44 protein-coding genes and 1 other RNA gene (2 of these 45 running past the window's edge) are annotated in these 57,671 nt (G+C 57.9%); 13 read left to right on the top strand and 32 right to left on the bottom strand.

Features of this window, described 5'->3' with window-relative positions; all coding sequences use genetic code 11:
- Positions 1-725, bottom strand: partial view of an HTH-type transcriptional regulator CysB gene (gene cysB, locus ACQUWM_RS02840; protein WP_406985184.1) — the 5' portion only. 253 nt of this gene lie to the left of the window's left edge; the window shows 725 of its 978 coding nt (coding positions 1-725); the start codon lies at positions 723-725; the stop codon falls past the left edge of the window.
- Between the two features lie 260 nt (positions 726-985).
- Here cysB and ACQUWM_RS02835 point away from each other — a divergent pair, with 260 nt between their 5' ends.
- Complete coding sequence (locus ACQUWM_RS02835; protein WP_428921116.1) at positions 986-3,709, top strand: LuxR C-terminal-related transcriptional regulator; 2,724 nt, start codon at positions 986-988, stop codon at positions 3,707-3,709.
- A gap of 257 nt (positions 3,710-3,966) precedes the next feature.
- Here ACQUWM_RS02835 and dinG read toward each other — a convergent pair whose 3' ends face one another.
- The 5 genes from dinG to ACQUWM_RS02810 form a co-directional block, all read right to left on the bottom strand.
- Entirely contained in the window at positions 3,967-6,159 is a 2,193-nt protein-coding gene (dinG, locus tag ACQUWM_RS02830; protein ID WP_428921115.1) for an ATP-dependent DNA helicase DinG, read from the bottom strand.
- Positions 6,159-6,914, bottom strand: a complete 756-nt coding sequence (locus ACQUWM_RS02825) for a general secretion pathway protein GspB (protein WP_428921114.1) — start codon at positions 6,912-6,914, stop codon at positions 6,159-6,161. The genes dinG and ACQUWM_RS02825 overlap by 1 nt, the downstream gene beginning before the upstream one ends.
- On the bottom strand, positions 6,914-8,629 hold the full coding sequence (locus ACQUWM_RS02820; protein WP_428921113.1) for an AAA family ATPase: 1,716 nt from the start codon (positions 8,627-8,629) through the stop codon (positions 6,914-6,916). The genes ACQUWM_RS02825 and ACQUWM_RS02820 overlap by 1 nt, the downstream gene beginning before the upstream one ends.
- A 113-nt stretch (positions 8,630-8,742) precedes the next feature.
- The gene (locus tag ACQUWM_RS02815) at positions 8,743-10,230 is read right to left on the bottom strand and encodes a DUF3336 domain-containing protein (protein WP_428921112.1); all 1,488 of its coding nucleotides are present in this window, start codon (positions 10,228-10,230) and stop codon (positions 8,743-8,745) included.
- Positions 10,231-10,235: 5 nt separating this feature from the next.
- On the bottom strand, positions 10,236-11,021 hold the full coding sequence (locus ACQUWM_RS02810; RefSeq protein WP_428921111.1) for an MlaA family lipoprotein: 786 nt from the start codon (positions 11,019-11,021) through the stop codon (positions 10,236-10,238).
- Positions 11,022-11,113: 92 nt separating this feature from the next.
- On the opposite strand from ACQUWM_RS02810, the gene ACQUWM_RS02805 reads away from it, so the two are divergent.
- Positions 11,114-11,521 (top strand): acyl-CoA thioesterase, encoded by a 408-nt coding sequence (locus ACQUWM_RS02805; protein WP_428921110.1) that lies wholly within the window; start codon positions 11,114-11,116, stop codon positions 11,519-11,521.
- A 13-nt stretch (positions 11,522-11,534) separates the two neighbouring features.
- Here ACQUWM_RS02805 and ACQUWM_RS02800 read toward each other — a convergent pair whose 3' ends face one another.
- From ACQUWM_RS02800 to ACQUWM_RS02790, 3 genes are all read right to left on the bottom strand, one after another.
- A complete protein-coding gene (locus ACQUWM_RS02800) occupies positions 11,535-12,656 on the bottom strand; it encodes a beta-ketoacyl-ACP synthase III (protein WP_428921109.1) in 1,122 nt (373 codons plus the stop codon).
- A 101-nt stretch (positions 12,657-12,757) separates the two neighbouring features.
- Positions 12,758-16,702 (bottom strand): ATP-dependent RNA helicase HrpA, encoded by a 3,945-nt coding sequence (gene hrpA, locus ACQUWM_RS02795; protein WP_428921108.1) that lies wholly within the window; start codon positions 16,700-16,702, stop codon positions 12,758-12,760.
- Positions 16,703-16,863: 161 nt separating this feature from the next.
- A complete protein-coding gene (locus ACQUWM_RS02790) occupies positions 16,864-18,537 on the bottom strand; it encodes an AMP-binding protein (protein ID WP_407000417.1) in 1,674 nt (557 codons plus the stop codon).
- A gap of 185 nt (positions 18,538-18,722) precedes the next feature.
- Here ACQUWM_RS02790 and ACQUWM_RS02785 point away from each other — a divergent pair, with 185 nt between their 5' ends.
- Positions 18,723-19,208 (top strand): MaoC/PaaZ C-terminal domain-containing protein, encoded by a 486-nt coding sequence (locus ACQUWM_RS02785; RefSeq protein ID WP_428921107.1) that lies wholly within the window; start codon positions 18,723-18,725, stop codon positions 19,206-19,208.
- Here the strand turns inward: ACQUWM_RS02785 and ACQUWM_RS02780 are convergent, their stop codons facing one another.
- From ACQUWM_RS02780 to ACQUWM_RS02740, 9 genes are read right to left on the bottom strand one after another with little or no spacing between them, the layout of a single operon-like run.
- Positions 19,209-20,162, bottom strand: coding sequence for an AgmX/PglI C-terminal domain-containing protein (locus ACQUWM_RS02780; RefSeq protein ID WP_428921106.1), 954 nt, complete (start codon positions 20,160-20,162; stop codon positions 19,209-19,211).
- On the bottom strand, positions 20,155-20,649 hold the full coding sequence (locus ACQUWM_RS02775; RefSeq protein WP_428921105.1) for an ExbD/TolR family protein: 495 nt from the start codon (positions 20,647-20,649) through the stop codon (positions 20,155-20,157). Before ACQUWM_RS02775 ends, ACQUWM_RS02780 begins: the two co-directional genes overlap by 8 nt.
- On the bottom strand, positions 20,646-21,185 hold the full coding sequence (locus tag ACQUWM_RS02770; RefSeq protein ID WP_428921104.1) for a biopolymer transporter ExbD: 540 nt from the start codon (positions 21,183-21,185) through the stop codon (positions 20,646-20,648). Before ACQUWM_RS02770 ends, ACQUWM_RS02775 begins: the two co-directional genes overlap by 4 nt.
- A gap of 16 nt (positions 21,186-21,201) precedes the next feature.
- Positions 21,202-21,849 carry a MotA/TolQ/ExbB proton channel family protein gene (locus tag ACQUWM_RS02765; RefSeq protein WP_406985169.1) on the bottom strand — a complete coding sequence of 216 codons (648 nt, stop codon included), beginning with the start codon at positions 21,847-21,849 and terminating at the stop codon, positions 21,202-21,204.
- A gap of 16 nt (positions 21,850-21,865) precedes the next feature.
- Positions 21,866-22,165, bottom strand: coding sequence for a hypothetical protein (locus ACQUWM_RS02760; RefSeq protein ID WP_428921103.1), 300 nt, complete (start codon positions 22,163-22,165; stop codon positions 21,866-21,868).
- Positions 22,166-22,192: 27 nt separating this feature from the next.
- Complete coding sequence (locus ACQUWM_RS02755; RefSeq protein ID WP_428921102.1) at positions 22,193-22,576, bottom strand: hypothetical protein; 384 nt, start codon at positions 22,574-22,576, stop codon at positions 22,193-22,195.
- Entirely contained in the window at positions 22,566-25,343 is a 2,778-nt protein-coding gene (gene bamD / locus ACQUWM_RS02750; protein WP_428921101.1) for an outer membrane protein assembly factor BamD, read from the bottom strand. The genes ACQUWM_RS02755 and bamD overlap by 11 nt, the downstream gene beginning before the upstream one ends.
- A gap of 17 nt (positions 25,344-25,360) precedes the next feature.
- Complete coding sequence (locus ACQUWM_RS02745) at positions 25,361-26,875, bottom strand: hypothetical protein (RefSeq protein ID WP_428921100.1); 1,515 nt, start codon at positions 26,873-26,875, stop codon at positions 25,361-25,363.
- Positions 26,876-26,879: 4 nt separating this feature from the next.
- The gene (locus ACQUWM_RS02740) at positions 26,880-27,440 is read right to left on the bottom strand and encodes an AraC family transcriptional regulator (protein WP_407000406.1); all 561 of its coding nucleotides are present in this window, start codon (positions 27,438-27,440) and stop codon (positions 26,880-26,882) included.
- Positions 27,441-27,886: 446 nt separating this feature from the next.
- On the opposite strand from ACQUWM_RS02740, the gene hchA reads away from it, so the two are divergent.
- Together hchA and ACQUWM_RS02730 are read left to right on the top strand one after the other, a co-directional pair.
- Complete coding sequence (gene hchA, locus ACQUWM_RS02735) at positions 27,887-28,750, top strand: glyoxalase III HchA (RefSeq protein ID WP_428921099.1); 864 nt, start codon at positions 27,887-27,889, stop codon at positions 28,748-28,750.
- A 4-nt stretch (positions 28,751-28,754) separates the two neighbouring features.
- On the top strand, positions 28,755-29,465 hold the full coding sequence (locus ACQUWM_RS02730) for a PA1136 family autoinducer-binding transcriptional regulator (RefSeq protein ID WP_428921098.1): 711 nt from the start codon (positions 28,755-28,757) through the stop codon (positions 29,463-29,465).
- Between the two features lie 22 nt (positions 29,466-29,487).
- On the opposite strand, the gene ACQUWM_RS02725 is transcribed toward ACQUWM_RS02730, so the two are convergent.
- From ACQUWM_RS02725 to ACQUWM_RS02670, 12 genes are all read right to left on the bottom strand, one after another.
- Positions 29,488-30,666: a vWA domain-containing protein gene (locus tag ACQUWM_RS02725; protein ID WP_407000403.1), complete on the bottom strand. Its 1,179-nt coding sequence runs from the start codon at positions 30,664-30,666 to the stop codon at positions 29,488-29,490.
- Between the two features lie 22 nt (positions 30,667-30,688).
- On the bottom strand, positions 30,689-31,531 hold the full coding sequence (locus ACQUWM_RS02720) for an AAA family ATPase (RefSeq protein ID WP_407000402.1): 843 nt from the start codon (positions 31,529-31,531) through the stop codon (positions 30,689-30,691).
- A gap of 92 nt (positions 31,532-31,623) precedes the next feature.
- Positions 31,624-33,540: a VWA domain-containing protein gene (locus tag ACQUWM_RS02715; RefSeq protein WP_428921097.1), complete on the bottom strand. Its 1,917-nt coding sequence runs from the start codon at positions 33,538-33,540 to the stop codon at positions 31,624-31,626.
- A gap of 31 nt (positions 33,541-33,571) precedes the next feature.
- A complete protein-coding gene (locus tag ACQUWM_RS02710) occupies positions 33,572-33,916 on the bottom strand; it encodes a hypothetical protein (protein ID WP_428921096.1) in 345 nt (114 codons plus the stop codon).
- Entirely contained in the window at positions 33,916-34,362 is a 447-nt protein-coding gene (locus tag ACQUWM_RS02705; protein WP_407000399.1) for a YcgN family cysteine cluster protein, read from the bottom strand. Before ACQUWM_RS02705 ends, ACQUWM_RS02710 begins: the two co-directional genes overlap by 1 nt.
- Positions 34,359-34,652: a YcgL domain-containing protein gene (locus ACQUWM_RS02700; protein ID WP_428921095.1), complete on the bottom strand. Its 294-nt coding sequence runs from the start codon at positions 34,650-34,652 to the stop codon at positions 34,359-34,361. The genes ACQUWM_RS02705 and ACQUWM_RS02700 overlap by 4 nt, the downstream gene beginning before the upstream one ends.
- Positions 34,649-35,797, bottom strand: coding sequence for a ribonuclease D (locus ACQUWM_RS02695; protein ID WP_428921094.1), 1,149 nt, complete (start codon positions 35,795-35,797; stop codon positions 34,649-34,651). Before ACQUWM_RS02695 ends, ACQUWM_RS02700 begins: the two co-directional genes overlap by 4 nt.
- A 21-nt stretch (positions 35,798-35,818) precedes the next feature.
- Positions 35,819-36,421 carry a recombination mediator RecR gene (recR, locus tag ACQUWM_RS02690; RefSeq protein WP_406985156.1) on the bottom strand — a complete coding sequence of 201 codons (603 nt, stop codon included), beginning with the start codon at positions 36,419-36,421 and terminating at the stop codon, positions 35,819-35,821.
- 47 nt (positions 36,422-36,468) lie between these two features.
- Positions 36,469-36,792: a YbaB/EbfC family nucleoid-associated protein gene (locus ACQUWM_RS02685; protein WP_428921093.1), complete on the bottom strand. Its 324-nt coding sequence runs from the start codon at positions 36,790-36,792 to the stop codon at positions 36,469-36,471.
- A gap of 13 nt (positions 36,793-36,805) precedes the next feature.
- On the bottom strand, positions 36,806-38,707 hold the full coding sequence (gene dnaX, locus ACQUWM_RS02680; RefSeq protein ID WP_428921092.1) for a DNA polymerase III subunit gamma/tau: 1,902 nt from the start codon (positions 38,705-38,707) through the stop codon (positions 36,806-36,808).
- Between the two features lie 141 nt (positions 38,708-38,848).
- An RNA gene (gene ffs, locus ACQUWM_RS02675) (signal recognition particle sRNA small type) lies at positions 38,849-38,945 on the bottom strand.
- Between the two features lie 80 nt (positions 38,946-39,025).
- Positions 39,026-39,781, bottom strand: coding sequence for a 2OG-Fe(II) oxygenase (locus ACQUWM_RS02670; protein ID WP_428921091.1), 756 nt, complete (start codon positions 39,779-39,781; stop codon positions 39,026-39,028).
- Positions 39,782-39,924: 143 nt separating this feature from the next.
- Between ACQUWM_RS02670 and ACQUWM_RS02665 the strand changes: the two genes are divergently transcribed.
- The 7 genes from ACQUWM_RS02665 to ACQUWM_RS02635 all read left to right on the top strand — a co-directional run bounded on the left by ACQUWM_RS02665 (position 39,925) and on the right by ACQUWM_RS02635 (position 51,212).
- Positions 39,925-40,818, top strand: coding sequence for a D-hexose-6-phosphate mutarotase (locus tag ACQUWM_RS02665; RefSeq protein WP_428921090.1), 894 nt, complete (start codon positions 39,925-39,927; stop codon positions 40,816-40,818).
- Between the two features lie 17 nt (positions 40,819-40,835).
- Positions 40,836-41,651 carry a lysophospholipid acyltransferase family protein gene (locus ACQUWM_RS02660; RefSeq protein WP_407000390.1) on the top strand — a complete coding sequence of 272 codons (816 nt, stop codon included), beginning with the start codon at positions 40,836-40,838 and terminating at the stop codon, positions 41,649-41,651.
- Entirely contained in the window at positions 41,651-42,598 is a 948-nt protein-coding gene (locus ACQUWM_RS02655) for an SDR family oxidoreductase (protein ID WP_407000389.1), read from the top strand. The genes ACQUWM_RS02660 and ACQUWM_RS02655 overlap by 1 nt, the downstream gene beginning before the upstream one ends.
- A 68-nt stretch (positions 42,599-42,666) precedes the next feature.
- Complete coding sequence (prsK, locus tag ACQUWM_RS02650; protein WP_428921089.1) at positions 42,667-44,799, top strand: XrtA/PEP-CTERM system histidine kinase PrsK; 2,133 nt, start codon at positions 42,667-42,669, stop codon at positions 44,797-44,799.
- Between the two features lie 131 nt (positions 44,800-44,930).
- Complete coding sequence (prsR, locus tag ACQUWM_RS02645) at positions 44,931-46,304, top strand: PEP-CTERM-box response regulator transcription factor (protein WP_407000387.1); 1,374 nt, start codon at positions 44,931-44,933, stop codon at positions 46,302-46,304.
- A gap of 52 nt (positions 46,305-46,356) precedes the next feature.
- Positions 46,357-49,053: a tetratricopeptide repeat protein gene (locus ACQUWM_RS02640; RefSeq protein ID WP_428921088.1), complete on the top strand. Its 2,697-nt coding sequence runs from the start codon at positions 46,357-46,359 to the stop codon at positions 49,051-49,053.
- 161 nt (positions 49,054-49,214) lie between these two features.
- A complete protein-coding gene (locus ACQUWM_RS02635) occupies positions 49,215-51,212 on the top strand; it encodes a PA14 domain-containing protein (protein WP_428921087.1) in 1,998 nt (665 codons plus the stop codon).
- A 24-nt stretch (positions 51,213-51,236) separates the two neighbouring features.
- Here ACQUWM_RS02635 and xrt read toward each other — a convergent pair whose 3' ends face one another.
- Together xrt and ACQUWM_RS02625 are read right to left on the bottom strand one after the other, a co-directional pair.
- On the bottom strand, positions 51,237-52,805 hold the full coding sequence (xrt, locus tag ACQUWM_RS02630) for an exosortase (RefSeq protein WP_428921086.1): 1,569 nt from the start codon (positions 52,803-52,805) through the stop codon (positions 51,237-51,239).
- An 11-nt stretch (positions 52,806-52,816) separates the two neighbouring features.
- Positions 52,817-53,779 (bottom strand): GNAT family N-acetyltransferase, encoded by a 963-nt coding sequence (locus tag ACQUWM_RS02625; protein WP_428921085.1) that lies wholly within the window; start codon positions 53,777-53,779, stop codon positions 52,817-52,819.
- Positions 53,780-53,959: 180 nt separating this feature from the next.
- Between ACQUWM_RS02625 and ACQUWM_RS02620 the strand changes: the two genes are divergently transcribed.
- Positions 53,960-57,671, top strand: the 5' portion of a protein-coding gene (locus ACQUWM_RS02620) for a Kelch repeat-containing protein (protein ID WP_428921084.1). It continues 791 nt past the right edge of the window; 3,712 of the gene's 4,503 nt are visible here — the first part of the coding sequence; it begins with the start codon at positions 53,960-53,962; the stop codon falls past the right edge of the window.

Genomic DNA, 57,671 nt, shown 5'->3' with positions numbered 1-57,671 from the left:
ATGCCGACCCCCAACCCCAGGCGGACATACGTCTTGATGACATCAGCATCGGCGGCGGTGAACACCACCTTTGGCGTTAGCCCCTGGGACTGGAACGCTTCATCCAGCTTGGAGCGACCGGTAAAGCCAAAGACATAGGTGACCAGCGGGTACTGCGCCAGCTCCGGCAGGGTTAACTCGGATAGTTTGGCCAGTGGATGGTTCCTGGGCACGATCACGCTGCGATTCCACTTGTAGCAAGGCATCATGATCAGGTCATTGAACAGCTCCATGGCTTCGGTGGCGATGGCGAAATCCACCGCGCCGTTGGCCGCCATCTCCGAAATCTGCATCGGGGTTCCCTGGTGCATATGCAGAGACACATCCGGATAGGCCTCGATAAAGCCACTGATAACCGGAGGCAGCGCGTACCGGGCCTGGGTGTGGGTAGTGGCAATACTGAGATCGCCCTTGCGCTGGTTGCTGAACTCCTGGGCAATCTTTTTGATGCCCTCTACCCTGCGAAGTATTTCCCCCGCTTCACGGATAATGATTTCCCCGCCCGGGGTGATCCGCGTCAGGTGTTTACCGCTGCGGGCGAACACCTCGAGACCAAGCTCATCCTCCAGCAGTCGAATCTGTTTGGAAATACCCGGCTGCGAGGTAAAAAGACTCTGGGCGGTGGCAGATACATTGAGATCATGGTGCGCGACTTCCCAGATATAGCGCAACTGTTGTAATTTCATCGACCCTGTTGCTCCCTGAATTCCCGGAAAACTCGGGCTGCGTTACCGCTGTGCTTCAGCCCACACTGATAAAACACAGAATACGCATAAAAATTTCATTTTTCATTCTTTTTTGGTATACACAATACCTTCCCACTCAGTTTAGACCAAAAACCGAATAACGCTGCATTCCTAATGCCCTTTTGCAGCCAGCACCCTTGACTTCAGTGTGACAAAGCACACAATCCGAAATCGATACTTCAAGTGCATTCAGGGATACGATGCTGCTGACCACCAAGTTCCTCAGACCCACCTCCGACCCCCGCGCCGTCAGTCGGGAACGGCTGTGCAGTCTGTTGCAACCCGGCTTCCAGAAACGGCTCAACCTGGTGGTTGCGCCGGCCGGGTTTGGTAAAACAACATTGGTGAGCCAGTGGTGCACGCAGTTGGGCACGTCGACCGCCTGGCTCTCCCTCGATGAACATGATGACGAACCCCGGCGCTTCTGGCAGTACATGGCTGGCGCGTTTGAGCACAGCGGACTGGCAGGTATGGACCTCTGCCGGCAACAGCTCAGCCACTGCTCCCTGCAGGAGCTGGAGGGGCCCATCACCAGTCTCATCAATGCCCTCGCCGCAGATGGCGCCCAGTGGTCGCTGGTGCTGGACGATTTCCACTTCATCCGGAATACCGATATCCAGCGCCAGTTCTCCTATTTTGTGGACTACCTGCCGCCGGGAGTCACGGTAACGCTCGCGTCACGCACGGAGCCTCCCCTGCCCCTGTCCCGTTGGCGAGTCCGGGCGTGGATCGAAGACATTCACCCCGGTTTGCTGGCGTTCTCCGAGGAGGAATGCCAGCGTTTTTTCCGGGAAACCATGGGGCTGGACGTCTCTGAGCAGGAAGTCCGGAAAATCTGCCGGAAAACCGAGGGCTGGGTGGCCGCCATGCAGTTGTCGGCACTCTCCGGGGTCAACAGGTCCAGTCGTGAATCCTCGGCTCCGCCTATTACCGTCGATGTCGATGAACGTCGCATCAATGACTATGTCCTGAGCGAGGTGCTCGAACAGCAGCCCGGGGACATTCGCGACTTTCTGATCAGTACGGCCTGTTGCCCCAAGCTCTGTTCAGCGCTGTGTGATTCGGTACGGGGGGCATCGAACAGTCAGTCTCTGCTCGAACAACTGCTGCGGCAAAACCTGTTTCTGATCCCCCTGGACACCCGCAACCAATGGTTCCGGTACCATGACCTGTTCCGGGACGCGTTGCTGCATCGGGCATGGGCGCATGACCCGGACATGGCCGAGCAGCATTGGCAGCGGGCAGTGACGTGGTTGCTCAACCATGATCACGTGCAGGAAGGCATTGCCCAGATCGTTCGCCAGCAAGACTGGGCCTGGCTGGCACGGGTTCTCGCGGAGCACGGCAATAACCTGATTCACGGCGGCTATCACCTCCCCGTTCTCAACTGGCTGGACTCACTACCGACCGACGTGGTGGATGGCAGCCCGCAACTGCAAATGTTGCGGATCTGGGCCCTGTTCTTTGCCAACCGCGTGGAGATGCTTGAGCCGCTGCTTTCGAACCTCGAGGATATTCTGGATAAACGGGTGGCCGACTCCCACCCGGATGCCGAGGGCGCCCTGGGCCTGCAAAGCGAAATATCCCTGATCCGCTCCTACCTTGCGCGTACCAGAAGCGATGACAAGAGCGCCAGTGATCTGACACGTCAGGTACTCAGGGATATCGACCATACCCGCATCCCCCTCAAGTCCGTCACCTACTACGGTGTCGGCCTGGACCACTACGGCAAGGGAGACCTGCCTTCCGCCAAAGAGGCACTTCGTTCCGCGGTCCGCTATGGAGAACTGGAACGCAAACCCAGCACCGTGCTCTCCAGTGGCGGCCTGCTGGCCTGGATCCAGTACAATCGCGGCGATATCGATGACGCCCTGGAAACCTGTACTTCGGTGCGGCGCTGGGTGGACCAGCAGTATACCGATCCGGCTCAACCCAGACTGATTTCCTGCTGGCAGAACAGCGCACTGACGGAAATATACCGCGAACGTAACGAACCGGAACTGGCGGCCTCTCACCTGGCGCCGCTGCTTGATCATGTCACTAACGGTACCGAACCCGGGCAGCACGTTGTTATTCAGTACGTGCGGGGCCACCTCGCCTTCAGCGAGGGCCGTTACCAGGAAGCCATCGAATCCCTGGAGGACGCCGCCACGGTCGCCCGGCGGCGGCGCGATCATATCCTGTTCGAGCCTCCTGCCTGTTCCGCATTGCTTGCCCGGTGTTACCTGGCAGCCGGCCAGCTTCAGCGGGCACAACAGTGGGCCCAATCCGTCACCGATGAGCATTTTTCCAACCCCCTGAACCGGGAGCAGAATCAGATCAGTACGGCCAGGGTCCTGGTGGCTGCGGCCCGCCCGGCGGAGGCCATGTCGATACTTGCGCCGTTACGTCTCAGTGCTGAAAAAGATCAGCATTTCCGACACCTGGTGGAGATCCTGACGGTTTACGGAGAGGCCCTGCATGTCGAGGGGAAAACCTCAGAGGCCAGCCAGATGTTGGCTCAGGCGGTGCAGAAGGCCGCGGATGCCGGATTTATGCGATTGTTCGCTGAGGAAAGTCCCACTGTACGGGAGCTGTTGATGGAGTTGCCCGCCCTGCGAGCGTCTTCCGGCTGGAACAGCCGTTTGCTGGCGATGCTTCGCGGTATCAGCAGCCCGCCAGCGGGCCAGGAACACGCCCCGGGCAGGGATAACGTCGAGACAATGACCGCTTCTGGCGAGATCCTTGCGGAACCCCTGAGCCAGCGGGAACAGGAAGTGCTGACACTGATCAACGAGGGACTGGCCAACAAGGATATCGCCAACCGCATGAACGTTGCCCCTGCGACCGTCAAGGCACACATCCGTAACCTTTACGGCAAACTTGGGGTCAGCCGCCGGACCGAAGCCCTGGCCAGGGCCCGGGAACTCGCCTTACTGGATTGACCCGGATGGGCGGGTCGATTTTGTGATTCACATCACATTTTCGGCGAACTATTGCGCCCCACTACGCCCTTTGGACGATCCGTCTAAGCCCCTTCTTCTTCTATGATTCATTTCACGGTGAGGCGCGCCCTCACCAGGAATTCTGAAACTTCAGGCCTTCAGATTCCTTGTTCCGCGTTGTTTTCGACGCCCGGGTTCGATTCAGAACCCCTTTTGACAAGAGCCATTCCCAACCGGGATGGCTCTTTTTTTATCGCTCACTGTTCGATAATACGGCGAAAAGGCGGCAAGGCATCCAGTAGTAGCTGTCCATAGCGGCGAGAGACAATCCGCCGGTCAAGAATGGTGACCCGACCGGTATCCTGCTCGGTCCTCAGCAACCGCCCGACAGCCTGGACCAGTTTGATGGAAGCATCCGGAACGGTTATTTCCATAAACGGGTTTCCGCCCCGCTGGGACACCCATTCCGCCAGACTCGCCTCGATCGGATCGTCCGGTACGGAAAATGGCAGGCGGGTGATGATCACGTGGCCGAGGTATTTTCCGGGTAAATCGATGCCTTCAGCAAAACTGGCCACCCCGAACAGCACGCTGGGGCGCCCTTCGTCCACACGGCTGCAATGCTGGCGTAATACCTCGCCCTTGGCCATGTCGTCCTGGGTGATGATCAGGTCCGGATACTCCGGCGCCAGGGCGTCGCGAACGAGCTGCATCTGGCGGCGGGCGGTGAACAGTACCAGTGTGGCCTTTTCGCCCACCCAAAGATCCGGCAGGCGTGACACCAGGGCATCGGTAAAGGCGTCATCGGTTGGCATCGCCGTCATGGCGGGTACCTCTACCGTGGCCATTTCGGCGTAGCGGAAGGAACTGGGAACCACCAGGAAGCGGCTGGCTTCCGGCAACCCCGCCCGCGCCTGCAAACGGTCAAAACGCCCAAGCGCCGTCAATGTGGCGCTGGTCAGCACTGCGCCATAAGCACGGGACCAGAGCCTGGAATACAGCAGGTTGTCGGCCAGTACCGGACTGCTGTACAGGGTAATGTCCTCGGCATGGTCCCAGCGCTGGCGAATGGCCCATCGTGCCGCAGGCGGGCTTTTTGATTTCGGTTTTACCTGAATCTCTTCCCCGTCGGCCTCGTCGCTGTCAGCCGGCCTGGCCCCGGTGGTCTCACACCAGGCTACCCACAGCCGAAGCTGATCCTCAGATCTGGCATGAAACGAACCAATGACCGGGTACCAGGATTCCGCCGTTTCCCGGTCCACATCGTGTTCCTTGCGCTCATCAAACGCTTTCTGGAGCTCATCCACCAGAACGCCCAGCTGTCGCACCAGGTTAGCGGTCGCAATTCTGGCATCCGCAGCCAACGCCGCCAGGGCTTCCGGTAGCTCTCCGTCCGGGTATCGCCACTGTGCTGAACGACGTTCTTCACTGAATTCCCAGCCGGTATTCTGCTCCGCCTCGTTGTAGACGTCGGTCAGAGCCATATCAACCCCCCGCGACGCCTCACTGACCCGATCAATGGTTTTTGCGGCCAGGGTCGATGGCGCCAGGAACGGCTGCATTTTCCCCATAGCCTGGGACAGTTGTTTCAGCCACTGCCGCGTCGCGTTCAGCGGTACGGACGCGGCGAAATGGTTCAGCGCCTTGTCCGGGAGGTGATGGGCCTCGTCGAAAATGAACAGCGCGTTTTCCGGCTCCGGCAGAATCGCTCCTCCGCCAAGGGCCAGATCCGCCAGGACAAGGTCGTGGTTGGCCACCACAATGTCGGCGTCGTCCAGATCTTTACGGGCGTCAAAGAACGCACAGCTGTCAAAATAACTGCAGTGGCGGTTGGTACACTGCCGGTGATCAGTGGTGACCTGTCGCCAGATGTCATCGGGAATCTGATCGGGCCAGTGGTCACGGTCGCCGTCCCAGGTCCGGGAGCCATAGCTGGCCAGCATATCCTCGAAGAAGGCGCGGGTTCCGGGCTCCTCGTTGCCGGGTCCATCCAGCAGGAACAGCGGCATGGTATCGCTGTCGCCGTTACCCTCGTCATGGAGGCGGGCCTCAAGCCGGGACATGCAGAGATAGCGCCCGCGCCCCTTGGCCAGGGTCCAGCTGAAATCCTGCTTGCTGTGCTTCCTGAGATCCGGCAGGTCCTTGTGGACGATCTGGTCCTGCAGCGCCACGGTGGCCGTGGAAATCACCAGCGTCTTGCCCAGGGCTTTGGCGACAGGAATAGCCGCAATCAGGTACGCCAGGGTCTTGCCAGTACCGGTGCCCGCCTCCACAACGCAGGCCGACGGCGGCGACGTACGCTGGCCGTCGTTATCGGTGATATCGCCCATATAGCGGGCAATTTCCGCGATCATCAGCCGCTGGCCGTACCGGGCCCGAATATCCTTTCCCGCCAGGACATCCCGGTAGGTCTGCTGAATCTGCTGTTTGGTTTCGTCGGTCAGGGCCATCAGCGCGGGCTCACCCAGTCGCGGACCACTCCCACCCGGAACTGGCGGCCATTCTTGCTCAGCACCACGCCCTCCTCGGTAATGCGGTCGACGCGAATGCCGGAAAAGCTGTCACCGGTCCTCATGTACTGGTTGTTGATCATTACCCGCCGCGCGGAAGGATCGGACGAGTAGATATGGCTGTTGAAAATCAAATCGGGAATACTCTTCTGAAATGGCAAAGGGAGTTCGACCAGGTGGGGCACACGCCCCATCGGTTCCTGTTCAGGCAGCGCCGGAACGCTGTTTGCCTCCGTCCGGTTGGGTACGATCACCGTTGGACGAAGGCGGGGCTCCGCCTCACCGCTTTCGGCGAGAGCGTCCATTGGCTCCTCTACGGCCTCACCGGCCGGTTCTGTCCTGGCCGTATCCGATTCCGGAGACGACGTCTGGTTCCCGTCCTGTTGTGGCTGAACCGGGGCCACCGGCTCCCTGGCTGCTGCTTCCGGCGCGGAGTCTGACACACCGGCGCGCTCTCCCACACTCTCACTCGCACTCTTCCCAGCGCTCTCATCGGTGGCGGGCGAGCCACCGGGCCAGAAAATCACCGCCAGCACGATAGCATTAATAATCAGCGCGACAGCCACCCAGACGGCGGCTGGTACCGTTTTTTTGCGGGGCTTGTGGATCAACTGGACCTGCTGGCCCAGGTCCGGAATCTTTCCCTGGCGACGCTCGGTTTCGGATTTCCGGAGAGCATCCAGTATATAGGACATCAGTCATCCCTCCGTGCCAGATCCGTTGGCGACAATCTTGGTCCGGATTCGTTCAGGTCATTGTTTATCTGGATAACCGTCATGGCGCCTGCGATACCATCAACCGTCAGCCCTTTCTGCCGCTGGTACCAGCGTACCTGTTCGCGGGTTTCCATGCGCTTGACCTGATCGCTTTGCTGGCGCCCGTCGGCGTGCAGGTCTGCCAGCTCCATCATTCGGGAGCTGAGCCAGAGTTGCTCGGTATCACTGTCGGTGTTGTCCTCACTATCATCCATGTAAGGCGGTAGTTGCCATAACACCGTAAAGTCACCAAACCAGTAAGGCTCAATGGAGTCAAAGGCCACCACCCTGGAATTCCCGGCCATGGCCAGAGTAACCTGGTCGCCTTCAAGGTGCTGGATCGTCACATACCGGCGCTGGCCCTCATCGTTACGAAGTTCAAGGATGGCCGGCCGGTTCAGATCTTCAAGACTTCTGCGCGCACCCTGCCGAGCCAGACAGTCCAGACCCCGGATACGTGCGTAGATGCAGGGGTCGGGGTTGTCCGCGGGCTTATACTCTTTTCCCCAAAGTTCAAACAGATCACGGAAAGCATCAGCCCGGGACTGTGAGTGAGACTCGAACCCAAAATCCAGCGCCGGTTCTGGTTCAGACTCCGTCTCTGACGAACGCTCCGGATCAACAGGCGCCGGCGGGGTTTCCTGCTCAATGCGCTCAACCCTTCCTCCGACGGGGTCACTGGTATCGACATCCGCTTCTACAGACGCCTGTTCCGTAGAATCATCGGCATCCACCTGCCAACGTTCGAAAAGCCAGGCGGTGCCAACAACCGCAACAAGAATGGACGCGGCCAGGGCGAGATACCGGGGCTTGTTGGTATCCGCCGTCATCGGGCGTGCTGTGGGAGAATGGCCGCCATTCACTTCTTTTGCCGCCGTGCGGATATGGGCGGCTGTGATCACGTGCTCGCCTTCGGCATAAGCGCCCAACAGAGCACGATCACTGATCAGATTGATCAGCCGGGGAATACCGTCACTGGCTTTGAACAGCTTCTTGATCGCCCCCGGGCTGAAAATGTCAGCCCGCAGACCTGCCACGCCAAGACGATACCTCAGATAACCGGGCAGTTCGTCACGCCCAAGGGCATCCAGGTGGTAGCGTGCGGTCACCCGCTGGTTGAGCTGGCGCAGCTCGGGCCGCGCCAGTAACTCCTGGAGCTCAGGCTGACCAAGCAACACAATCTGCAGCAGCTTTTTTTCAGCGGTTTCCAGGTTGGTAAGAAGGCGCAACTGCTCCAGTACATCGGCAGACAGGTTCTGCGCCTCATCAATCATCAACACTTTGTGCCGGCCTGCTGCGTGAGCCTTGAGCAGATCCGCGTTGATCAGGTCCACCAGTTTCTTGATGCTGGATCCCACCGGGTGGGGAATTTCCAGTTCATCGCAGATGGACGACAACAGCTCCCTCGCGGACAGCCGTGGATTGAGAATCAGGGCAATGTCGACGTTGTCCGGTACGTTTTCGATAAAGCAGCGGCTTACCGTGGTTTTCCCGGTTCCTACCTCACCGGTAATCACAATAAAGCCACCCTGCCCCTGAATCCCGTACATGAGGTGGGCCAGCGCTTCTTTGTGACGCTCGCTCAGATACAGGTAGCGGGGGTCCGGAGCAATCGAAAACGGGGGTTCCCGAAAACCGAAGAAATCGTAATACATGAGAGTCCAGTCAGGTGCTCAGGCGGAGCTTGCAGAAGTCATTGGGGAGGATTTCCCCAACAGGCTTCCCGGCCATCGCGGTATCATACCGCCCGCCTCCGGGAGATGTCATCTCAGGAGGCACCGGAATCTGCATTGCTTACCAGTTTGAGCCCGGCGTTTACCCGTTTTTGCTGATGTTTCAGCCGCCGGATGCATCGCTCAAGGGTTTTGGAAATTCTTGCGTGGGAACGGATCATCGAGATTTTCGGCCAGGTTGCCCGCTCACCCGCCAGAATCATCTCCCGCACGTATTCCGGCTCCGGGTTCGCCAGCATGCGCCGGTAATCCCGCAAGCGGTAGGATGGTGCAATAGTCACATCACCGGAGTAACGCTGAGCCATGATGGTATAGAGCTGGCCGGATACCTGCCGCATGATCTCGGGACGAACCCTCTTGCGGAGATAATCAAACAGGCCCTGACCATGAAACTGAATCTCGGACTTGAGCAAATGCATCGGCAGATTCGCCAGGCTGAGCTTTTCGTCCCGGCCGCGGCGATTCAGGAAAGGCACCACGTGGGGGTTGGTCTGGCTGACGATGGTGAAGTTCACGTCGTAAAGATGCATCAGACGTTCAATCGGCAGGTCACTGACCACCGAGCCATCCACGAATTTTAACCGGGACATGTACGGCAGCGAGTTGCCATGGATGTCTTTCTTCATCAGGGTTACCGGCGGGTAAATTCCCGGTACAGCGGCACTGGCCAGCGCGGCACTCCACACCAGAAGGTACGGTGAGGTATACCCACACAACAAGCGGGCCTTCTGATGGGCCTGTACCGGCGATACGCTGACGTTGATCGAACGCCCCGTCCGCTGGAACGCCTCCTCGAACGTATACTCGCCGATGTTTGCACGCAGGCAGGCCTTCAGCTGATCCTGGTCCATCAGCCCGTCACCCTGCATCGCACTGATCAGCCCGCGCCATTTCCAGGCTTTCAGATTGTGATTCTCCGGCACCAGCATTTCCGGGATTTCCGCATCGGTATGAACCCCCAGGATTCCGGCAATAATCGCTCCAATACTGGACCCCGCAATTACCTGAGGCAGCAGCCCCTTCTCCCACAACGCCTTGATCACGCCAAAATGGAACATACCCAACGTCGCGCCGCCGCTCAGCAACAGCGTCGGGCGGCCGTAGCTGGTCAGGGTATCCCGGAAGAACTGCAGCTTCTCCGCCACTGGGAACCCGGGCACCGGGTGATCACAGAGGAAATCCAGCGCTTCACAGACCTGGGTGATGTATTCCTCCACCAGGTGTTTGGTACCCACGCGGGAGCGGCTGTAAAGCGCAGCGTTACCCATGTTGCCGAGGTCATGGTGAAGACCTTCCCGCAACGCTCGCTTCAGACGTTCGAAATCGTTCTGTTGTCGATACTGGCGAAGGTTACTGAGCCGATCGTAGATCAGCTCATAGTGATAGAGGTCAGAAACAAAGTCCTCTTTCCACTCCACATTCCCCTCGAGGAAATCGAGTTCCAGGGCAGCGGCTTTCCAAACTTCATAATTGGGCGCCTCCGCCAGCATCTTTCGAAACTTGCGAATGCGATCATCGGTCATTGCGATCAAAAATCTTCCAGCATCAGATCATCATCGTCTTCTGCAAACGGATCAGACGTGGTTTTGCCATCGTTGATCAGGTATTCCCTGCGTTGCAGATACGCGTTCCTGACAAAAGTATAGCCGTCTCCGGACATAAAGCCTTCTGCGGGGATAAGATCGGCTCGTTTATCGACAATCTGCAGGGCCCTGGCAAAGTAAACTTCCGGCTCCTCCACGGCGTCCCAGGCGGACGGAATAACCCAAAAATCAGTGCTCAGCCCGACAAAATCCCGGGGGTTGGATGGCCCCAGCAATGGCAGCATCAGGTATGGACCGGACTCAACCCCCCAATAACCCAGGGTCTGACCGAAATCCTCCGGACGTTCCGGAAGCTCAAAAGCCGTAGCGACGTCAATCAGCCCTCCCAACCCGAACACCGTGTTGTAGGTGAACCGGCCAGCCGCCACAACAGCGGCCTCACCCTTGAGCTGGAACAGACTGTTTGCGAAATTACGGACTTCGGAGAGGTTATTGAAAACATTGGTCACAGCCCGGTCGGCGAACCCTGGCATCACCGTACGGTATGTCTTGGCTACCGGCCTCAAAAACCAGTTATCGATGGTTTCATTAAAGGTATAGACCTTGCGATTCCAGTTTTCATAGGGATCATTTTCATTAACCGGCCCGGACATCTCGGGGGCGGGTTCCTGCACGTTTTGGGCGGCCACCTGCGCAGCGCCCCCCACGAATCCGATGAGAGCGGCCAGCACTATGGCAAGTGCCCGGCACCGGGAAAAATAATCTGTCATTTTTGAGCCTGAGGTTGTTAAATCCGTTTCAGTTCGTCGAAAATACCGGCTCTGTTTTTCTTTTTATTCGCTCTCAGGTTCGGAGGAACCCGATGTCAGTACCGGGAAATCTAGTCAACACTTTGTCCGTCCCCCTTCGCTGGGGAGATATGGACGCATACGGCCACGCCAACAATACGGTTTATTTCCGCTTCTTCGAGGAAGCCCGGATCGTATGGCTGAGATCCCTTGAATTAGGCGGACCCGAGGCAGCCGACGGGCCGATCATTATAAAGACCAGCGCCACCTTTCTGAAAGAGCTGAACCACCCGGCCACCGTTGTGGTGAAAACATACGCCGACAAAGCCGGCAATACCAGTCTGGATACTTACCATACCCTGACGGATGCCGACACGGGTGAATTGTATGCAGAGGGTTATGCCAAGATTGTCTGGTTTGACCGGGCAGCCCGCTCATCCACCCGGCTGCCGGACACACTCAGGGCCCTGGCAGCCGATTAGATATCAGCAGGGGCTATCGGCGGCGTACCACTACGCTGCCGATGGAGTAACCGGCCCCGAAGGAGCAGATCACGCCCAGGTCACCGGATTCCAAATCATCCTTGTGTTTGTGGAAAGCAATGATGGAGCCAGCGGAACTGGTATTGGCGTATTCATCAAGAATCACCGGCGCCTCATCGATGTCGGCATCACGACCCAGCACCTTGCGGGCAATCAACTGGTTCATGTTCAGGTTGGCCTGGTGAAGCCACATGCGACGCAGGTCATCTGCCGCCAGTGACAACCCCTTGAGCTGGCTCAGGATCGTTTCCGCAACCAGCGGGGACACTTCCTTGAAGACCTTCCGACCCTGCTGCACGAACAGCTTGTCCGGCTTGCCAATGCCAGTCTCATCGCCCCGATTCAGGAAACCAAAGTTATTGCGGATGTTGTTGGAGAACTTGGTCTTGAGGCTGGTGCCCAGAACCTCGAACCCCTGCCCTGAAGCTGTATCTTCCTCTCGCTCCACCAATATCGCGGTACAGGCGTCGCCAAAAATGAAGTGGCTGTCGCGGTCACGGAAATTCAGGTGGCCGGAACAGATTTCCGGGCTGACCACCAGCACAGCGCGGGCGCTGCCGTTTTCCACGGAATTGACCGCCGCCTGCAGGCCAAACGTTGCCGAACTGCACGCCACGTTCATGTCATAGGCAAAACCTTCAATACCCAGGGCGGCCTGAACTTCGACAGAGATCGCCGGGTATGGGCGCTGCATGTTGGAACAGGCAACGATCACCGCATCCACGTCTGCCGCCGTCTTTCCGGCCTGTTCCAGGGCTTCCTTGCAGGCTGCCACCGACATATCACACTGCACGGAGGGCTCATCATTCCCACGCTCGGGGATGTGCGGCGCCATACGCTCCGGATCAAGAATGCCGGTCTTGTCGATCACATGACGACGTTTAATACCGGATGCCTTTTCTATGAAGCTCGAGGAAGAAGGCTGCAGAGCTTTCAGTTCGCCACGGGCAATCTCGTCGGCATGCTGGCCATTATGGATTTCAACGAAGGCGTTGAATGCCTCCACCAGTTCGTCGTTGTCGATGGTTGCAGGCGGTGTATACAGACCGGTTCCGCTGATGACGGCTTTAATCACGCTAACCCCACGTCATGGTAGTGAAAACAAATGAAAGAACGTTCCGCTTATGCACCAAATAGTAACACAGTCCTGATAATTTGCTCGCGCCGACGAAGGTCTCAGACCCGGGTCTTCTCCCACTGGCGGTCCAGCCTTTTAACAGACACCGGCATGACTGTGCCCAACTGCTGGGCAAAGAAAGACACCCGGAACTCTTCCAGCATCCACCGATACAGCACCAGTTCCGGATCCCGTACACCCTGGCGCTGCTGCTCCGCCTGTTTACTGGCGTAACGCGACCAGAGCGGCTCGATCGTGTGAAGAAACTCCCGCTCACGCCCCATTTCCCGCGGCATTTTCTCGAAGCGGACAGACGCCGCTTCGAAGTAGCGACCAAACTGTTCCAGCCACTGGGTCGGGGTGGCGACCAGAAAGCCGGGATAGACCAGGTTCTGAAGCTGAAATTTCAGGTCCGCCATGCTGTTTGCCTGCGCCAGGCTGATCTTGCCTTTCAGCTGTTTAGCCACCGCATGATAGCCTTTCATTGCCTGATGGAGGCGTTCATCCGCCTGCTCCAGGGCCGGGATGAAATCCCCCCGGCCGCCGTCGAAAATGGCTTCGAACTGTTGCCGGTCACGGGGCAAACCGTCCGACAGAAAGTGCTCCATGGCAGTCGCCACCAGCAAATCATCCAGTAACACTCTGGCCTGCCCCACCGGTGCAAACATCAACGCCGAACCTTTGAAGTACGGAAGTTTTCGTTCCAGATCATCCAGGGTGTTGCCGAACCGGTTAAGCATCAGCCGGGCGACCGCCTTGCGGGTAGCATCCTCTGCGGTCAGCGGGTCCAGGTAGCGGGCCTGTTTCACGGCTTTACCAAGGTCTTCCAGCGCCGGGTAGACCGTCACCTGCATACCGCCTTTTTCGGTCTGGACTGACTTCGGGAGCGACCCGAAATCCCAATCGACATACTCCTGCTCCGACTGGGAGTCGTCAGGTGTCTCGGCAGCGGAGGCCAGGGCCGCTTCGGCCTTGCCTTCAAGCTGGTCCTGCAGCACCGAGGTTTCCCGCCCTTCGGCCATCACCTTGTCGCCATCGCCCATCACCCGGACGTTCATCCGAAGGTGTCGGGGCAATTCGTCTTCCGGCCAGGCCTCCGGATCAATCCGCACCCCGGTCATTCGCCGCAACTGCTCACCCAACTGGATCGCCAGGGGTTGATTGGACGGCTGCATATTCTCCAGGGCGGCGTCCACAAAATCCGGTACCGGCACAAAGTTCCGGCGCAGCGACTTGGGAAGTCCTTTGACGAGGGCGATGCATTTTTCCCTTAGCAGTCCTGGCACCAGCCACTCAAGCCTGCGTGACGGAATCTGCTTCAGCGCCATCAGCGGCACCTGCAAGGTGACACCATCCCGCTCACTCGTGGGCTCAAATTCGTAACTCAGGGGATACTGCACACCTTCCCACTCGAGATAATCCGGGTACAGCGAGTCCGCTTGTTCGTCCACCGGACGCTGCAGGATATCCTGCTCGGTGAGCTCCATGTTTTTCAGTTCGTCAGCACTGAGGCCTTTCCACCAGGTCTCGAAGTGGCGACCGCTGACTATGTCCTCCGGCAGACGCTGGTCGTAGAACGCCACCAGGGCTTCGTCATCCACCAACAGGTCACGACGCCGGGTTTTCTTCTCCAGATTCTCGACCGTATCCAGCAATGCCCGGTTACGCTCGATAAACGGGGCCCGGGAGCGGTAATCACCTTCAACCAGTGCCCGCCGGATAAACAGTTCCCGACATTCCTTCGGGTCTACCTTGCTGTAAGGGATACGCCGGCGCGGTACCACATCCAGCCCATACAGGGTGACTTTTTCATAGCCCATGACCTGTGCGCGCTTCTGCTCCCAGTGGGGTTCAAAATAATGGTGCTTCACCACATGCCCTGCCAGCGGCTCGATCCATTCCGGCTGTATGGCGGCCACCATGCGGGCGAAGACACGGCTGGTTTCGACGATTTCCGCCGCCACGATCCATTTGGGGGCGCTTTTGGACACCTTGGAGCCCGGGAACAGGGTCACCTTTCGGTTGCGCGTGGCCAGGTACTCGCGCTTTTCCACCTTGACCGCGACCTGCCCCAACAGGCCTGCCAGGATGGCTTTGTGCAGGGAATCATAAGATGCGGGCTCAGTATTGAAAGCCAGCTTCTGTTCGCGGCAGATCAGGGTGAGCTGACGGTGGATATCCCGCCACTCACGCATCCGCATCCAGGACAGGAAGGTCTTCTGGCAGACCTTCTTGAGCTGATTCTGGGACAATTCCTGGCGCTGTTCCTCATAGAAATTCCACAGGTTGAGCAGGCTGGCAAAGTCCGATTCTTTGTCGTTAAACGGCGCGTGGGCCTGGTCTGCAGCCTGCTGTTTTTCTTGAGGGCGCTCGCGGGGATCCTGAATGCTCAGACCGGCGATGATCACCAGTGTTTCCGCCAGGCTGCCAAGCTCCGCGGCGGTTACCAGCATCCGCGCCAGCCGGGGGTCCAGCGGCAACCGTGACATGGTGCGACCAAGGCGGGTCACCCGACGCTTGTCATCGACGGCGCCCAATTCTTCCAACAGCTTATAGCCGTCATTGATCAACCGGCGGTCCGGCGCCTCCAGAAACGGGAAATGACGAATTTCTCCGAGGCCGGACGTCGCCATTTGCAGAATGACAGAGGCCAGGTTGGTGCGAAGAATCTCCGGATCGGTGTATTCCGGGCGATTGATAAAATCCGTCTCGTCGTACAAACGGAAGCAAATGCCCGGCGCCACCCGGCCGCAGCGCCCTGCCCGCTGGTTAGCACTGGCCTGGGACACGGGTTCAACCGGCAGGCGCTGAATCTTGGAGCGCACACTGTAGCGGCTGATACGCGCCACGCCGGTGTCGATGACGTAACGAATCCCGGGCACCGTCAGCGACGTTTCTGCCACATTGGTGGACAACACAATGCGCCGGCCCCGGTGCCCCTGGAAGACGCGGTTCTGCTCCTGATTACTCAAACGGGAGTACAGCGGCAGCACCTCGGTGTGCCTCAGATCCACATGGCGCAGCACCTTGCTCAGGTTGCGGATTTCCCGCTCGCCCGGCAGGAACACCAGGACATCACCCGGAGGTTTCTTCTCCTGCCGTTCGTGCTGCTCGATTTCGTCGATAGCGCTAATCACCCCGTCCGTCCAGCTCTGGTCGCGGTCATCCTCATCACCGGTCAGGGGGCGGTATCGAACATCCACAGGATAGGTACGACCGCTGACCTCGATGACAGGCGCATCACCAAAGAAATGGCTGAAGCGCTCCACTTCGATGGTTGCCGAGGTGATGATCACTTTCAGGTCGGGCCGTTTGGGCAGCAATTGGCGCAGGTAACCCAACAGGAAATCGATGTTGAGACTGCGCTCATGGGCCTCATCGATAATTAGGGTGTCGTAGCGATCAAGGAACCGGTCATGCTGGACTTCCGCCAGCAGGATGCCATCGGTCATCACCTTGACCCGGGATTGCTCGGAGGTGTTATCAGTAAAACGAACCTGATAACCCACCTGCTGACCGGTTTGTTCCCCCAGTTCCTCGGCAATGCGCCCGGCCACGCTGCGCGCCGCAAGTCGCCGCGGCTGGGTGTGGCCGATCAGCCCACGGATGCCCCGGCCGCTGTTCATACAGATCTTGGGGATCTGGGTGGTCTTGCCTGAGCCGGTTTCACCGGCAATGATCACCACCTGGTGTTTTTCAATCGCCTCACGGATGTCATCCACCCGATCGGACACCGGCAGATCCGGCGGAAAGGTCGCGGGCTTGTGCAACGCCTGGCGTTGTTGCACCCGCGCCAGCCCACGATCAAGCCAGCCCGCCATTTTCTCCAGGTCTTTCTGCCCCGGCTTCCCCTTTTTTCGCGCCAATAGCTTGTGGATGCGGGCGGCCTCCTGCTGATTGCAGGCGTCCAGTTGCTCCATGATGGCTTTGACTACAGCCTTGCTGTCCGGCGTGGAAGCCTTATCCGGTGTGGCAGATACTGATTGCGACGGGGTCCGGGACATGAACAGGATTCACCAGTGTCGAGATGGATCAAAAGGAAATTGGCGCCAGTCTAACGGGAACTGCCTGCCTGTTAAACGAAAAAAACCCCGCCTAAGCGGGGTTTTCTGGACGGTAAAGCCTGCAAGCGCAGGCTTTAGCCGGGTTTTACTCTCGGCCTTTATCAGGCGTTCGCTTCGTCACGCAGCTCGCGACGCAGGATCTTGCCTACGTTGGTCTTGGGCAACTCGTCCCGGAACTCAAAGTTCTTGGGTACCTTGTAGGCGGTCAGGCGCTCACGGCAGAACTCTTTCAGTTCATTCTCGGAAACACCTTCGGCGGTCGCCACCAGGTATACCTTGACGGCTTCGCCACTCTTGGCATCCGGAATACCCACGGCGGCGCACTCAACCACCTTCGGATGGCTGCTGACCACGTCCTCAATCTCGTTCGGGAAGACGTTGAAGCCGGATACGATGATCATGTCCTTCTTGCGGTCCACGATCCGGATATAACCGTCTTCCTGGATCAGCGCAATATCACCGGTCTTGAGATAACCATCCTCGGTGAAGGATTTCTGGGTATCTTCCGGACGCTGCCAGTAGCCGCGCATAACCTGTGGGCCCTTGACGCAAAGCTCGCCAGGTTCGCCCAGCGGGGTCTCGTTTCCTTCGTCGTCAATGGTCTTGATCTTCGTGGACGGAATCGGAAGACCAATCGTACCCAGCTGAATAGCGCTGTGCGGGTTGAAGGTCACGACCGGTGATGTCTCGGTCATGCCATAGCCTTCGCTGATTTCACAACCGGTGACGCGCTGCCACATCTTGGCGGTGTCGCTGGTCAGCGCCATACCACCGGAAGAGGTCAGCTTCAGCCCGCTGAAGTCCAGGGCCTTGAACTCGTCGTTATTGCACAGCGCCACGAACAGGGTATTCAGCCCCAGGAACGCGGTGAACTTGTGGTTCTTCAGCTCCTTCACGAAGCCAGGAATGTCGCGGGGGTTCGGAATCAGCACGTTATGGGCGCCGGCTTCCAGCATGATCCCGCAGTTCAGGGTAAAGGAGTAGATGTGGTACAGCGGCAGCGGCGCGATCACCACTTCCTGACCTTCCACCACGATGTCTTCCATCATCGGGCGAGTCTGCAGCAGGTTGGCCACCAGGTTGCCGTGAGTCAGCATGGCGCCCTTGGCCACACCGGTGGTACCGCCGGTGTACTGCAACACGGCAATGTCGTCCTGCTTGCATTCAACCGGGGTAAACTTTTCCCGGGCGCCGGCACTCAGCACCGCAGGCAGCTTATGGGCCTGAGGCAGGTTAAACGGCGGCACCATCTTCTTGACGTGTTTGACCACGGCGTTCATCAGCGTACGCTTGATCGGTGAATGCATGTCGGCAATTTCAGTCACAATGACATGCTCAATGCCGGTCTGCGGCAGCACCTTCTCGGCGTTTTCCGCCATGTTGGCAAGAACCACCAGAGCCTTGGCGCCGGAATCGTTGAACTGGTGCTCCATCTCCCGGGTGGTGTACAGCGGGTTGGTGTTCACCACGATCAGTCCGGCGCGCATGGCGCCAAAGACCACTACCGGGTACTGACTGACGTTGGGCATCTGCACGGCGATGCGATCGCCGGGCTTGAGATCGGTCTTGTTCTGCAGCCAGGCAGCAAAGTTACGGCTCTGGGTGTCGAGATCACGGTAAGTCAGGGTGGCGCCAACAGCACTGAATGCGGGCCGATCGGCGTATTTCTTCACGGCCTGCTCAAATACATCAACCATGCTTTTGTATTTGTTCAGGTCAACCTCACCGGGTACACCAGCGGGGTATTTGTCCTGATAGAACTGCTCGAAATCCATCACCATCTCCTGTTTGGCGCTTGTGTTTATAATGATTTACCAGTGTCGTTGTGATCAGAAAATCAACCCGACAAAAGTATCAGCCGAAAAATGAGGGGGAGAGAATAGCAGTTTTGAGAACAATGAGGTAGTTTTCAGAGCACACCTGTTCTGGACTTTTAATCTGCAAAATCGTGGAGCAACTGATGAGCGAAACGCCGGACACCCTTGACAATATCACCTACGATGAACTGAATGAGGGCGACTCCGCCACCTTTAGCCGCACCCTGACGGAAGATGAGCTGATATTGTTCGCGGCTGTTTCCGGTGACGTGAATCCGGTACACCTCGACTCCGAGTTCGCCGCCGAATCCATGTTCAAGGAACGCATCGCCCACGGCATGTGGAGCGGTTCACTGATTTCCGCTGCGCTCGCCACGGTGATGCCGGGCCCCGGAACGATTTACCTGGACCAGAGCCTGTCCTTCAAGCGCCCCGTCAAGCTGAACGATACCCTCACGGTAAAACTGACGGTACTGAAGAAAGAAGCGAAAAACCGGGTCGTGCTCGAATGCGACGTTCGCAACCAGAAAGACGAAAAAGTGGTCAGTGGCGAGGCAAAGGTCATTGCCCCGACCAAGAAAGTATCACTGAAGAAGCCCCGCCTGCCGAAGATCATCATCGAGCACTGATCAGCCCGGCAGGAAATCGATCGGGAACTTCACTTTGCGGGCCGCCACGTCGTCGGCCCCGAAGTTGAACAACTGAACCCGGGTCGCAATACGACGTTCAAGTTCCGGGTGATCCAGCTCGGAGCTGACCACCTCACACCGGGAAACCGAACCGTCCGGCTCAATCACCAGCTCCAGCAACACCTTGCCCTCCAGAGTGGGATCCTGCCTCAGCTCACGGCGGTACAGCGAGTACAGCGCGGTTTTCTGGGCATCAAACACCTGGCGGATATTACTCATTCCCCGCTCATCCGGGCCCTGGTCCGGCTTTGCCACCGGCTTCGGCGCCTGCTCGGGGGCGACCGCCACTTCGCGGACCTGATGCTCCTTAACCTCTACCTGTTTAGTCGGACCGCGATCGGCCGCAACACCACCACTGCCACTCAGAGTCTCGCCAGTTCCGGGATGGTCACTCTGTATGTCACCGGAACTGTTGGATACATTGGCAACCAGAGCAGGTTCCGCATCAGACTCAGGGGCGCGCAATGCCGCCAACTGATCCTTCATGGCCAGCAATCCAGAGCGTGAAGCCCTTGCCCTCGCCTGCTCGACGGATTGCGATCCGGTTTCCTCGACCGTCGCCGGAGCTACCGGCTGATGCACCTCTTTCTGACGGTCCGGCGCTGGCTCCTCGTCCACTTTTGCTTCCTGTTCAGGTTCGGTCGGCGGATCCTTGACCGGATCCGGCGCGCGGACCGGCTCCGGCGGGTCTTGTTGCTCAATCAGCCGTGCCAGCCGGGGCGGAACATCCGCAACTTCATTCCGGTCCGGTTCGGGCACCTCCGTCAGCGGGATCAGGATCGCAGGCGGCAGGCACAGCACGAGCATCAATAACAGAATCAAACCGAAACGACCGGTTTCCCCGTTTTCCGGCGTCCAGGGCAGCTCCATCCGATTGCGGCCAGGCTCAGCCATTACGGACCTCCCCATCGGATTCGACCGCAAGCCTCACCCGGCGGTACTGCTGATCAACGCAGGTCTGCATAATCTTCCGTAACAGCCGGTAGTCGGTGTCACGCCCGGCCATGATGGTCACCTCGAACCCATGCTCCGGCACCTCACCCCGGCGCTCACGGTGCCACGCCAGCTCCTCCGACAGGCCCGTCACGACGGCCTCTCCCGTCTCAATGGCGTCCAGATGAGCCACTTCCCGGCCCTGTACCAGAACGGACCGGCCACTGACCTGAACAGTCAGGGTCTCTTCTGCTTTCTGCTGCGCAGAGGACAGAGGCAGCGGAACATCCGAGTTGTTCTGCATGACCTTCACATCGGAGGAGTTGACCATCAGGAAGAACACCAGGATGGTGAAAATATCCATCAGCGACACCAGGTTCAGGCCCCCGGTGCGGTGCATGCGTCGATAATGCCGCTGCATGCGACGGGCCCGGCGAGATGTTTTCATGCCCCCTCCCCTGAATTCCCTTCCGACGCCTGCGCAACGGCATTGAGTTCGCGATCCGCCGGGGCATCCGCCAGTGCGACATCCGGAAACAGTTCTGCCTCCACACGACTGGCAGCAACAACAGTCGGATAGGAGCGCACGGTATCCATGGCGGTCACCAGGGTCTGGTAGTCAATATCCGGCCCGACCTCAAGCACCACATCCGTCTTGTCCGGCACCCGCGCCTTGATGCGCTTGAGGGTATCGAGCAGGCCAGCGAAGTCCTGTTCGCTTTCCTGTAACGGCAGGGTGCGGATAACGCCACGCTCGCTGTCGGAAATTTCCATTCCTTCGGGAATCAGCGTCACTACCAGTCGCAACTGTTCGGCGGAGGGCGCCTGCCCCGGCTCCATGCCCGGAAACTGCAGCTCAATGGTCCGGATCTGGCTGAACACCATTCCCAGTAACAGTACCGGCACCAGAACAATCATCAGGTTCAGAAAGGCGGTAATATCCAGCTCCGGGCTGTTCAGGGCCCGGCGATGTCTGCGTCTCATACTGTTTAATCCCGGCTCAGGCGGCAGATTGGCTGGCGCCCGAATCTGAAATGATGTTCAGTAACTTCACCCCGGCCATCTCAAAGCTGTCGACGATCTCGTTTGTGCGGGTCTGTAGCAGCGCGTGAAACATCAACAGGGGTATCGCAGACATCAGACCGAACGCAGTGGTGTTCATCGCCACGGAGATGCTTTCGGACAACAGCGTGGCCTTCTGGGCCGGATCCGCTGCCGCCACGGCGGTAAACGCAGAAATCAGACCAATAATGGTGCCAAGCAGCCCCATCAGGGTGGCAATATTGGCCAGGGTTGCCAGGTACTGGGTGCGTTTTTCAAGTCGCGGCAGCACCTCCATTAACCCCTCTTCCATGGCGTATTCGATCTCTTCCCGGCGGTTGTTGTTCAGCAGCCGCCCGATTCCCGCGCCCATAATGGAGGCAATGGCGCTGTCGGAACTGCTCGCCGCTTTCATCGCGCGCTGATAGTCCCGTTTTTGCAGCAGCGGTAAAATGCCCCGCTCGAAGGCCCGCCGGTTACGGCGGCGCACCGAACCCAGATAAATAAAACGCTCCAGGGTTATGGCAAGGCCGATCACCAATACCACGGCGATGGGGTACATGAAGGGACCACCTTCCTGAAAAAAACGAATCACGGTTTCCAGCATGTTCAGACTCCTGCAGTTACTGCGCAGACAGGTATGAATCCGGTGACGGATTCAGGGTTTCACGAAATATCCGATGACGCTCAAGCGCCAAAGGATCCTGGGGTTCAAGTAAATCGGGAGCGTGATCGTCCAGCTCTGCCCGGGGCCGGCGCGGCAGGGTGGGCGGTTGCCAGGGCAGGATGTACAACACGCCGGGATCATCATCCCGGGAGTAATCGGTTATTCCCTCGACGCTCAAGGCCTCGGCAGAACGCTCACCGGGCTCCTCCGCCAGGGCGTATCCGCTGGTCACAACCATTACGATCAAAACCCTCATCAGGGCACCGGGCATTCGACGAACCATCTATTGAAGCCTCCGTTCCAGATCCGCGATCCATCCCGCCACCAGCTTGTCCTCGCTATCGGTCAACGCCCGATAGCGGCGGTAGTGATCCAGTGCAGTGTCGAGCTCAAACAGATAGAGTTCGGAGATGACCGCAAGGTTGTAATGCAATTCGGGGGTTTCCGGGGCTAATTCGATACCGGAGCTAAGCAGACTGGCGGCTTCCCGGAACTGCCCTTGCTCCCGTAATGTCAGTGCCTGGTTGTTCATCGCCACGATGTCTTGCCTGGTGACGGTCTTTGCTTCAGAGCTTTCCAGAGATGGCTCGTTACCCGGCTGGCTGGCACAACCAGCCGTCAACAGCAGGACAATCATTGCTACCAGAGAGCGGATATCAGGCATCATCAGGCTCCTCTTGCGTCATCCAGCGCACCTCCCTTGCGTATCGTCCGGGAAAAAGCGTTGCCAGGGCTTCCAGGCTCTTCGCTATCCATTCGCTGTACTCCCCATCCGCCAGCCGCTCATGATTGCGGGCATGAAGGTCGATGGCTTTCTCTTCAAACGGGTAGGCTTCTTCCTCAAGCAGCATCTGATATTGCGCCTGCTCAAGTTCATTCAGCGTTTCCGGGATGTCAGACGTCATCAGGTCAGCCGCGAGGGTCCGATAGAGTTCAGCATGGCGGAACATGGCTTCGGACTGCAGCCTTTCCCCATCCAGCCGGCTGGCCTCGGCGAAGCGACCCCGGGCCTGCTCAAGCGCAGCCTGTTTGCGTGCCAGTGATTGTTCCAGGGGGTGGACAAGTGCTATGGCCTCAAACTCCATGGCGGCTGATTGCCCCAGCGCCATGGCCGCATCAGCCGACCATTGCAGGGTGTCCGGTGAATGCCACTGGCTGCCGAGCTCAGCGCTCACCAGTTGTTCCCGGTACATGCCGGGCGATACATCCGACTCCAGCAATCGCTGGCGCATAGTCTGACGCTGGATATGCTCGCTGGCGTTGGCGGACTGCCCGGGGCCGGCGAGGTATTGCTGATAGAGATCGTTGCGACGATCCACCGCGCCGCCCTCGTGGAAAAACTCCGCTGCCCGCAGCTTTCGAGGCCAGGCATCCACCTCATGGGCGACCGCATCCATCAGTTCCGATGCGGCCCGGACAGGCTGCCCAGACCTGGAGTAGGCCAGTACCAGTTTATCGCTGATTGCGGCTGTCAGGCCGTGTGCGGGGAAATCGGAACGGAACCGGGTCAACTCGTTGATCGCAGCCGGCCATCGTTCCGCCTGAAGCAGGCTGTTGGCAGCATCGTAGCGTCCCTTGATAGCAATATCGGAACCCGGTAATACCTGCTCCACCCGCTGGAAATGCGTCACGGCGGAATCGATATCCCCCGCTTCCCATGCGGCCTCTCCCTGACGGTAGACCGCAGTGGCCAGCTGCCGTTGTAATGCTTCCACCTCATCCGGATCAATCCCGGTCAGGCGATGCTCTTCAATCAGCGTTGCGGCGTTGCGCCAGGCATGCTCTGCCTGCCCATGGCGAGCGGCCCTTGTATGGACTTCGCCAAGCACCAGCCACGCGCTGTACATCTCCTCCGGAGTTGCGGAGGTCTGGGTCTGGACTCGCTCAGCAAATTGGCGCGCATCGCTGTAGGCTTCCTGCTCCAGCCAACGGTTGGCAATGTCAGCATTGAGACCGGAAAGCCTGGCATCCCCCGGAAAACGATCCGCCAGCCGCTCCGCCGACAGGGACAACTGCTGGAGACTGGTCTCAAAGGCTATCCGGCTGTCGAGTCCATCCCGGTGAATGGTGACGGCAGCCCAGGCAGCGTCATCTGCATCTGGGTACGAGTCGAGGTGATAGGCCGCCTGCTGGTAGTTATCAAGGGCATTCCGGTACTGCCCCGCCTGCAACCGGGCGTCACCTGCCAGTCTCAGTAAGTCACCCGTGTCAGACGCACGCTTACTGAGCCCTTCGTAGTACGCCGCCGCCTTCGCAAAGTTGTTGCCAGACGCACTCTCACCCTGCTGGTAATAATAATCCGCCAGCCTGCGGCTCAGCGTCTGCCACAGCGCCTGATAGGACTCCGACAGCTTGCCGTACTCCTGATCATTTCCGTACGCGGAAACATAGGCTTCCCGCGCTTCGCGAACGCGGTCGGGGTTATCGGCCATGGACCAGACATCAATTATCTGTGCCATAAAGGCCGGCGCCTCGGGGTGATCCGGCTGCCGCTGGACAAAGGCCTGGTTGACCGCAACGCTGTCTGCGAATCTGCCAAAGCTGGCGTAATGGTCCGCCAGCCGGTCAAAAATCAGATAGTCATAGGATCTGGGTCCGCCGCCGGCCAACCAGGCAGTCAGGGCGTCAATTCCCCTGGTCTCAGCGGCCATCAACGCCAGTACCCGCAAGGTATCATCGACGAGTTCTGTATTACCCGCGGACAAATCCGTCATGCTGGTGGCATCCGGCAACTGCTGATCAAGCACCGCCATAAAGGTTGAGGCCGCCCGGCTCCATGCGGCCTCACCCTGTTTATACTGGCTCCAGCCCTGCATATAGCGGGCTTTGAGTTTGAGCCTGTCGCCACCGGCCCCCGAAATCAGCCGGTTATATTCCGCCTCGGCTTCGGCGTATGCCGCCCGGGAAAACGCAGCTTCCGCGATCCGGAAACGGGCCTCGGGAACCAGCGGTGATTTCGGGTACAACCCGGTTAACTGCTTCAGCCGTTGAATGGATTCATCACCCTGCCCCACATAGGCATGGGCTTTGGCCATCTGGTACAGCAATTCGTCCAGCTTTCCTTGGAACGACCCGCTTTCGATGATTGATTCGTAACTGTCGAGGGCTTCCCGGTACAGTCGTTGCTCTTCCGCGTTATCCGTCTGAACCACCTGGCCAGACACCTGCTGAATGTTTGCCAGGCGGTTCAGGGCATCAATCCGGACTTCCGGTTTATCGGACGAGTCAAACAGGCGCTGGTAGCGTCTGGCTACTTCCCTGGGTGATATGGCCGGCATCGGGCGGGACTCGAACTTCAGGAATACCGGCCGCATGTCGGCAATGGTTTCACCATCACGGCCGAGTTCCACCCGGAATGACTCCTGGGCACTGACTCCGGACACACCGCCTGCCGCCAACCACAGCGCCATCAACGACCATCTTGGCACCTTCATTCCTGCACACACTCTCATCACTGGCCACCCTTTTCGAGCGATTCCAGCGCCAGATACTCGTACAAATGAGCAATCTGCTGTTCGGTTTTATCCAGCCCATAGCCCATCCTTTCATCCTGCCGGGCGACGAACGCCAATGCCTTTTCATCAAGGACGGTTTCCGCCCGCACCCGCAAACCGGAGGCACGCGACTGCAGCGCACCAAGTCTGGAAATGGCGGCCTCAGTGCGTGTCAGCAAGCGCTCAAGCACCGTATTCCGTTGTGCCAGCCTCTCATCCAGTGCCACCAGGGAAGATTCACTCCCCCCCAGCACATGCCCTGTCGTGGTCAGAGATTTCAGTTGCTGCGGATCACTGATCCTGGCCTCCAGCTTTTGAACCCGGGCGCGTAACTGGCCAACCCTATCCATCAGCATGGCCTTCCGGTCACTGGCGGCTGCCGGGGATGTCGCGAGACGGGTTGTCAGAGAATCGCGGAAAACGCGAAGGTGACTCGCTTTCGCTTCCAGCGAAGCTGCAAGCCCGGTGAGCTCCGACACCCGTGCAACGGCATCCTGGCCCGCCGGGCTTTCCATGAATCTCAACAGGTAAGCCATGCGCGGCTGTGTGAGGGTGCGGTTATCCGCCAGAAACCATTGTGCGTCGGAATCCCGGGCATCCTGAACCAATGCTTTCCAGGCGCCATCCTGACGAATGCGGGAGGCCAGTTTACGCAGGGTCACACGCTCGCTTTCAAAGGATGCGTTTGCGGCAAGATACGCTTCACCCGCCTGCCCCAGATAACCGGAGAGGTCATAACCCTGCCCAATTCCCAGCCAGGCATCTTCTACCCCGGGATACGCCAGGGGGTACTTCTTCGCACGGTGCCAGGACTGCATAGCTGCACGATGGTTGTTCCGCGCAGCCAGCGCCAGGCCATGGAAATACAGGGCGCGAGGGGTGTAGTAGCTGTTGAGGGGCACCTGCTCAAGAAACCCGATGGCCTTCTGGTACTCTTCCTCCAGGTAAGAAAGGTAGCCCGCCCGCACCAGAAGCTGACTTCTCAGATTGGTGCTGCGCTCGCTCACGGTATCCTGCTCAGACATCGCAAGAGCGACGCGAAGGGCAACCAGTGCACGGGTCGGATTGAGATCCCGCTTGCTATAATCCGCCGCCAGATTCATGTAACCAAGGGCGGCCCAGTAACCGGCTTCCATGCCTGACAGAAGCTGCCCCGCCCTGTCCCGATGACCTGCCCGACGTTCCAGTTCCGCCTGCTCGTAGATCGCCTGCTGACGAACCTCGTCACTCCGCCCTGACGCCATCTGAGCCTTGAGCCAGGACTCCGGATCTTCGCTGAGATTGCTCGCGTAAAACTGAGCGCGCTCCGGCTGTCCCGAGGCCAACGCGAACCTGGCAAGGCCGGCTGCCAGCGATTGCTGCTCACGTTCGCTGGCCGCAACGGAGGACAGCAGCATTGCAGCAAGCAGCACCGTGAACCCGAACCACCGCACACAACCTCGCCAACGACGGTATACCAGACTGACAACCATGCCCCTACTTCCACTCCCTGAAAGAAACCTGCGGCTCGTAATCCGGCGCCCTTGCATCCAGGGATACCTGGATACGATATTCCCCTGGCAGCTTGCGGAAACGGTGGGTTGATTCACGTCTGACGTAACGATCATCCGGGGCCCGGGCAGTCAGCACCGTTTTGAGGACATGGTCACCGTGGGGAAGATTTCCGGTATACAGCTGCTGAACACCACCCTGCTCAAGGGCGCTGAGTTCCCGATCTGAATAGAGGTGAGACGCAACCGGCGTGTCATCAACGTAAAGCTCTACGGAATCCAGCGTCAGGGCATCTTTGCGGGCAAGTGTCAGAAATACTGTCACCCGGGTATCGGCTGGATGGAGAATGCCTTCCTCAAGCGCGAAAACCTCCACCGCCAGGCTTGCGACGTCGGCCTTGAGCTGACTGATCTCTGCATCCAGCTCATTGGCAGCCACATGGCTGGGGAACAACAAGGTATGGCCAAGAATGACCAGTAATATGACGGTGAGTCTAAACCGGCCCCGACTCGAAGCGGGGCCAGTAGCCTGCTCTGCGGCGAACATACGCTTTCTGCCTCTTGTTATGCACCGTTACACACTGACAAGAAGCGTAACACCCGGTTACTTTCAAGAACGGTATCCAGATCACCAATTGGACAACTCGACGTGTCGACTTATTTGACGGATATTCAGGCGAGACTTACGGAAGCGGCGAAGGAGGAAAGAGCATGGCAGTCTACTGCTCTGATATACAACGAATTAACTCAAGTGGCCCCGGAATTGCTCCAGGCGAGGGAGCGGGGAAGCCGTGACAGCGACCCCGTTTAAAATGCCGAGCTTTGCCGATGCCCTCAACCGCATCGGCTTTTTTTTGGGTTTCCGAACTATTTTCGGCCTCCCTCTATGCCTGTACCCCCACGCGGAACCACGTTGAGGTAAAACCCTCATTTTCACCGAAGTCCGGCCCACTATAATGAAAGACTCAATCCCCCATAAGTGAGGAAGCAACCATGACTAACATGCAATCTGAGGACAAGCGCCCTACTCCGGATCCCGCCGAAGATAACGCATTCTTTCCCTCTCCCTATTCGCTAAGCCAGTTTACTTCCTCCAAGTCTGATCTTAGCGGTGCCGACTACCCTGCGCCCTATACAGGTGGTCGCTGGAAGGTGTTGATGATCGGTGCTGACGAGCGGTACCTGCTAACGGATAACGGCACAATGTTCTCGACCGGCAATCACCCTGTAGAAACCCTCCTGCCAATGTATCACCTGGACAAAGCCGGTTTCTCCTTCGACGTTGCTACCCTTTCCGGCAACCCGGTCAAATTCGAGTTCTGGGCGATGCCGTCCGAGGACGAAGAGGTGAAGGGGCTTTTTGCTAAGTACCGTGACCAGTTCAAGAAGCCCTTGAAGCTTGCTGACGTGGTTGAAAAGGCTCTCGGTGATGATTCGGACTACATCGGTGTGTTTATCCCCGGCGGCCATGGGGCTTTGATCGGTCTGCCTGAAAGCGAAGATATGAAAAGCGCCCTTGAGTGGGCCGCTGAGAACGACAAGTTCATCATTTCGTTGTGCCACGGTCCGGCAGCTTTTCTTGCCGTTGGTGACAACTCAAGCTTTACAGGTTACAAGATCTGCGCTTTCCCGGACGATCTCGACGCTCAGACGCCAGGTATGGGCTACATGCCAGGTCATCTGACGTGGAAGTTTGGTGAAAAGCTGAAGGCAATCGGGTTCGATATCATCAACACAGATATTTCCGGTGCGACCCACCAGGATCGCAAAATGCTCACCGGCGATAGTCCTCTTGCCGGTAACGCCCTCGGAAAGCTTTCGGCCAGTGCTTTGCTTGAAGAAGTGGCCCGAGAGTAACCCCATGCAAGCAGACGCCACACTTCGCACCGCGCTTGCTATCGAAGGGTGTGAAAGCCTTCAGGCCATTCAGGATGCGGTTCGCGCCTTTGCCGGACCGCTCGGTTATGATCGATTCATTCTGTTCTCTGCGTCCTCGACGCTTGATGGCATTGTCGAGCGTATCTACTGGGTGGAAGGGGACTGGTTCGGCAGTGGTGAAGCAATCGATGCACAAACCTATGTTCGCCGTTGTCCGGTAACGCGAAACATACTGGAGGTGTGCCAGCCATTCTTTTGGACCAAGATTCTGGATCAGGATGGTGAGCGCTATCGCGTCGTCCGCAAACCGCACGGCCATGGCATCCATGGCCTGCAGATCCCGGTCTTCGGCCCCCTCGGACTGGAAGGCGCCATGAGCCTGGGCGGGGAAAGAATCGATGCATCGCCACAAGCCCGTCTTGCGATGGGTGTGGTGGCAACATCTGCATTCTTTTCCGCTCGCAGGCTTATGGAAGCCCCCAAAGAACAGAACGGCAGGAACCTTTCAAAGCGGGAACGCGAGGTGCTGTCATGGACAGCTGTTGGCCGGCGACATGCCGATATCGCAGCTACTCTCGGGCTGTCCAGACGAACCGTGGAAAATCACCTCCGGAGAATACGAATACGTCTCGGCGTGGCGACTACGGCCGAAGCCATCAGAGTTGCTATTCGCAACGGGGATATTGAGGGGTAACCCAATATCCCTTGCACCTTTTTTATTTACTCAACTGCTTCATGGCCGACTCCAGGCCTTCAATGGTCAGCGGATACATGTGATCGTTAACCAGTTGCCGGGTCATGCCCAGTGAACCGCCAGTTCCCCAATAGCTTTCGGGCAGCGGATTGAGCCACACTACCTTGCGGAAATGATCGGAAATGCGCTGGAACCAGGTGGCGCCGGCCTCTTCGTTCCAGTGTTCGATCGATCCACCGGGGTGCGAGATCTCATAAGGCGCCATGGTGGCATCCCCCACGAAGATCACTTTGTAGTCCGGGGTGTACTTATTGAGAATATCCCAGGTGCTGGTGGTTTCGTTCATGCGGCGGATATTGTTCTTCCACACGCTTTCATAGACGAAGTTGTGGAAGTAGAAGTACTCCATGTGTTTGAACTCCATGCGCGCGGCGGAGAACAGTTCCTCGCAGACACGCACGTGGGGATCCATGGAGCCGCCGACATCGAAGAAAATCAGCACCTTGACCGCGTTATGCCGCTCGGGAACCATCTTCAGGTCGAGATAACCGGCATTGCGGGCAGTAGAGCGAATGGTATCGTCCATGTCCAGTTGGTCCGCGGCGCCCTGACGGGCAAATTTGCGGAGTCGGCGCATGGCAACTTTGATGTTGCGGATACCCAGCGTGATGCTGTCATCCAGATCCTTGAATTCGCGCTTCTCCCAGACCTTCACTGCCCGGCCATGACGACCGTTTTTCTGGCCGATACGAAAACCTTCCGGGTTATAGCCATCGGCACCGAACGGCGACGTACCGCCGGTACCAATCCACTTGTTGCCGCCAGCATGGCGTTCCTGCTGCTCTTCCATGCGCTTCTTGAAGGTTTCGATCAACTCTTCAAGACCGCCAAGGGAATCGATTTTGGCCTTGTCTTCCTCGCTGAGATGCTTCTCGAATTCGGCCCGGAGCCAGTCATCGGGAATCAGCATCTCCATCAGGTCCTCGAGATTCTCGATTCCCTCGAAGTAGGCCTTAAAAGCGCGGTCAAACTTGTCGAAGTGGCGCTCATCCTTTACCAGACACACCCGTGACAGGTAATAGAACTCCTCCATATCCGCGAAGGCCAGCCGGTTTTGCAAGGCCTCCAGCAGATCCAGAAATTCACGCAGGCTGGCGGGCACTCTCGCCCGCCGCACTTCGAGAAAAAAATCAATCAACATAAGGTGTAGCTCTTGCTGAATGTCAGCTGCGACGACGAGCCATGAAGGCCAGCTTCTGCAACAGGTGAACGTCCTGCTCATTCTTCACCAGGGCGCCGTACAACGGCGGCAACGCAGAGCTGGTGTCCTTCTCCTGCAACATTTTGGCAGATAATTCATCCGCCATCAGCAGTTTCAGCCAGTCGATCAACTCGGACGTGGATGGCTTTTTCTTCAGGCCCGGCACCTTGCGCACGTCAAAGAACACCTCCAGGGCGTCCCGTACGATTTCCTGCTGCAGCCCCGGGAAGTGCACGTCCACGATGTCTTGCATGGTGTCGTGATCCGGGAAGCTGATGTAGTGGAAGAAACAGCGACGCAGGAACGCGTCCGGAAGCTCTTTTTCGTTATTACTGGTAATCACCACGATGGGGCGTTGCTTCGCCTTTACGAATTGCTGGGTCTCGTACACGAAGAATTCCATACGATCGAGCTCCAGCAGCAGATCGTTCGGGAACTCGATGTCGGCCTTGTCGATCTCGTCAATCAGCAGCACTACCTGTTCGTCAGCCTCGAAGGCTTCCCAGAGCTTGCCCTTGACGATGTAATTGCTGATGTCCTTGACCTTCTCATCCCCCAGTTGGGAATCACGCAGGCGGGACACCGCATCGTATTCGTAGAGGCCTTGCTGCGCCTTGGTGGTGGACTTGATGTGCCAGGGGATCAGTCGCTTCCCCAGAGCAGAGGCCATTTCTTCAGCCAGCAGGGTTTTGCCGGTCCCGGGCTCGCCTTTAATCAGCAACGGGCGTTGCAGCGAGATAGCCGCATTCACCGCCATCTGCAGGTCATCAGTAGCTACGTATTTCTCGGTACCGGTAAACTTCATTCTGTTGGTTCCTGTTCGATTATCAGTTTGTCCGCAGCGGAGTATAAAGCCTTGCCCTGCCAGTGATAAGGGCTGCCAGCACCACCCCGGCCTTAGGGTTTGCGTTCTTCCTCGCCCTTCGGCTTGTCGCCGTCAGCGGGAGGGGATTCCGGATCATCACCGTCTTCGGTGTCTGGAAGATCATCAAACTCGGAGAGATCGAAGTCTTCCAGGCCAAATTCTTCTGTGCTTTCTTCATCATCGGCCTCGGTGCTGGCCACCGGGATTTCCTCTTGTGGCTCAGGCTCAGGCTTGGATTCGGGTTCCGGTTCCGGTTCGAGTTCGGGCTCCGGTTCGGGTTCTACCACCGGTACTCCCTCCTCATCCTGACCTTCCTCGCCGTCCTTATCTTCAGTGTCGGTTTTGGTGTCAGTGGCAGGCGCTGCTTTGCGCTTGCGCCGAACAACGGCATATACCCCACCAGCGACAATAAGGATCACTACGATACCGCCTGCGATCATCGCCCAAAGCGGCGCAGCCGGATCGGATTCCTCCGGTTCTACAGGATCGGCCCGGGGCTCCTCGACGGCACTGATGTCAATAGGCCCGGCGCTGGCGCTGTCTTCTGCAGGCTCCGGCTCGGGCTGTGGCGGCTGAGCGGGCTCTTGCTCACCTTCTGCCCCAGACTCAGGAGCGTCCTCCTGAACGGGTACCACGGGTTCGGTGACCGCCGGCTCGTCTGATGGCACGGAGGAAGCCTGGCCCTCCGGAACATCGAAACGGCTGACACCGGTGAACTTGCGGGAGAACGTTTGACCGTCTGCAACCACATCAATCACATACTCCCCGGGGGATGGCATTCGCCCGATGGTGTCCCGGTAGACCCCGTTTTCGGGCGGCTGCTCTCCGGACAGTACCTTGGTCCCGCTGCGATCATCCTCGGAGGTGATGGTGACACGAACGTCGATGACATCCAGAAAGTCCGGATCGGTGAGCTTGTCCTGGTCTTCAAAAAACGCTATCCGCAGCGCCAGAGGTTCCTCTTCGGAGAATGCCGGCGGCACCGGGTTCACCACCATGCGCAAGTCACTGACGACAGTTACCCGGCTGCCTTCGCCAAGCTCACCGTTCAGTCGCCACTCCCCTTCTTTCGGGTCGGTGACAGTAATCAGGTCATAGCCGGATTCCCGAGCCCAGCGCATGGTGTCACCCGGATTGCCAACCGCGGCCATGTTGCCATCCGGGTCTGTTAGCTGAAGCTCACGGGTATCACGGGTTTCGCCCTCACCCCAGAAAATCAGTGCGGTAAATTCCTGCACGCCGCTGTCGACACTGAACCGGTTGCCTTCGATGGGCACCTGCTCCTGGGGCACAGCGGCATTCAGGGCTTTCAGAAAGGCGCGGTTCAGGGCATCGGCGGAAGGCGCAATACTGTGGCTGCCCCCGGTTTCCCCGGCCAGGGTTTCCAGAAACCCGACATCCGCTTCGGCGGACAACGCCACCGTATGGAACGTTGCCCCTTTGGCGATCAGATCATCCAGCAGCGGCCCCAGAATGCGTTCACGCTCGGCCTGATTCTCCTGATCACTGTCAGAGATATCGACCTTGCCATCGGTCAGCAGGATGAAGTCCGTATTGGCCAGATCCCCATCGGTAAAATAATCGTCGCTGGCGACTTCAATGGCCTCGCCCAGATTGGTGCGAAGGGCAACGGAATTGATCTCTGAGGACCGGTTGATCATCCGTTCCCGCCAACTGTCGTCAACGCGATCCCGGGGAACCAGCATGTTGACGTACTGGCCGAAGGTCCAGAGACCGGCGTAAGCGTCTTCCGGCAGCATTCTGGCAAGCAGGCGCACGGCCGGTTGCCGGAGGTTGTCAGGGTCGTTGTCTTTCATGGACCCGGAAATATCCACGATAATGCGGACATCCGCGCCCTCGGGAAGCTGAACATCGCCTGCTTGCTGGGCGTTTGTCCACACCGGCAGGCCGAGGGTGACAACGAGACAGACTCTCAGTATCCAGCGCATCGTGACTCCGTTTTATTATTGTTCTTTACGCTTACCGCTTCACCAGTCGATAGCGAACCAGGTCCAGCAACCACACCAGTAGCATCACCAGCGCGGCAATACCCAGGTTCAGCATTGCCCTGCCCGAGGCATCCGCATCACCAAGGATCAGCTCGTATCCGCCATACAGCCACGCCGGTACCCACCAACCCGCCACATCGGCGGATTCCACAGGGGTCAGCAACAGCACCACGAGAGCGGCCTGCAGCAAGGTGCGCAGGCCATACAGCGGCAGCATCCGGAACAGCCGGGACACCATGTAAAAGAAAACCACAAAGGAAACGGCGTAGAGCGCCCAGAAAATGCCGTATGCGAGTTGAGCTTCAGTATCGATCATTACAGGATCCAGTGAATTATGTGTTCTTCCCAGTCTTCTTCCGGCACGCCACCTTCTGAGATCACGCGATGGCGAACCGAGACTCCAGCCTCATGAACGGTTTGCGGATCACCCGACCGTAGCGGGTGCCAGTCCGCCAACGGGCGGTTTTCCGCCAGTGTCCGGTAGGCACAGGTAAACGGTAGCCAATGATAATCCGCAAGCGCGTCAGGTGTTAGTACGGTGCAGGCCGGAACTTTCTCCAGCCGCTGAGGATAGACCGTACAGCGGCAGGTATCCGTGTCCATGTACCGACAGACCAGATCGGTGTAGTACACGTCTCCGGTGTCTTCGTCTTCCAGTTTGGCCAGGCAGCATTTGCCACAGCCATCGCACAGGGACTCCCATTCAGCAGGCGTCATCTCGTCCAGACGTTTACGCTGCCAGAAGGGAATCTCTGCAATCATGACTGCCGTTGCTCCGGCTTTTTGCGGAAATCCACCACGTAGCCGTCGTTTTCCTCGGGCATCTGCAGGTAGAAGTCCTTGTCCGCGATAGCATTCAGCACCTGACTGCCATCGGTGCGGGCCAGCTTCCTGTCCGGCGTCATCACCAGATCCATGGCGTGAACCGGCGCTCCGAAAATACCGCGCAGGCTCTCTGGCAGGTCATCCCATATCTGGCCCCGACGCACATAAAGGTAGGTGTCCGCCTTTTTGCTGCTGCGAAACACCGAAACAAACTGTTTATCCGTCATGATGTCAATAATTCCTCAAGCTGTTCACGAACCGGTGCAATAATCTGGCTGCGCCAGCCACTGGTAAATAGTCCGGCCGACAGATCACGCTGGTGAACCACGGCCTCAAGTCGTTTACGGGGCGCCAACAGTTCCACGGGCACATCCGCCGCCTCCGCCGCCTTCACAATGAGTCGTTTGAGCTGTTTGTAGAAGGCTTGCTCCTCACGGGTCAACGGCGCTGCAATCAGCGGCAGGTCCGTTGCATCGGCCTCACGCCCTTCGGCAATCAACTGCAGTATTTTATCACCGTAACGGCGGGTCACCGGCTGGGGCAGCCCCTGGATGTTGGACAGAGCCCGCAGGGAATCCGGCAGGCGTTCGGCAATGGCAATCAGCAACGGATCCGCGACCACGCGGCCCCGGGGCCGATCACGGTGACGGGATTCTTCTTCACGCCAACAGACCAGCTTCTGCAGGACCGCCTGCTGCTGGGGGGTTAACGTCCAGCCACCGCGCAGTTTGAGGTAGTGGTTCTGTGGATCATCCTGCCCGGATAACTCAGCGGCAAAGCGGGCGGACTCATCATACAGGGCCTGCTCGAGGTTTCGCTCCCGGAGATTCGCCACGACCCAGTCGTACATCGGCGCCAGGAACCGGATATCGTCCAGCGCATAACGCTCCTGGGCCGCACTCAGGGGGCGGGACACCCAGTCCGATCGGGTGGCAGATTTATCCAGGGTCTCGCCGAACAGGGTCTCCACCAGGCGGGCATACCCCATGGAAAAGCCAGCACCGGCAAGTGCTGCCCCAATCTGCAAGTCCACGACACCGGCGGGTTCAAGTCGCAGCCAGTGACGGAACAATTCCAGATCCTCGCTCATGGCATACAACAGCTTCGGGGAATCGGCGTCCGCCAGGATTCGCCTGAACTCTCCGGACTGCTCGGCAACGCCGGGATCCACCAGGCAATACTCACCGCCCAGACCAAGCTGGACCAGCCCGGGAATCGGAAAAAAGGTGTTAACCCGTTCAAACTCGGTGTCCAGCGCCAGGAACTCGCCCTCGCCACCGGCGAGCCAGCGGTCGAGATCCTCCGGCTCGCGTATCCAGTGAATAGTGGCAGGCGCAGCGGGTGCCGTTGCGACTGGAGTCGTGAAAGCCATAGAAAAGTGCCCGATCAGTCTTTAGTCAGCCAGGGGCTTGCGCCCTCGGAATGCGTGAGTCAGGGTGAATCCGTCGACATACCCGAGCTCTCCGCCCACGGGAATGCCATGGGCCAGCCGGGTAATCAGAACGTCTTTACCGTCCAGACGGTCGGCAATGTAGTGGGCCGTGGCCTCACCCTCTACGGTAGGGTTGGTTGCCAGGATCAATTCCTTGACGCCCTCGGCCTTGATGCGCTGTAACAGCCGCTCAATACCAATTTCTTCCGGACCGACACCGTCAATCGGCGACAGGTGCCCCATGAGTACGAAGTAGCTGCCACGGTAATCGCCTGCCTGCTCGATGGCCAGGAGATCGGAGGGGCTTTCCACCACGCACAGGGTACCGGTAAGACGAGCGGGATTCTCGCAGATGCCACAGACAGGAGTATCGGAGAAATTCTGGCAGCTATCGCAACGGCGAACGCCGGACATGGCAGTGTTCAGGGCCTCTGACAGCCGGAAACCGCCGGAACGTCCCCGTTCCAGCAGGTGAAATGCCATGCGCTGGGCGGTCTTCTGCCCGACCCCGGGAAGACACCGGAGCGACTCCACCAGTTCATCGACCAGCGGGCTAAACGCCATGCAACATCCTCATGTAAGTTATAAACAAAAATCTTTAACCCAATGGATTAAAAGGGCATTTTAAACCCGGGAGGCATGCCCATTCCGGACATCATGCCGGACATTTTATCTTTCTGGTTGGCCTCGACACGACGCACGGCATCGTTGACGGCCGCCGCTAGCAGATCTTCGAGAATCTCCTTTTCCTCGCTCATCAGGGACGGGTCAATCTCCACCTTGCGAACGTCGTGGCGCCCATTCATGATGACTTTGACCAACCCGGCTCCAGACTCACCAGTGACCTCTTCCTTGGCAATCTCTTCCTGGGCCTTCTGCATTTCTTCCTGCATTTTCTGGGCTTTTTTCATCATGTCGCCCATGCCATTCATCATCTGTTCATCTCCTTCAACGGGAACCTTGTAAAGGCCGGATACTCTCTTCGACTACCCTGCCCTCGAATCGTTCAACGATGGACTTCACCAACGGGTCGCTCCGGATCGCGGATTCCGCAGCCTGTTGACGGGCCAGGCGCTGTCGCTCCTCCCAGGCCGCCGGTGTCTTGCCGCCGGTTTCACCCTGCTCTATACGCAGGTTGATGGTGTCGCCGAAGCGATTTCTCAAGGCAGCGAGAATCTTTTCCTCATGCCGGGCGTTCAAAAGACGGGCGTGCCCCTCTTCCATCGTTAACAGGATGGTGTCTCCGTCACGAGTGAACGCGGTGTGGCTGGCCAGGTTACCTGGCATGCCGACGATGCCAAGGCTGCGAAAGTCCCTCTCCCAGACAAATTCACCGGAAAGCTCCTGTTCCGGCTCCTGTATCGGTTCAGGCGCAGGCTCGGGCTCAGGAACGGGTTCGGGTTCTCGTGCCGCAGGCGCGGACTCCTCGCCCGGCGCGGCCTCGGACAGATACTCCGGTACTGGGCCGGGATCGAATTCCGGCTCCGGCTCGGGAACCGGCTCAGGCGACGGAGCGGACTCCCCGCTGGCTTGCGGCTCTGGCTGTGGTTCCGGCACGGGCTCCGGTGTTTCGGCTACGGGCTCCTGTACCGGCCCGGCGGGCTCTGGTTGAGCGGCCGCCGGCGCTGGTTGAGATGCGACAGGCGCTGGTTGAGATGCGACAGGCGCTGGTTGCCCCCCTGCGGGCGCAGGGTCAGGCTCGTCGCGGGATTCCGCTGAACCGGACTGACTGCCTGAATTGAACGCAGGGGGCTCCCGGCGATCGGTACCGGGACGGAAGGCCAGCATTCGCAGCAGGGTCATTTCAAACCCCATCCGGGCATCCGGTGTCACCGCCAGATCCTTACGCCCCATCAACGCAGCCTGATAGAACAGCTGGGCATCTTCCGCACTGAGTTGTCGCGCCAGCGTCTGCACCTGGGCCGCATCGCCAAGGGCATTATCCACACTGCCCGGCACCACCTGCTCCATGGTGACGCGGTGAAACAGGGATAACAGGTCTGCCAGGATCACGCTGTAATCCGGCGCGAAGTCCGAAATACGGTGTATCTCTGAAAGCAGCGATGGCCCGTCGTTGCCCACCAGGGCATTGACCAGCTTCTCGATATCCCGCTGGTCAATCGTGCCCAGCATGTTGCTGACATCACTGGCGGCCAGTTTCTGGTTACCAAAGGCGATGGCCTGGTCCGTAAGGCTGAGGCCATCACGCATACTGCCATCCGCCGCACGGGCCAGTAACCACAGCGCCGGCTCTTCGAATGGAATCTGCTCTTCGGTCAGGACATGCTTCAGGTGGCCAGCGATGTGCTCCGGCGTCATGCGTTTCAGGTTGAACTGCAGGCAGCGGGACAACACCGTGACCGGCAATTTCTGGGGGTCGGTCGTGGCCAGCAGGAACTTCACATGCTCTGGCGGCTCTTCCAGCGTCTTGAGGAACGCGTTGAAAGACTGGTTGGTGAGCATGTGCACCTCATCGATCAGGTACACCTTGAAACGGCCACGGGTGGGCGCGTACTGGACGTTGTCCGTCAGCTCCCGCATGTCATCCACCCCGGTACGGGATGCCGCATCGATCTCGATCAGGTCAACAAACCGGCCTTCCTGGATTTCCTGGCAACTGGTGCATTCACCACAGGGCCTCGGCGTGACGCCGGTTTCACAATTCAGGCACCGGGCCAACAGACGGCCAATCGTGGTTTTACCCACGCCACGGGTACCGGTGAAGAGATAAGCATGGTGAAGACGTTGATTTTCCAGGGCGTGAATCAATGCCTGAAGCACGTGCTCCTGACCAACCATGTCCTCAAATGTACGGGGGCGCCATTTACGGGCAAGTACCTGGTAGCTCATGTTTCGCCAACTGCAGTGAAAATGGCCTTAACCTTAGCACGGACATGAACTGATAAGAAGCCGCCGGGCTATCGGTTTGGACTGGAAAAAGCGTCGATTTCAGCGGGATAAGACAGAAAGAAAGGTAAAATCTGGGGGTGACTCCACCAGCGACACTCCGGCACACAATTCCACCGCTGCGGCTGCTCCCTTCCGGGCCTGACCGGGTTCACGGTTTCATGTTGCGGAGGCACCAATGGAGCCACCATAACGGCGTTTCAGGACATTTCCCTGAAAGCGGCGCGCATAGTAACAAAAGGGTTGGCGGACTACAACGACTTATAACGGCAGTGGCACTTCGTCCTGACGGAACCAGCACGCAAGGCTGTATCGGGCGCGGTTTGCCGGCAGAACCTCGTGGGGAATCTCTTCGCTCAGGAACAGCACCATGCGCCCCATCTCCGGCAGCACCATGCCACACGACTCATCCTGACTGTCACGATTGAACAGCTGTAATGCTCCGCCATCCCCGGCCTGCCACTGCTCATTGAAATAGAGCACCAGACTGACGATGCGCGAAGCACGACCAGCAAAGCTGTCGAGGTGTTTGCGGTAAAAATCTCCGGACTGATAGGTCGCGTAGTGAGCCTCGAACCGCTTGAGCCCCAGGAACAGCCGCCGATTCAGGCCTTCCTGTATCTGCGCCAGGCAGTCAAACAATGCCTGCTGCGGCGGAGTGATGCCCTGCAGCCAGGCAATCCTGTCGCGTCTCACTGAGCGGTCACGGGTCAGGTCAGCGCCCCGGCCGATGCCCGCTTTTTTCATGGCGTCCGTTACATCAAGTATCCGGACCTCTTCCCTCAGGGCGCTCAGTAATGCATCACCCAGACGATCACGAACATCCACACTGACCCAGCCGGACTCGGTCAACTCCATTGCCAGGTCGTCCAGCCATTGCTCGGTGACGCCATCGTACCCACTGCCAACAGAGGACGCTTCCGGTGGGGCCACGCCCTCGCCGGCAACGGCGTCAAATTCGCAACTGCTATCCGTGATCAGCGCATTCCTGATCGGACTAACAACCGGGTGATCCATGGTTCTGCTCCTCTGCAAGCCCGGTATTTTATGCCGGATTCTCGCGGCAACGTCAGTTTTAATTTACTCTGTTGGTAAGCAAATACACCTAATCCCTGAGCAACACCCCAGGGACAGACACATCACGTAACAAGAGGCACTGAGTGACAACACAACCCGGGCACTGGTCGTTTACCCGCTGGACTACCATCGGGCAACTGGAAGCCATCGACGTTCATCATCCATTGTTCCGCGCTCAACTATTCCTCCAGGGAGCTCACCTCACCCACTTTGCCACACACGACAAACCGGACTGGCTCTGGCTCAGCGACACCGCGCGCTTTGAAACCGGCCGGGCGATTCGGGGTGGCGTGCCCATCTGCTGGCCCTGGTTCGGAGTGCCGGGGAAAAATCCGCCAGAAGTCCGCAAACGCATCCACGCCACCGATTCCCATGGCTTTGCCCGTACAGCCCTCTGGAAGCTGGAGGATGTTCAGGAATCCGCCCACGAAGTTGAAATCAGCCTGTCACTGGCGGCCAATGAAGATTTTTCCGACCTGTGGACGGGGCACGCACTGGCGCTGGTGACCTTCAACTTTTCAGTCAAGGGCTGCCAGATTGCGCTGACGACGACCAATCTCGGTAGCGAGCCCATGGCCTTCACGCAGGCACTGCATACCTATTTGCCCACGGCCGACATCCACCAAACCCATGTTGAAGGGCTTGACGGCTGCGACTATGTAGACACGCTGCAGAACTGGAGCTACCACTTGCAAAAAGGGGCGCTGTCGTTTCAGGGCGAAACCGACAGGATATACGAGTCCGGCGCCCCCCTGGTTGTTGCCACACCCGCCAGCCGCCGTTCACTGACCGCCATCGGCAGCGACTCCACGGTTGTGTGGAATCCCGGTCCGGAGAAAGCGCAGGCACTTTCGGACTTTCCTGACACTGGCTGGAAATCCATGCTGTGTGTCGAAACCGCCAATGCACTCAGCGATTACCGGGTGTTGAATGAGGGGCAAAGTCATACCCTCGGCGTAATGATTGGACGAGTTTAATCTATCAGGGAGCCTCAATGAGCCTGGCATCAATTCTCAAATCCAAACTGGTTCCTGCGGAGCTGAGCGAACAGATCAATCGCATCCGCAAGCCGATCGGCAGCCTCGGTTACGACCCCTGGGGATACAATAACGAAGCCATCAAGTATGGCTTTTCGCTGACCAGGCAGATCTACGAGAAATATTTCCGGGTTCAGGCCAGTGGTGTGGAAAAGATCCCCTCCGAGGGGCCCGTGCTGATCATTGCCAATCACAGCGGTCAGCTACCGATTGACGGTCTGCTCATTGGTTACGCCCTCGCCTCCCGCGAGGTGAATCCCAGGATTCCCCGGGCGATGATCGAACGCTTCTTCCCTACCGTGCCCTACCTGGGCAACCTGCTGAACGAAATGGGGGCGGTGCTGGGTGATCCGGTCAATTGCGCCAAGATGCTGGCCAACGATGAGGCAGTCATTGTGTTCCCGGAAGGCGTGCGGGGATCCGGCAAACTCTACCAGGATCGCTATCAACTCAAACGGTTCGGCAACGGCTTTATGCACCTTGCCATGAAATACAAGGCCCCTATCGTTCCTGTTGGCGTGGTTGGATGCGAGGAAACCATTCCCGCCATCGCCAATATCAAGCCGCTGGCGAAGGCATTGGGCATACCCTACGCGCCCGTCGCATTGCCGGTTGTATTGCCGGCGAAGGTTCACCTCAATGTGGGCGACCCCATGTATTTCGATGACCTGGAAATCCCCGAGGAGAAAGTGACCGATCGGGTTGAGCAGGTGAAGGCGGAGATCAGCAAGCTGATTGACAAGGGTCTGAGCGAAAGGAAAAGGCTGTTCTGATGAGCGAGCAACAGAGACCACGCATACTCGTGACCGGCGCCGCAGGGGCCCTGGCACAACAGGTGATTGACCGGCTCCGTGAAGACTGTGACCTGGTAGCGGTGGATTTCCGCGAGCAGGTCTATCTGGGTGACGACATCCCCAGTTACTGCATCGACTTCAACAAGCGGGTGTTCGAAGACCTGTTCAGACGCTACCGGTTTGACGGCGTCATTCACCTGGGCCGGATCATGTCCAGCCAGCTGACCCGGATGCGCCGATACAACGCCAATGTCCTCGGCACCCAGAAGTTACTGGACCTCAGCCACAAATACGGCATCAAACGGGTGGTGGTGCTCTCCACCTTCCACGTATACGGCGCAGTGGCGTACAACCCCGCGCTGATTGACGAAGAAGCCCCGTTAAAAGGCGTGGGCCTGAGCGCAGACCTGGTGGACTCCGTAGAGCTTGAGAACCTTGCCAACATCTACCTCTGGCGCTACCCGGAACTGAACATCACCATTCTGCGCCCCTGTAACATTGTTGGGCCCGGGGTGAGGAACTCCATCAGCACCCTGCTTGCCAGCGAACGGGCGCCCGTGCTTGCCGGGTTTTCCCCGATGATGCAGTTCATCCACATTGATGACATGGCGGACGCCATTGTTCTGACCTATAACAAGCCCCAGCGGGGTGTCTTCAACGTAGCGCCGGAAGACTGGGTTGCCTATCAACATGCGCTGAAACTGTGTGGCTGCAATCGCCTGCCGATTCCCTCCATACCGCCAGCGCTGCCAAAGCTGATTCTGAAAACACTCAGTATGAGAAGTTTCCCGTCGTATTTGATGCACTTTTTCAAGTATCCTGTCGTCATTGACGGCAGAGCTTTTGCCAGGGAATTTGGATTCAGCCCCCGACGACCGCTGAAGGAAATCTTCCGATTCTATCGGGAGAACAAAAAACCGGTGTGACGGCATAACACCGCCTGAAGGCGGATGCCGTCAGGGATTTGGGGGCATAACAACGCAGGATGCGAGGCATGTTAAGTAATTTCAGTCTTATCAGCCACTCTACGGCAGCCATCTCGTTTGGCCTGCTTGGGTTGCTTATTGCCTCCCATTACCTTCGCCGTGACATCGACAGAGTTCTGCTGCTGGCATCTGTCGTGTCAGTGATCTGGGCAGGTGCCCTGGTTGCCCAGAACCTCTGGGGTCAACCTTCATTCTTCATCCGTTATTTGCTGGAACTGCTTCGGGATGCCGCCTGGATTACCCTGCTGTTTGCCCTCCTCCGGAACTCCTTCCGGGCCACGGCCATTGTAGGACGGCTTCGCCGGATGCTGGCCATTGCCACCATCTCACTGATCGTCTTCCTGCTGGTATTCGGAGCACTGGAATATACCTTTGGCCTGGACCTCCTGGACGGCAAGACCAAGGTTGTCGGCCAGATTGTGCTGTCGTTGATGGGGCTCTCGCTGGTTGAGCAGATCTGGCGAAACTCCGTATCGTTTGGCCGATCAAGCATGAAGTACATCTGCATCGCCGTCGCCACGATGTTTGTCTTCGATTTTTTCATGTACGCCGACGCCCTGTTGTTCGGCCAGGTTTCCGAGTCGTTCTGGAACGCCCGGGGACTGGTCAACGCGGCCCTTGTGCCCCTGTTCGCCATCAATACCATTAACACCCGCAAACAACCGGTGGAATTTCAGCTTTCCCGCTCTGCGGTCTTCCACGCAGGCACCTTTATGTTTGCCGGCGCCTACCTGCTTTTCCTGGCCGTTGGCGGCTACTACGTCCGGGCCCTGGGCGGTGCCTGGGGCGAGGCATTGCAGGTATTGTTCTTCACCATTGCCCTCGCATTCCTGGTAACGCTGCTGACATCCCGACGGATACGTTCAAGACTGATGGTGTTTATCAGCCAGAATTTCTTCGACTACAAATACGACTATCGCGAAGAGTGGCTGAAAATGACCCGGGAGCTTGCGAACCTGAGCGATGACCCGCCCTTACCCGAGAGGGTTGTACGTATCCTGACGGGTCTAGTGGAAAGCAACGCGGGGGCTATCTGGTTGCGGGACGAACAAGGCGCCTACGCGCTCAAAACCGCCGTCAATCTCACTACCCCCAAGTTCACCACCATTGAGGGAGATGGGGAGATTGCCCGCTTCTTCAGGGAACGTGAATGGATTGTCGACCTTCATGAATACCGTGAAGACCCCATTCGTTACAACCTGCTTGAAATCCCGGATGCCATCACCCGCATTCCGGATGGCTGGCTGATCATTCCGCTGTACCTGGGGAATGACCTTTATGGTATCGCCCTGGTTGGCAACCCCTATGCCCCCGTGGAACTGAACTGGGAAAACTTTGATCTGATCAAGGTGGTTGCCCGCCAGTCCTGTAACCTGCTGGCCCAGGCAGATGCCCAGAATCGCCTCTCCCGGGCCATGCAGTTCGAGGCCGTCAGCAAAGCCTCGGCTTTCATGGTTCATGACCTCAAGACTCTGATCGCCCAATTGTCGCTACTGGTCAAGAACGCACCCCGTCACCGCGAAAATCCCGCTTTTATTGATGATATGGTAAACACCACTGATCATGCTGTGCGTAAAATGGCGAACCTTGTTGACCACATCCGCAAACCCGCCGAAGACACTGAATCAGCCGAAATTCTTGACCTCCGGGATGTGGTCATCCAGCTCGCCGAACATTACAGCCGTAGGCCGCCGGCCCCACGCATTATCGGCAACCCCTCGCCCAGCCCAATCAAGGCGGATCGCGAACAACTGTGCAGTGTACTCGGGCATCTCATCCAGAATGCCCAGGACGCGACACCACCGGAAGGCGAGGTAACACTGACCCTGAAAATAGCCACGGACAATGTCGTCCTGTTTATCCAGGATACCGGCGCCGGAATGACGGAAGAGTTCATACGCTCCCAGCTCTTCAAGCCCTTCGAGAGTACCAAAGGGTTGACCGGCATGGGGATCGGTGCGTATCAGGCCAGGGAGTATCTGCGGAAAGTAGGGGGCAATATTGACGTTACCAGTGAGCCTGGCGTCGGATCCTGCTTCTCTGTTCGCTTCCCGCTGACTGCGCCCAATCAACGCAAAACAGAAAATGAAATGGATGGGCCAGCTGAACAGCGGCCCAGGCAAGGACAGAACGCCAATTAATTGCCGCTTTTAAAATTTAAATCACCCAGACATTGCAAAGCGTCAACATTCAGTTAAGAATTGTTACAGGGATGAGTTGATCAATATTGCATCAATATAGTTACAGGGCAAAAAAGGGATTTAGGGCTGTTGTGAGTAAACGACTGTTAATTGTAGAGGATGACCCCGGCCTTCAAAGCCAAATGCGCTGGTGTTTCAGTGACGACCTGGAAGTCGCCATGGCGACAGATCGTGAATCCGCTCTGACAGCGCTCAGACGCATCGAACCAGACGTTATCACCCTCGATCTGGGCTTGCCGCCGGACGCTGGCGGAGCATCCGAGGGGTTCAGCCTGCTGGAAGATATTCTACGCCTGTCGCCACAAAGCAAGATCATTGTCGTGACGGGGCGCGAAGACAAGGAAAATGCCGTCAAAGCCATCGGCATGGGCGCCTGCGACTTTTATCAAAAGCCGCTTGATGCGGATATCCTTACGTTTGTTGTCAATCGCGCCTTCAGAATTGCCGAACTGGAAAAAGAAAACCGGGAACTGTCCGAGCACCGCAACGGCACCAGCATCAAAGGGATTGTGGCCACCAGCCCACAGATGCTGGCTATCTGCAGAACCCTGGAGAAAGTCGCCCCTACTGACGTCACCACGCTGATCACCGGGGAAACCGGTACCGGCAAGGAATTGCTGGCCCGTGCGCTCCACGACCTGAGCCACAGACACACCAAGACATTCGCCGCCATCAACTGCGCCGCCATCCCCGAAAACCTTCTGGAAAGCGAACTGTTCGGCTTCGAGAAGGGGTCATTCACCGGCGCCACCCAAAGCAAGAAAGGCAAAATCGAAAACGCCAACGGCGGAACCCTTTTCCTGGATGAAATCGGAGACATGCCGATGGCGTTACAGGCCAAGCTGTTGAGATTCCTGCAGGAACGTGTTGTCGACCGGGTAGGTTCGGTCAAGCCGGTTCCCGTAGACGTACGGGTTGTCTGCGCTACCCACCGGGACGTCCGGACGCTCATTGATCAGGGCGAATTTCGTGAAGACCTCTATTACCGGATCAGCGAAATCACTCTGGATGTGCCCCCGTTGAGGGAACGTGAGGGGGATGCCCTGGTGATTGCCCAGTCACTTCTGAGATCTCTCGGCAAACATATGGACCGCCCCAACCTCACCTTCACCGAGGATGCCATTAACGCAATCACCACGTACCAATGGCCCGGGAACGTCCGAGAAATGATCAACAAGGTGAAACGGGCCACCATTATGGCGGATGGAAAACGAGTCACCGCCCTCGACCTGGAGCTGGAACAGAGTGCCGACAGCAGGGACAACCTGCTCAATCTCCGGCAGGTCCGGGAGACCGCTGAGCGCCAGGCGATCATTCAGGCACTGCAGAGTTGCGGGTTTAATATGGCCCAGGCATCCAGACTACTGGGAGTCACCCGACCTACGCTGTATAACCTTACGGACAAATACCGTATTGAAACGTCACATGCGGCCTCAGGGGCCTGACAAACGGACAGGGACATCAGAACAAGCACCTGACAGGAAAAGGAACAGGGCCATGAAAGCAGTTGTTACAGCACGCGCCATCCTGCTATCGGCTGCCGTTGCGATCGGAATGGCCGGTTGCGGCAGCGATAATGAAATGAGCCAGGAAGAGATCCAGTACCTGAGCCACCTGGATCAGTCCCGTTTTTTTCAGCGCCAGGGCGAGCTCAAGGCCAGTACTCTGGAAGCCCGCAGCGCTATCGACCTGCAGCCAGACGAGCCGGCCCCCTACTTCATCATTATCAACAACCTGCTGAAAGCCGGTGATGCCATCAACGCTGAACGCCAGCTCAACCGACTGATGGATGACATTCCGGAAGAGACGCTGGACAGCGGAACCAGAAACCGGGCCCAACTGATCCGCGCGGAAGCCAATCTGATGCAGGGCCACTTTGACAAAGCCCTGGCCAATCTGGCGGAGGTCTCCACGGAGGATCGGGCCCTGGAAAGCGAAGCCGGTCTCCTGAAAGGCCGGATCCTGTTGGCTGCAGACCGTCTGGACGAAGCAAAGTTGGCTTATGAACAGGCACTTTCTATCACCAACGACTCCGCCCTGCCCTTTGTCGGTCTGTCCCGGGTGGCCCATGCCGCAGGAGATCGGGAAGCCGTCCAAAGCTATATCGCACAAGCGGAACAGGTGAATGGCGAGAACGCGGAGCTCTGGCTCTGGAAAGCGCAGCTCGCCCATGAGGCGGAGGAATGGACGACGGCAGAAGAAGCCTACATTCGCGCCCTTGAGGATATCGGTCAGTACGACATCATGACGTTCCGCAAGTACGAAACCATATCCGCCCTGGTCCGTGTCCTGAGAGCCCAGGGAAAGTCATCAGAAGCCTTTGTGTACGAGGAAATACTCGCAAAATCCGGCCCCGGCACGATCAAAAGCAACATAGCCGCTGCCAGGGAAGCCTTTAAGGACGGCGATCTGGATTCCGCCGCCAACTACCTCGAAGAGGTATTAACCCATGCTCCGAACCACGAGCAAAGCACCTTGATGCTGGGCATGATTCGCTTCCGCCAGGGCCAGGTTCAGGAAGCAGAGCGACTGCTTCGGCCCATCGCCGAAATGGGAGACTCTGAAGCCGCCAGCAAACTGCTTGCCGCCGCACGGATTCAAATGCAGGATCCGGAGGAAGCCCGGGCCATTCTCGAAACCCTGTCCGACAAGGACACCGACCCGGAAACGCTTGCCCTCGTTGGCATCGCATCCCTGTCATCCGGCGATCTGGAGGCCGGTGAACCACTGATCGAGGAGGCCTTGTCACTGGCCCCGGACAACCACGCGCTCAGGCTTCGCTACGCAGGCTACCTGATTCAGCGGGGAGAGTTTGAAAAGGCCATTGCTCAGGCAGCGCAGGTGCCAGCGGATTCAGATCTGCACGCCCAGGCCCTGATGGTAACCATCGAAGCACACCTGTCATCCGGTAACAACGCTGATGCGATCGCCGTGGCGGATGCCTGGATTAAAAACAAACCCGACAGCACGGCCGCTATTATAGCCCGGGGCAACCTGGCAGCGCGGACCGGCAGCCCCGACCAGGCCAGAGGCTACTTCCAGCAAGCCTCGGAAAAGTCGCCGGACCTGGCCGCACCACACATCGCCCTTGGCAACCTTGCCAGAAGTCAGCAGGATCTTGCGCAGGCACAGACTCATTTCCGTCAGGCTGTGGCCCTGGCTCCGGACAATCGACAGGCGTTACAGGGGCTCGCGGGCGTCATGGAGCCCGCGGAAATACGAACCTACATGCGGGATCTTCTGGAGCAACAGCCGGATGCGACCGGACCAAAACTGATCCTGCTTGAGGCAGCCCTTATTGAAGGAGACAACCGGGAAGCCGACAAGCTCTCCGCCGCCCTGCTGGAACGAACCGAGGAAAACACCCCTGCGCGGGCCGAGCCCCTGGTGGCCGGCATTTACAATTCGGTAGCCTCCCGTTTACGCCAGGATGATAAGAACGAACAGGCGGCAACGGTACTGGAACGCGGCCGGGTACTGTTTCCAGAGTCTGCGGACATAACACTTCAGGCCGCAGCCGTGGCCTTTTCCGAAGGTAACCCGAAGCAGGCCAGGGAACTGCTCCAGGAAGCGAAGAAATCGCACCCACTATCCGCTGCGCCCTACACAGTGGAAGCGCGGTACTTCGAGCAGCAGGGACAGTTCGATCAGGCCGCGGAGCTTTACCAACTGGCCCTGGAAAAATCGCCTTCGGCGGACCTTCACCACGCCTACGCCCGCTCCCTGCAGCAGTCCGGCCGCAAACAGGAGGCCATGGGGGCTCTGGACACTGCCCTCGCCTCCTACCCGAACAGCACGCAGTTACTGCTCAGCCAAGCCATGCTGCACCAGTCTGACGGTGACCCCGAGAAAGCCAGGCAGGGCTACGAAACACTGCTGAAATCAGCCCCGGATAACGCCCTGGTGCTCAACAACCTGGCCTGGCTCTACCATCAACAGGGCGATGCCAGGGCGATGGACCTGGCGCGCAAGGCCTATGAAAAAAGCCCGGACAACGCATCGGTAGCGGATACCTACGGCTGGATCATGTTCAAGGCCGGCAACCACAAGGACAGCCTGCCCGTTCTGGAAAAAGCCTACCAGTTGCAACCGGATTCCGAGGAAATTGCCATGCATCTGGCCGAAGCCTACAGAGCTTCCGGCAGGGCAGATGAAGCTCGCGAAATCCTCGAGAAATTCGGCGGGCAGGGGTAACCCCTGCCCGCCCTTTCCAAGGGCTGCCCTCCGGTCAACATTCGGATTCGATATAACCCATAGCCCCAAAGTCCAAAACAATCCAAGCATCCGCTGGCGGCACTTCCTCACTGAAACAATACTTAACATGTTGCATCATTGACCAGGAAGGCGGGTGACGTATGTCTGTTTGCAAAGTACTGGGAGTAGGAAGTGCAGTCATTCTGATCAGCGGTTGTCAAAGCTGGCAGTTTCGAGGCATTGAGGATCTCCCGCCAACGGCTGCGCTACCCGAGGACAGCGAACCTGGCAAGGTGGAAGTCCGGTATTTTGACGGCATCAGTGGCTCGAGCGTTGACGACCTTATCAGCCAGGAGAAATACCCCGACAACCCTGACGAAGTCGTTGAACTCACCAGCCTCCAGGTACCCGGCGGACGAACCGACAATTACGGATCGCTGGTACGGGGTTTTATAGAACCTCCCCAGGATGGGGATTATCGTTTCTTCGTTGCAGGGGATGATGAGACCCAGTTATGGCTAAGCACTTCCGACAATCCCGCTGATGTATCACTGGCCGCTTCCGTTACCGGCTATTCCAATCCTGGCTATTACCAGAAATACTCCTCGCAAACCTCCGCCTACAAAACTCTATCCGCTGGAAAACAGTATTATTTTGAGATCCGGCATAAAGAAGGCGGCGGCGGCGACCACTTTGACGTCGCCTGGGAAGGCCCGGGGATCAGCCAGCAAATTATTGACAGCGCCTACCTGCACTCCTGGGCCGAACCGGTCTATGGTGACGATGTGAGCTCTGGTGAAGCTTACTCCCTGGGCTATCGGGTGGGCTTCCTTGACGGCTCTGAAGGCCTGGCATTCAACCCAGACTATCCCCCACTCGATGCGGACAAGGACGGCATCTATGACAACTGGGAAGTAGTCTATGGGCTTGATCCATCCAACCCCGACGACGCTGCTTCCGATCCTGACGGAGACCTGCTCTCCGCAGCCGATGAATTCCTGATTGGCACCGCCGAAAACAACCCGGATACAGACGGTGACGGCATTCCCGACGGCAGCGAGTATGCCTATGGCCTGGATCCGCTTGACGCCTCGGATGCCGAGGAGGATCTGGATAACGATGGTTACACCAATCTTGAGGAGTATCAGGCGGGGACAGCGTTGAATGACCACGAAGACATGCCGGTCGAGGAAGAGGAGCCAGAGCCACAATTCATTGCAGGCTTTACGGGCCAGTACTTTGAAGGCACATCGTTTGACCGGCTGGTTCTGACCCAGGTCAACGAATCCGTCGACTTCAACTGGGGTCGCGGCAGCCCCACACCGGACATGCCCAGCGACCAGTTCAGCGTGCGTTGGAGCGGTACCTTTACTGCGCCCCATAGTAGTGGCAGCAATAACTACGAGTTTACCGTCAGAACCAACGATGGGGTCCGCCTATACGCCAACGGTGAACTGGTGATTGATGACTGGACACAGCATGCTCCGACCTCCTTCAGTTATGAGCGTTCACTGGAAGCTGGCGAGCCATTAAATCTGACCATTGAGTACTTCGAAGATGTAGGCAGCGCTGTGGCTCAATACTCCGCGAGGAACATGACCACAAACGAGAACCTATCGACCGCGTCGACCGTTACCACACCAGACTATACCTCTCTCAATAGCCAGGACACCGATGGTGACGGTATTCCCGATACCTGGGAGCTACGGCATGGTTTGAACGCCTGGGTGCCGGATGCCGATGGCGTCAATAACAATGACGGTATCAGCAACCTGCAAGCGTACGACAGTGGCCTGGATCCCTACACGCTGGAAACCGTGGAGACAGACAGCGACGGAACCACTGGCGAAGAACCGGAAACCACCGAGCCAGAACCCACCGATCCAGGAACCACAGACAGCTCCGTTACCCTGTCTTGGACGGCTCCGTCCACACGAATGGATGGCAGTTCGATCGACCTCAGCGAGATCGATTACTACATCATCAACTATGGGCAGAGCGAATCGGACCTGAGTCGTGAGCAGAATGTTGGTGGTGATCTGATGTCCTACACATTCGACGGCCTGGCATCAGGTACCTGGTACTTCACCATCCGGGTGGTCGATACCAACGGCCTTACCAGCGCACCATCCAGTCCAGTGTCGGCAGAGGTGCAATAAGGTGATGAGGAGCAAGTCCGATGTTCAGCGTCGTGACTTGCTCCCATACAACTCATCGAGATGTGCCTGCGCCTTTTCCCGGATATCCGGGAACAGTGAATTGAGTTCGCCCACGGCGTCACAGCTGTCACAGGTTAAGGCCAATACAACCAGAGACGCATCGTTGCGAGCGTTCAGGGCTCCTGTTAATTGCGCCAGCTTTGCCTGCAGTTCGTTACTTTCCCAGCGCCCCTCAACGTAATACCCATAGGCCAGGTGAACTCTGGTTTCGCTTTGCCGGTATTTCAGCGTTACCCCACCCAGCGTCAGCCCCGGTCCGGCATTAACATCAAAGGTCTGTTCCGGAATCAGTTGGCTGGTGTCGTACAACCGATTCCCGTAGTGCACCAGTTCTGCCCCCGGCCTCTGTACTTCATAGGTGTATATCCCGGTCAGGATCTCGATCGGGCCTGTGGTGTCTGGCACGGGCTCATTGCGGCTCATATAGACATCGACCTGGGACTGATCCGGGCGCTCCATGACAGGAACCCATCCTTGCAGCTCATTCCTGAACAGAGGCAGCCATTCTGAGCGACTGACCAGTGATGCCGGTTGAACCCTTGAGCCAGAGAGCCCGTGGGTGCCCTGCCCGTTAATCGTTGCCCAGGAAGCGAACGAGAACAGTGCCAGGGGAACAACCCCAAGCATCAGTAACCTGCCTACAGGAAAGCCGCCTCTGCCCGACGCAGGATCGGGAACACGCCTTGCGGTCCCCTCCCCGCTCCTGGCTTCCCGCCTTTCCAGATAACGGGCAAACAGGAACAGCGGAATCAATGTGCCTGCAAACACCCACCACCCGAAATGATCGTGCGCATTGATCAACGAAGATGTCATGTTGGACTCATAGCCCACATAGATAATGACAAAGACCCGAATCCAGTTTGCCAGCAATGACAGCATGACAGCCGCCACAAACAGGTTAATCCGGGCAGTCAGTGAGCGGTAATTCAATTCGCTGTGGATCGCTGCAAGTGTCAGCCCCACCAGCAGATAACGCAGACCCGAGCACCCGTGGGCAATCTCAAAGGCCCCCACACCCGGAAAGTAAACAAACACGCCTTCAACGATAAACTCAATGTCGAGCCAGGACAGCAGGAACTGGTTGACCGCAACCGTTACCAGCTGCAATGGCCAGGACAGGTAATCCCACACCGGGATGGCAAACACCAACACCCCGATAGGCAGGAAAAAAGCCATGGTCTGACGCCAGCCCCACACCAGAAGCAACGTACCAATCAGCATGGGCACCAACGCGATTTGCTGAAGCGCCTCGATCAATAGCAGGCTTCCGATCAGATAGATTGCAGCAGCGGCCAGTAAAGGCCATAACCAGAGCGGATAGAAGTCCGGCACCGGCCGGTTGGCAAGCCATTTCCGGACCGTCAGCACCAGACTGACGATCAGCACCAGAAAGCCATGGGAGTAGGATTCATCAAATTTCAGCCAACGACTTCCCAGTACTTCCAGCGCCGGCCACAAGCCAACCGCCAATAACGCGACCAGGGCTATAGGAATCATCCAGTGCAACGGGGAATTCAGGGACAAACGTTCCATGTCTACAGCGCTCAGCCTTTAAGTAGATACAATCGCTTTAACAACCGGCTGCGAACCACCATTACGGATATCAGGGGTTCTGTGCAGGTCGCCAGTCGCCTCTTATAGTTCTCGTTCTTACCGCCGCCGGCCAGCATATCAAACGTATGCACGGTGGGGTCGTCAAAAGCTTTCTCGACACTATAGCCAAGATGGAGCGTCCCAAGGGCGATTTTCCGGTGAAAAGACTCGTCAAAGCCGGATTGGATATTGTAGGTCACACCCTGGAACATCACGTTATACAACACGGATATCGCTTTGTGATTGCAGGTCAGCACAGATAGTTCCGGTACTCCGCCCTCTTTTTCAATCCGCAAAAGGAATTGCCCGTGAAAGCGAAGGCTGTCGTTATTGAAGCACGGGCGACCCCAGCGATGACCATGGAACTGGTTCAGTAGCGTAAAGAAGTCTCCCCGTTGCGAAGGCCAGAAGTTTTTAAGCTCAATGTGGCCTTCGGCCTGCAACAGCTTCCTCCGGTTATAGAACTTCAGTCGGGTATTCGAGCCCAATGAAGACAGATAGTCGTCAAAACCGCCCGATGTCGAAATGCTGTAAGCGTCATCACTGGCAACGGTCCGGACCAGCCAGCCCCGTTCCCGGGCAACCGCCTTCAGGTCGCGGAAATCCCCGGAGTTCACCCGCATATCGCGAAATACCGCTTCCGACCAGTGGCTCTGGTCGAGATCGTCAAACAGCGAACCCAGTGATCCGGCAGCTCCAAAGCCGTTGTACTCGGTGCGGGGAGTGGAGAGCCGTCTGTAGTTGGTGCCAACAAACTGCAGGCAACGAATCGGGAGAAGTTTCCGCAAACGGTAGCGATCCAGATAAAGCCCGGATCTGCCTCTGCCGCCATCGGACAACAACTGGAAACCGGGGGTATCACCCCAGACCTCCCACCAGCTTTTCTGCCACGCCTCAGTCTGAAACAGGCTCACAAAATGATCGTCCCTGAGTCGGAAGCCCCGCAAGGCCATGTCGAAAAATCTTACAATCCCGTAATAAACCTAGATCTGAACCAACGTTATCACACTGTATTAGAAATTTAATATCTCTCGTGGCATCAAAGATGCTGCCCCCTGAACGATGGCTTCATGGATCTTCAGGAGGCGGGCGACATGATATTTTCCGGATCCCGAGGTGGTCGACTCAACCACTTTTTCGTTGTGCTTTTCTCACTCTTACTGCTTGGATTATCCAGTTCCGCATTCGCGGCACCCAGCCTGCTGATCAGCAAGTCTCCTGACCGAAGTGCAGCAATCGCCCTGAACGGTACTGAAATCAGTGACCTTGCCTATATCTTTGTCGGTCCGTCCACGGGCGTCAACCGGGTGGATTTCTATCTCAACAGCACGCCTCCTGGCACCCCCAGACTCATCGAACGTGTGGCCCCCTTCGATTTTAACGCGACAGAAGCGAACCTCACGGCAAAACCGTTCGACACAACCTCCCTACCCGACGGCCAGCACAGTATTCACGCTACCACATACTATACCAACGGCACGTCTGAGGTACTGTCCGCCACTTTTACAGTCAACAACTCAGTGCCAGTGCTGGAGTTCAGCCAGACGGCTGCGTCATTCACCGCCCAGCAAGGATCCAGCAGCACCCAGTCGCTGTCCGTCAGCCTGTCATCATCAAACGACGGTAACGTCAGCTTTACCCTGTCAGACGACGCCAATTGGCTCAGCCTGTCACCAACCTCCGGCACTACTCCGGCGACCATCACCGTCACAGCGGACCCATCGGGATTGCCGGCAGGAAACCACACAGCAACCGTAGAGGCTTCCGGCACCGGTGTAAGCAAAGCCTATCTACAGGTGTCTTTCGACATTATCGAGCCCGCTGGTAGCGATTACACCCTGATGGTCAGCTCGTCGGCAGACAGGTCGTCCGCATCGCCACTCCAGAACGCCAGTGTCAGCGGCGATATCTTTGTTTTTATACCCACGTCACCCGGTATTTCGAGAGTCAATTTTTATATCGATAACCCGCAGAAGTCGGGATCTCCCAACCAGTCAGAAGGCCTGGCTCCGTACGACATGGCTGGTACAGCACCTAACGACCTGGCGTACCCCTATGACACCCTGGCTCTCGCGGACGGCTCTCATACAGTGACGGCAGTGGTCAGTTTGTCCGATGGCTCCGTTCATGAAGTCACGGACTTCTTCGACGTGGTCAACAACACCAGCCAACTGTCCTTCAGTACAGAATCACTGGCCGGGTCACGGCATGTTGATAACCCGGAACCGGTCACCAGCTCCGTCACCCTCTCCGCGAGTGACAATTCCGGCGCGCCATTCAGCCTGTCAACCGATGCTCCCTGGCTCAGCGCTTCCGGAAACTCCGGTACTACACCTGCAACCATCACGGTGACCGCTGATCCGGCTGGCCTGGCCGAAGGCACCTACACCGGTAAGGTAACCGCCTCGGCAACAGGTTACGAGAACGACGAACTGACCTACACCCTGACAATCACAGCTGGCAGCCAGGGGGTGCTGGTGTCCCCGACATCCCTCACTTTCTCAGGTGAACCCGACACCCCGATCGCCGGCAAGACCCTGGATGTGAGCCATTTCGATGGTGATGCACACGACTTCAACGTCAGCACCAACATGCCGTGGTTATCCGCCCAGCCTTCTACCGGCACCACACCGCAAGCTATCACTGTCAATGTGGACAGTAGCGGCTTGGCATCGGGTAATTACACAGCCATCCTGACTATTACCTCCAGCGGTAGTGATCCTGTTGATGTGCCGGTCGGCTTGACCATTGCCAGTAGCGACAAGTGTGCCCCCGTTGACTGCTCGGATGTACGGGTGAACTTGCCCTATCAACTCGGTTTTACCGAGAGCCAGGGCTACTATATGGATCGGAATGGCTGGGGGACGGGCTTTACATGGTTGGACGCACCCAGTTCGGGCACCGGCTATATCCAGGAAAACCTGGAAATGCATTTCCTGCAGGGCTATCTGGAATACAACACCACTGCTGGTATCAAGTTCGAGGGCAACAACAGCCAGGACAACGCCCTGGCGGTGGGTTTCGCTGCGCCTAACCAGATTACGCGCATCACCACCCAGATCCTCGACGTACCCCAGGGAACCGGAAAATACGAACAGGCCGGTCTGTGGTTTGGTAACGATGAGGACAACTACATTAAACTGGTGGTCCTCTCCGACCCCAAAGGCCCGCGCGTCCACTACCTGCTGGAGGTGGGCGGCACGACTGTCACACAGAAAAATATCTCCGCCTCCGGATTGATCGGTTCAGACATTATTTTCGGGATGACGGTCAACCCATTTGACCGTACGGTGGAACTCAATTACAGCCTGAACGGGGGTTCCACCGTTCAGGTGGACACATTGCTGCCACCGGATGAATTCTTCAGCTTCGATGCCGCCGGTATAGACCCGGAAATCGGCACCCGCAGCTTTGCCGGCATATTCGCAACCCACCGGCACGCCGCGGCATCAATGGTCTATAAGTTTGATGAATTCACCCTTCAGGAAGGCGATGGCCCCCTCGCCCCGGATTCAGGCGTGGACTTCATCCGCAAAGACTACAATGTAGACTTCCCGACCTCTATGGTCTGGGGCCCGGATGGTCGACTGTATGTAACAGAACTGTTCGGCACTATCCACGCGTTAACTTTTGATGCCGATCTGAATGTCACCGACGATCAGGTTATTGAATCGCTGGTCAATAACATCGGGCCGAGACTTACCCTGGGCATTACTGTCTCTCCGGACTCCACGGAAAACGACGTCGAACTCTGGGTCGCACACTCCAGTCCCTCGGTGGACAATGGTGAGCCGAACTCGGGCATGGTCACCAAACTCGGTGGCGCAAACTTCAGCACGGTTCAGCACGTCATTACCGGGCTGCCCCGTGCCATTGCGAATCACTCGATCAATTCCATTCATTTCGGTCCGGATGATAACCGCCTTTACATTGCCATGGGTGGCAACACCGGTGCAGGCGCGCCCAATGAATCCAACTCCGAGTTTGGTCAGATGGAGGAACAACCCCTGAGCGCCGCCATTCTTGTCGCGGATGTCTTCGCAGCCGGGTTTGATGGTACCTGCAACAACACCAGTGACATCTTCGGACCTCCCCCTTGCGATGTCATTCCTTATGCCACGGGTCTTCGCAATAGTTACGACTTTGTCTTCCACAGCAATGGCAATATGTACGCCACCGACAACGGGTTGGGCGTAACTGGCACCTACCCACCGAGCCCGGAACCTGCGTGTTTTGGCTTTGGCGATACCGCCAGTTATCTGGACGGAGGTCACAACCCCGGGGCCCAACCGGACCTTCTGCTGCTGATCAAACAAGGTTCCTATTACGGTCATCCCAACCCCTATCGGGACGAGTGTGTCTTCAAGGACGGCTCCTATCAGGGCGTCACACCATTGCCCAACTATGAGGAGCCGATTTTCAACCTCGGTGAACATAAATCCTCGAATGCCATCATTGAATACGATGGCGGTGAGGGCTGCGTTGGCGACTACCTCAATGGTCAGTTGTTGATCACAAACTACTCCGTGGGTGATGACATCTTCCGGGTTGGCCTCAACGGAACCGGAACCGAAGCCACTGATGGCGCCCCCCTCGCGACGGGCTTTAATGATCCGCTCCCCCTGGCCCGTAACACCACAGGAGACATGTTCATTGGCCAGTTCGGCGGCGGCAAGGTCACCTCGCTGCGCCCGGTTAGCCTGGGTTGCTGGGCATCCAAAGCGCCGGCCCCCATTGCCGTACTAGACGCCACCGGCGCGGCCATAAACGGTAAGGTGTATGCCGTGGGCGGGAAGAACAGTAGTG

The organism is Marinobacter sp. DUT-3, assembly GCF_050379435.1.
In the GTDB taxonomy this organism is placed as follows: Bacteria; Pseudomonadota; Gammaproteobacteria; order Pseudomonadales; family Oleiphilaceae; genus Marinobacter.
The sequence above is the reverse complement of the archived record's forward strand: the minus strand, read 5'-3'. Positions and strand labels throughout refer to the sequence as shown.

Coding starts and splice junctions, on each gene's coding strand:
- ACQUWM_RS02695 (WP_428921094.1), bottom strand. CDS start 35,797: ATGGCTTTCACGACTCCAGTCGCAACGGCACCCGCTGCGCCTGCCACT.
- recR (WP_406985156.1), bottom strand. CDS start 36,421: ATGGCGTTTAGCCCGCTGGTCGATGAACTGGTGGAGTCGCTCCGGTGT.
- ACQUWM_RS02815 (WP_428921112.1), bottom strand. CDS start 10,230: ATGACCGATGATCGCATTCGCAAGTTTCGAAAGATGCTGGCGGAGGCG.
- ACQUWM_RS02745 (WP_428921100.1), bottom strand. CDS start 26,875: ATGGTTGTCAGTCTGGTATACCGTCGTTGGCGAGGTTGTGTGCGGTGG.
- ACQUWM_RS02685 (WP_428921093.1), bottom strand. CDS start 36,792: ATGATGAATGGCATGGGCGACATGATGAAAAAAGCCCAGAAAATGCAG.
- ACQUWM_RS02810 (WP_428921111.1), bottom strand. CDS start 11,021: ATGACAGATTATTTTTCCCGGTGCCGGGCACTTGCCATAGTGCTGGCC.
- ACQUWM_RS02820 (WP_428921113.1), bottom strand. CDS start 8,629: ATGTATTACGATTTCTTCGGTTTTCGGGAACCCCCGTTTTCGATTGCT.
- hrpA (WP_428921108.1), bottom strand. CDS start 16,702: ATGTCCCGGACCCCGTCGCAATCAGTATCTGCCACACCGGATAAGGCT.
- ACQUWM_RS02670 (WP_428921091.1), bottom strand. CDS start 39,781: ATGGATCACCCGGTTGTTAGTCCGATCAGGAATGCGCTGATCACGGAT.
- ACQUWM_RS02730 (WP_428921098.1), top strand. CDS start 28,755: ATGCAAGCAGACGCCACACTTCGCACCGCGCTTGCTATCGAAGGGTGT.
- ACQUWM_RS02835 (WP_428921116.1), top strand. CDS start 986: ATGCTGCTGACCACCAAGTTCCTCAGACCCACCTCCGACCCCCGCGCC.
- ACQUWM_RS02705 (WP_407000399.1), bottom strand. CDS start 34,362: ATGATTGCAGAGATTCCCTTCTGGCAGCGTAAACGTCTGGACGAGATG.
- xrt (WP_428921086.1), bottom strand. CDS start 52,805: ATGGAACGTTTGTCCCTGAATTCCCCGTTGCACTGGATGATTCCTATA.
- ACQUWM_RS02755 (WP_428921102.1), bottom strand. CDS start 22,576: ATGATGCCTGATATCCGCTCTCTGGTAGCAATGATTGTCCTGCTGTTG.
- ACQUWM_RS02780 (WP_428921106.1), bottom strand. CDS start 20,162: ATGGCTGAGCCTGGCCGCAATCGGATGGAGCTGCCCTGGACGCCGGAA.
- hchA (WP_428921099.1), top strand. CDS start 27,887: ATGACTAACATGCAATCTGAGGACAAGCGCCCTACTCCGGATCCCGCC.
- ACQUWM_RS02760 (WP_428921103.1), bottom strand. CDS start 22,165: ATGAGGGTTTTGATCGTAATGGTTGTGACCAGCGGATACGCCCTGGCG.
- ACQUWM_RS02640 (WP_428921088.1), top strand. CDS start 46,357: ATGAAAGCAGTTGTTACAGCACGCGCCATCCTGCTATCGGCTGCCGTT.
- bamD (WP_428921101.1), bottom strand. CDS start 25,343: ATGAAGGTGCCAAGATGGTCGTTGATGGCGCTGTGGTTGGCGGCAGGC.
- ACQUWM_RS02715 (WP_428921097.1), bottom strand. CDS start 33,540: ATGCGCTGGATACTGAGAGTCTGTCTCGTTGTCACCCTCGGCCTGCCG.
- ACQUWM_RS02710 (WP_428921096.1), bottom strand. CDS start 33,916: ATGATCGATACTGAAGCTCAACTCGCATACGGCATTTTCTGGGCGCTC.
- ACQUWM_RS02825 (WP_428921114.1), bottom strand. CDS start 6,914: ATGTCCTATATACTGGATGCTCTCCGGAAATCCGAAACCGAGCGTCGC.
- ACQUWM_RS02785 (WP_428921107.1), top strand. CDS start 18,723: ATGAGCGAAACGCCGGACACCCTTGACAATATCACCTACGATGAACTG.
- prsK (WP_428921089.1), top strand. CDS start 42,667: ATGTTAAGTAATTTCAGTCTTATCAGCCACTCTACGGCAGCCATCTCG.
- ACQUWM_RS02655 (WP_407000389.1), top strand. CDS start 41,651: ATGAGCGAGCAACAGAGACCACGCATACTCGTGACCGGCGCCGCAGGG.
- ACQUWM_RS02770 (WP_428921104.1), bottom strand. CDS start 21,185: ATGAGACGCAGACATCGCCGGGCCCTGAACAGCCCGGAGCTGGATATT.
- ACQUWM_RS02725 (WP_407000403.1), bottom strand. CDS start 30,666: ATGTTGATTGATTTTTTTCTCGAAGTGCGGCGGGCGAGAGTGCCCGCC.
- dnaX (WP_428921092.1), bottom strand. CDS start 38,707: ATGAGCTACCAGGTACTTGCCCGTAAATGGCGCCCCCGTACATTTGAG.
- ACQUWM_RS02660 (WP_407000390.1), top strand. CDS start 40,836: ATGAGCCTGGCATCAATTCTCAAATCCAAACTGGTTCCTGCGGAGCTG.
- ACQUWM_RS02790 (WP_407000417.1), bottom strand. CDS start 18,537: ATGGATTTCGAGCAGTTCTATCAGGACAAATACCCCGCTGGTGTACCC.
- ACQUWM_RS02740 (WP_407000406.1), bottom strand. CDS start 27,440: ATGTTCGCCGCAGAGCAGGCTACTGGCCCCGCTTCGAGTCGGGGCCGG.
- ACQUWM_RS02805 (WP_428921110.1), top strand. CDS start 11,114: ATGTCAGTACCGGGAAATCTAGTCAACACTTTGTCCGTCCCCCTTCGC.
- ACQUWM_RS02700 (WP_428921095.1), bottom strand. CDS start 34,652: ATGACGGATAAACAGTTTGTTTCGGTGTTTCGCAGCAGCAAAAAGGCG.
- ACQUWM_RS02765 (WP_406985169.1), bottom strand. CDS start 21,849: ATGCTGGAAACCGTGATTCGTTTTTTTCAGGAAGGTGGTCCCTTCATG.
- ACQUWM_RS02720 (WP_407000402.1), bottom strand. CDS start 31,531: ATGAAGTTTACCGGTACCGAGAAATACGTAGCTACTGATGACCTGCAG.
- dinG (WP_428921115.1), bottom strand. CDS start 6,159: ATGGCCCTGACCGACGAAACCAAACAGCAGATTCAGCAGACCTACCGG.
- ACQUWM_RS02775 (WP_428921105.1), bottom strand. CDS start 20,649: ATGAAAACATCTCGCCGGGCCCGTCGCATGCAGCGGCATTATCGACGC.
- ACQUWM_RS02635 (WP_428921087.1), top strand. CDS start 49,215: ATGTCTGTTTGCAAAGTACTGGGAGTAGGAAGTGCAGTCATTCTGATC.